This is a genomic window from Zymomonas mobilis subsp. mobilis ATCC 10988, assembly GCF_000175255.2.
Classification (GTDB): Bacteria; Pseudomonadota; Alphaproteobacteria; order Sphingomonadales; family Sphingomonadaceae; genus Zymomonas; species Zymomonas mobilis.
This window is the reverse complement of sequence record NC_017262.1, coordinates 1,730,465-1,787,500: the sequence shown is the minus strand read 5'-3', so window position 1 is coordinate 1,787,500 and position 57,036 is coordinate 1,730,465. Positions and strand designations below refer to the sequence as shown.

Here is a 57,036-nt window from a genome sequence, read left to right as displayed (position 1 = left end):
GTCATACACGAGTATTTAGGCTTGGAGGGTGGTCCCCCCATGTTCAGACAAGGTTTCACGTGCCCCGCCCTACTCAAGACCTTCAATATTGTTTTAACATACGGGACTGTCACCCACTATGGTGTCTCTTTCCAAAGACTTCTGCTAACGCAATCAAAGGTACTGGCCTACTCCGCGTTCGCTCGCCACTACTAACGGAATCTCGGTTGATGTCTTTTCCTCCGGGTACTTAGATGTTTCAGTTCGCCGGGTTCGCTTCACCAAAGCTATGTATTCACTTTGGTAATATCCTTCCCACCTAACTCCGATACTGCAGAACAATATCGAAATTAAATGGTGAGGATGGGTTTCCCCATTCGGAAATCTACGGGTCAAAGATTGCTCACATCTCGCCGTAGCTTATCGCAGCGTGCCACGTCCTTCATCGCCTGTGTATGCCTAGGCATCCACCAAATGCTCTTACCTCACGCTTGAGAACTTCCACCATCAATGTCAGAATTGCTTCTTCCACCGATGATGCTTTTTGTTAAATCTCAGCATCAATTGAATATCTTTACTTTTGCAACTTTCGCTTTCTAAACAACCACCGAAGCAGTCATTCAAAAATCGAAGTCGCGGCATCGATTTTCAATATTTCCATTCACAATTTCAAATAACATTCAGGGATAAATCCCCTACCCTCCTGATATCATCAGAAGGATCTCTTTTCCTCTTCATCTTTCTTTGGAAAACAACCAGATAATTTCTGGTGGAGCCTATCGGGATCGAACCGATGACCTCAAGCTTGCAAAGCTAGCGCTCTCCCAACTGAGCTAAGGCCCCTTTGAAATTCCCTACCTGAACCATGGTGGGCCGGGGAGGAGTTGAACCTCCGACCTCACGCTTATCAGGCGTGCGCTCTAACCACCTGAGCTACCGGCCCATTGGCAATAGCACATAGGCTAACTTTACCACCATCAAACACTCTACAGTGCTCAACAGGCTTTTTCCAAGATGAAGGGACATGAGGACGGCGGAATTTTTTATGTTCCAGTACAGTCAAACTATCTAACGATATGTTCGACTATCCTTAGAAAGGAGGTGATCCAGCCGCAGGTTCCCCTACGGCTACCTTGTTACGACTTCACCCCAGTCGCTAAACCCACCGTGGTCGCCTGCCTCCCTTGCGGGTTAGCGCAGCGCCTTCGGGTGAATCCAACTCCCATGGTGTGACGGGCGGTGTGTACAAGGCCTGGGAACGTATTCACCGCGGCATGCTGATCCGCGATTACTAGCGATTCCGCCTTCATGCTCTCGAGTTGCAGAGAACAATCCGAACTGAGACGGCTTTTTGAGATTAGCTAACCTTTGCAGGCTTGCGGCCCTCTGTCACCGCCATTGTAGCACGTGTGTAGCCCAGCGCGTAAGGGCCATGAGGACTTGACGTCATCCCCACCTTCCTCCGGCTTATCACCGGCAGTTCCTCTAAAGTGCCCAACTTAATGATGGCAACTAGAGGTGAGGGTTGCGCTCGTTGCGGGACTTAACCCAACATCTCACGACACGAGCTGACGACAGCCATGCAGCACCTGTCTCTGATCCAGCCGAACTGAAAGAATGTGTCTCCACTTTCCGCGATCAGGATGTCAAACGCTGGTAAGGTTCTGCGCGTTGCTTCGAATTAAACCACATGCTCCACCGCTTGTGCAGGCCCCCGTCAATTTCTTTGAGTTTTAATCTTGCGACCGTACTCCCCAGGCGGATAACTTAATGCGTTAGCTCCGCCACCCAGATACCATGTACCCGGACAGCTAGTTATCATCGTTTACGGCGTGGACTACCAGGGTATCTAATCCTGTTTGCTACCCACGCTTTCGTACCTCAGCGTCAACTATAGACCAGTAAGTCGCCTTCGCCACTGGTGTTCTTCCGAATATCTACGAATTTCACCTCTACACTCGGAATTCCACTTACCTCTTCTATGTTCTAGTCTAACAGTCTCAAAGGCAGTTCCAGAGTTGAGCTCTGGGCTTTCACCCCTGACTTATTAAACCGCCTACGTACGCTTTACGCCCAGTAATTCCGAACAACGCTAGCTCCCTCCGTATTACCGCGGCTGCTGGCACGGAGTTAGCCGGAGCTTATTCTCCCGGTACTGTCATTATCATCCCGGGTAAAAGAGCTTTACAACCCTAAGGCCTTCTTCACTCACGCGGCATTGCTGGATCAGGGTTTCCCCCATTGTCCAATATTCCCCACTGCTGCCTCCCGTAGGAGTCTGGGCCGTGTCTCAGTCCCAGTGTGGCTGATCATCCTCTCAGACCAGCTATGGATCGTCGCCTTGGTAAGCTTTTACCCTACCAACTAGCTAATCCAACGCGGGCTCATCTTCAGGCGATAAATCTTTGATCTCTCGATGTCATACGGTATTAGCTCGAGTTTCCCCTAGTTATTCCGTACCTGAAGGCAGATTCCCACGCGTTACGCACCCGTGCGCCACTAAGGCCGAAGCCTTCGTTCGACTTGCATGTGTTAAGCATGCCGCCAGCGTTCGTTCTGAGCCAGAATCAAACTCTCAAGTTCACTTCTTACCATCTAATCACCAACCTAAATCAGCAACTAAACAGCCTTGAGCTTTTTGACTAAGGCGTTCTTGCACAAACTGCAGATAATTTAATATCTACAATCTAGACATATGAACGACTTAAGGTGCTATCCGTAAACTCTAACCAACCTAAGTCAGCCAGACAAACCGAACAGCTCCGCCGTCCACATGTCCCTTCACTCATTCTTACAATGTCAAATAGCGAAAAATCCTCTTAACCCCTTGACTAACCTTAGTCAACCAAGAAGTTTGAATTCCTTCAAATTCATGAAGATTTTCTCCTTAAGAGCGTTCCGTTTAGCGGTGCGCCCCGTCGGTGTGAAGGCCTTCTATGCATTTAAACCAAACCTTGCAAGCAAAAAATTCATATTTTTGTAAACTTTCTTATAACTACCTGTTTTATAACGCTTTTTTCACAAAAATCCCCACAAAACTAGCACCGACACAAACCTAAAAACTAAAAGCAAACCACAAAACCTACCCCTCGCAAAAAACCTGAAGGCTAAAATGAGGAAAAAACCTTCTTCCAAGGCTGATTTCTGCCTTCTATCCCTTATATTTGGAACAAGGACGATGTGATCTGTCCTTTTATAAAGGAAAATAGAATGTCTACTGCCATTGATATTGTGGCTTCGGTTCAGGCTAAGGCCGGTCACGAAGCCGAAGTTGAGAAAATCATTAAAGCCGCAGTGCCGCCTGCCCGTGCGGAAGAAGGGAATATCAAATATGATGTTCATAAAGACCTTCAGCGCAAAGGGCATTTTGTCTTTATCGAACGCTGGGCTGATAATGCCGCTATCGGCAAGCATGGCGGAACGCCCCATTTTCAACAGCTGGTCAAAGACTTGCAGCCCATCAGCGAAGGGCTGGATGTGACTTTCCTCGAATGTATTTCGCAGTAATCCAGCTATTCAAGCAGTGTCTTTCTTTCAAAAGGCACTGCTTGAAGTCAGTTTGAAATGATTTCTTGTAATTTGATCCAAGCGGCTTTCTTCACATCATAAGCAACCGCATGTGCCGGACTAGAGGACGGCAGAATGTAATAAGGTAGCTTTGCGCCTATTTTTTGTAATTCTTTGATGCCTAATTGGGCGGCCTTTTGACCATTAAAGGCGAGCGCTTTGAGGTTGGGTAGTTTCCCGATCAAATCCCCCAGAGGATTGGGGCTAACTTCTTTAATATTACTATCGAGACTGCCTTGCCTTTTGGCTGTGCCGATGACATCCCAAAGACCAATATGATGGCGTAGTAACCCTTCAAGCCTTTCGGGGTAGGCTGCGGAATCTATATCCTCTCCGATAATATCGCTCATTAGCCGCCAGAATTGGTTGCGTGGATGACCATAATATTGCGCTTTTTCAAGAGAGGCGACCCCCGGTAGGCTTCCTAAAATCAAGAGACGGCTATTGATATTTGTTACCGGAGCAAAACAACGCAGCATTGGATCAGCCAATACTCCCTCCCCTTTTTTGACGTAGAATGAAAGTCTAATGATAGAACGGGACAGCCAGATCCTAAAGGTAAGAATGGTTTTTATAGGAAAGCTGCAGGCTTGGCCTTTATAGTGATTTTAGATTTTTAGTAGGTAATGCGCTTAGAAGATTTTGAAAGGCGACTTTATTTTGATGGCCTAATTCATCAAAAGAACGGTTTTCTGGGGTAAAATTATAGCGGTGAGATAAGAATTGAGAGTTAGATAATGTCAGGGTAGCTTTGAATTTGCGAAACTCAAGCGCGTCGTTCTTTCTAAACTCCGCGCTATAATCGAAATTAAAGTAATAAAAAACCGACCTGAAAAATCAGGCCGGTTTTTCTGTTTTTAAGGCTATGAAGACGCCTTTTACAAGTCAGCTAAAGCCCAGTAACCGTTTTTAAACGTCGAGATTGGCGACTGATAACGCATTCTGCTGAATGAAGTCACGGCGTGGTTCCACCACATCGCCCATCAGACGCGAGAAGATTTCATCAGCGACATCGGCCTGTTCCACTTCGACTTTCAGCATCGAACGGTTGGCAGGGTCTAACGTGGTTTCCCAAAGCTGTTCGGGGTTCATTTCACCCAAACCTTTATAGCGGGAAATCGAAAGGCCTTTGCTACCGACTGCCAGAATGGCTTCAAAAAGCTGTGAAGGACGATAGATATCCTGACCGGCCTCTTCATCCATCTGTGCAGCCAGAGTGACTAACCGTGCCGGATGGGCAGAAATATAGCTTTCTGCCTGTTCCTGTGCCAGTTGATGCAGCTTAGCGGCTTCTGATGACTGAATGAAGTTCCAATCCAATGTATGGGCATCGGTGACCCCACGCCATAAGCGTCGGAACAGGAAGCCTTCGGGGATAAATTCAACCGACCAGCGGGCATCGCTTTCGCTATCGGAACGGGTCAGAATTTCAGCGACCTGTTTCAAGATATCTTGGCGTTTTTCATCCGCGATATCGCTTTGGAAAGCCCCTGCCAACGCCGCTGTTTCAATCAAAGGCGCATAATAGCGGTTCGGGACGTAATTCATAAGAAGTCGCGTCCGGCGGGCATGTTCTACCATCTGATGAAGATCGTTACCGGAACGATCGCCGTTATCGGTATGCAGCATCATGCTGGCAACACCGGCATCCATCAGATAGTTATCAAGTGCGGCTTCGTCCTTGAGATAGACCTCGGAACGGTTTTTCGCCACTTTAAACAAAGGCGGCTGCGCAATGTAAAGATGCCCGTTTTCGATAATTTCTGGCATGTGGCGATAGAAGAAGGTCAAAAGCAACGTTCTAATATGCGCACCGTCAACATCGGCATCCGTCATGATGACGATTTTATGATAACGCAGCTTTGCAATATTAAATTCGTCGCGGATACCGGTGCCTAGCGCCTGAATAAGCGTGCCGACTTCTTTCGATGAAAGCATCCGATCAAGGCGAGAGCGTTCGGTATTCAGGATTTTACCTTTGAGCGGCAAAATGGCCTGATTATGACGATTACGCCCCTGCTTGGCGGAGCCACCTGCGGAATCTCCCTCAACGATGAAGATTTCGGATTTGGTCGGGTCACGTTCCTGACAATCCGCCAATTTCCCCGGTAAGGAAGCGATATCCATCACGCCTTTACGGCGGGTCAATTCACGAGCGCGCTTGGCAGCTTCACGTGCCGCCGCCGCATCGATGATTTTTTGGATAATGACCTTGGCATGTGCCGGATTTTCTTCCAGCCATTCTGCCATCTTATCGGCCATCAGGCTTTCGAGAGGTTGCCGAACCTCGGAAGAAACCAGTTTATCTTTGGTCTGGCTAGAAAATTTCGGGTCTGGCAGCTTGACCGAAATGATTGCAGTCAGCCCTTCTCGCATGTCATCGCCGGTAAGCTGGACTTTTTCTTTTTTCAAAAGACCGGATTTATCGGCATAATTGTTTAAGGTGCGCGTCAAAGCAGCGCGGAATGCTGCCAAATGGGTACCGCCGTCACGCTGCGGAATGTTGTTGGTAAAGCAAAGAACCTGTTCATAATAGCTGTCGTTCCATTCCAGAGCGACATCAATCATCACATCATCGCGGTCGCCATGAATAGCGACAGGTTCGGGAATTAACGCTGTTTTTGCCCGATCAAGCCATTTCACAAAAGCAGCGATACCGCCTTCATAGAATAATTCGACCGTTTTTTCAGGATCGGTGCGCTTGTCGGTTAATTGCAACCGGACACCGGAATTCAAAAAGGCCAATTCGCGGTAACGATGTTCCAGCTTTTCAAAATTGAATTCGGTAATTTTGAAGGTTTCGGCAGAAGGATGGAAGCGAACCCGCGTGCCTCTTTTATCGGAAGCGCCGACGACCTGTAACGGTTCAACGGCAACACCATGCTCGAAACGCATCCGGTGTTCTTGTCCATCGCGCCAAACGGTCAATTCAAGATAATCACTAAGCGCGTTCACCACGGAAACGCCCACGCCGTGCAAACCGCCGGAGACCTTATAAGCGTTACTATTCGCGTTATTATCGAATTTACCACCGGCGTGAAGCTGGGTCATGATGACTTCAGCTGCCGAAACGCCTTCTTCGGGATGAATACCGGTTGGAATACCGCGTCCGTTATCTTCAACCGAGACCGAACCATCGTCATAAATCGCGATTTTTACCAGATCGCAGTAACCGGCCAAGGCTTCGTCAATGGCGTTATCGGAAACTTCGAACACCATATGGTGCAGACCCGATCCGTCATCCGTATCACCAATATACATACCAGGCCGTTTGCGAACGGCATCCAGCCCCCGCAGAACCTTGATAGATCCTGCATCATAATCGTCATGCTGTTTTGATGTTGCCATAGTCTTAACTTATAGCGGGATGTTGCCAATAACCCAAGCAAAAGCCGCCTGATTTTAAAGGAAATATTACATTATCGGAGGAAGCGGTAAAAAGAGCGCGGATCTTTATATCCCCTTTTATACAGTCAGTCGGTTCTCTTTTTCAGAAAGCGGAGATAATTTCGCCCTTATCAAGCTGAAAATAGCAGGCGGCCTCCCCTGCGGTTTCAAAGAGAGAAGGTTCGGTACCGGTCATCCAGACTTGGCCGCCTTTTGATCGCAAAATATCAAATAAAATCGCCCGACGGGACGGGTCAAGATGCGCCGCAACCTCATCCAGTAACAGAACCGGCGGCTGGCCATTTTTTTCGGTAATCAGATTAACTTGAGCCAACACAAGCCCAAGTAACAGGGCTTTTTGCTCGCCTGTCGAGCTTTGGGCAGCAGGCATGGCTTTGGCATGATGGGTGACCTTTAGATCTGCGCGATGAACGCCTTGCAATGTCCGACCAATGGCGGCATCGCTTGTCCGGCTTTTTTGCCAGATATTTTGCAAAAGCGGCATGATCTCTTCGGAATTATGAGTCACAAGATCGCGGCTATCAACACCTTCTTCCAAAGCCAGATCCGCTTTGGCGAAAAGGCCGTCTTCCTGTTTGGCAATTTCTTCGGATAGTAAATCCACAAGCTGCCGCCGTGCCAAAAGAATATGGGTCGCCTGTTCCGCCATAATCTGTTCCAAGCCGTCTAACCAAAGAGGATCATAGCCTTTTTCATCGGAAAGCAGCTTGTTCCGTTGTCGCATCGCCGCTTCATAACGGCTGTAATGTCGGGCATGAGACGGAAAAATCGTCAATGTCAGCCGATCTAGAAAACGGCGGCGCGAAGAAGCACCTTCCTGAAACAATCTGTCCATTGCAGGGGTAAGCCATAATATCGCCAGCCATTCCGATAAGGCATTAGCCGAAGTCGTCACGCCATTAACGCGCACCTGACGCGAGGATGCCCGAGGTGCAAGCCCGATACCAATGGTTACGGGATCAATTCGGCCTGAGGATTCCAGTGGATGCAGTTTGGCCGAAATCGCAAAACCGCCCTCGCCTTCGCGCCGGACAAGATCAGGTAAAGGGCTGCCGCGAAATCCTCGCCCCGGAGAAAGCAACGAAATCGCTTCTAAAATGTTTGTTTTACCGACACCATTTTCACCGGTCAGGATTACCAGCCCAGCTTCGGCCTGTAATCGTATTTGCTGGTGTGACCGGAAATCATGGAGAGAAAGGCCGGATATAAACACAGTAATGCCCCGTTCCGATAGAATTATATGATAATGATATTGGGAAAGTTAATTTTTTATAATAAAGTTTTAATGCTAGGCTAATAAAAGCTGAAGAGCGAAAGGCACCCATCAATGAGCGCAGATCCTAAAATAATCGAACATCTTAACCGCCAACTTACCAATGAATTGACGGTCATCAATCAATATTTTCTCCATGCCCGCAGTTTAGAACATTGGGGCGTTTCGGTTCTTGCCAGAAAAGAATCCGAAGAATCTCTTGAAGAAAGAGGCCATGCCGATGCTTTGATCGAGCGGATTTTTTATCTTGGCGGCCTGCCTAACTTGCAGCGTTATGAAGCTATTACCGCTAGTGAAGACGTGCCTGCGGTTTTGAATACGGACTTGCGGCTTGAGAAAAAAGCGGTCAGCGATTTGAAAGTAGCCATCGCCTATGCAGAATCAACGCATGATTTTGTATCCCGCGATCTGTTCGTCAAAATTTTGATCGCCGAAGAAGCCCATATCGATTTCCTGAATACTCAGCTTAATCTGATCGAGCTGATGGGATTGGAACGCTATATTCAGCAGAATTCTGATCCAGCCTGATTTATCGGAAAAATAGCTGCCATGTCTTGTCATGGCAGCTATGCCGCCGCCTGTTATGAAAGAAGAAGTCATCTTATGGGAAAAAATCTTTTCTGGGCTGGAATAGGGCTTCTTGCCTTGACGCTTTCGGTTGCGGCCATGGCTTATCCCCATGGATATCACTATGGCCATTATGGGCGGTCGGGATATATCCGAAACGGTTATTCATCTGGTTATGTCAGAGGTTATGATCATTCCGGCTATATCCGTCATTATGGCTGGTCTGGCTATGTGCCGCGTTATGGGTCAATGGGCTATAACCATCGTTATAATCCCTATAATCATAATCCTATGCGCTATAATCACAGCTATAATCATCTGGATAGGCAGCTTTTATATCCGTCCAATCGCTGGGATGGCGCTTATCGCTATAATGGCTATGAACGGTAGCAGAATGACATTTCTGCCGATTTCAAAGTCCCTTGCCTTGCCGTTTTTGGATAGCCTCTTGTAGAACAAAGGGGGAATATCCATCTCTTTTCCTCGCCCTGATTGATAGCCCCGCATCACCAGACCCATTTTCTGAAAGATAGGATTTTTGCCTGTTATGCTTTCGACTATTTCTATTCGCGGCGCACGCGAACATAATCTCAAAAATGTTTCGATTGATATTCCGCGCAATAAACTTGTCGTCATGACCGGCTTGTCGGGGTCGGGTAAATCCAGCCTCGCTTTTGATACTATCTATGCCGAAGGACAGCGGCGTTATGTCGAATCCCTGTCCGCTTATGCTCGCCAATTTTTGGAAATGATGCAAAAGCCGGATGTCGATCATATTGAGGGTTTATCGCCAGCGATTTCTATCGAACAGAAAACGACCAGCAAAAATCCGCGTTCGACGGTCGCCACAGTCACCGAGATTTATGATTACATGCGGCTGTTATGGGCGCGGGTCGGGATTCCTTATTCTCCGGCAACGGGATTGCCTATTACCGCGCAGACCGTCAGTCAGATGGTTGATCGGGTGATGGCTTTGCCGGAAGGGAGCCGTTTGCATTTATTGGCTCCGGTCGTCAGAGGACGAAAAGGCGAATATCGCAAAGAAATGGCCGAATGGCAGAAAGCAGGCTTTTCACGACTTCGGATTGATGGTGAATATTATCTGATCGAAGAAGCACCAAAAATTGACAAGAAACGCAAGCATGACATTGAGGTTGTGGTTGATCGTCTGGTTATCAAAGAAGGGCTGGAAACCCGTTTGGCGCAATCGCTTGAAACCGCATTAAAATTGGCGGACGGGATTGCGATTGCCGAGCCAGCCGATGAAGGCCGTTTCGAGCCGATGCTTTTTTCCGAGCATTTTTCTTGTCCGGTATCAGGTTTTACCATTCCTGAAATCGAGCCACGCCTTTTCTCTTTTAACGCGCCACAGGGTGCCTGCCCTGCTTGTGATGGGTTGGGCGAAAAGCCTTATTTTGATGTGCGGTTGATTGTGCCGAATGAATCCCTTTCTTTGGCAAAGGGGGCTTTGATGCCTTGGGCGAGAAGCACGCCGCCCAGCCCTTATTATATGCAGATTTTATCCAGTCTGGCGCGTTATTATGATTTCTCGTTGGAAACGCCTTGGAAGAAGCTCCCTGAAAAAATTCAGAATGTCATTCTTTACGGGAGTGAAGGCGAAGTTATTCCTTTGCGCTTTTCTGAAGGTAATCAGATTTATGAGGTTGAAAAAGCCTTTGAAGGTGTGATCCGCAATTTGGAAAGGCGGCTGGTAACGACTGATAGCGAAACCATTCGCGAAGATATTGGACGTTATCAATCGGCAGCGCCCTGTGAAGTCTGTCATGGTGCGAGATTAAGGCCGGAAGCCTTGGCCGTTCTGATTGACCATCATAATATTTCTGATGTGACCAAGATGACCGTCAAGCCAGCTTTGGAATTTTTCAGACAGTTACCCGAAAAGCTGACGGAAGCACAAAATCAAATTGCTGAACGCATTTTGAAAGAGATTATCGAAAGGCTGGGATTCCTCGATAATGTCGGGCTGGATTATTTGAGCCTCGACCGCTCTTCCGGCACACTTTCTGGTGGTGAAAGTCAGCGCATCCGTCTCGCTAGTCAGATCGGTTCCGGTTTGTCCGGTGTTTTATATGTGTTGGATGAACCCTCTATCGGTTTACATCAGCGTGATAATGATCGCTTGCTTGAAACCTTGAAGCGATTGCGCGATTTGGGCAATTCAGTTCTGGTTGTCGAGCATGATGAAGATGCTATTCGTCTTGCCGATTATGTCGTCGATATGGGCCCCGGTGCGGGGGTGATGGGTGGTAAAGTGATTGCCGCCGGTTCGCCACAGGATATTATTGATTGTCCTAATAGTTTGACCGGGGCGTATCTTTCAGGGCGGCGGGAAATTGCAGTTCCCGATAAACGTCGCAAGGGGAATGGTAAAAAGCTGACCATTAAAGGAGCGACCGCCAATAACCTTCAAAATGTGACGGCATCTATTCCCTTGGGGACTTTTACCTGTGTCACGGGGGTTTCAGGCTCCGGTAAATCCAGCCTGATTTTGGATACGCTTTATACGGCGGCGGCCAGAGAATTGAATGGTGCGCGGCTGATTAGTGGTGACTATAAATCTATTTCGGGATTGGAGCATCTCGACAAGGTGATTGATATTGACCAATCACCTATTGGGCGCACGCCCCGTTCCAATCCGGCAACCTATACCGGTGCGTTTACCGCTATTCGGGAATGGTTTGCCAAATTACCGGAGGCTCAAGCCCGCGGTTATAAAGCCGGTCGTTTTAGTTTTAACGTCAAGGGCGGGCGTTGTGAGGCTTGCCAAGGTGATGGCGTCAAAAAGATCGAAATGCATTTCTTGCCGGATGTTTATGTCACCTGTGATGTCTGTCATGGTGCGCGCTATAATCGCGAAACGCAGGAGGTCAAATTCAAAGGCCAATCTATTGCCGATGTTTTGAATATGACGGTCGATCAGGCAGCAGAATTTTTTGAAGCGGTGCCTTCTATCCGTGACAAGATGGCAATGCTTGCCCGTGTTGGTTTGGGCTATATCAAGGTTGGTCAGCAAGCGACGACTTTATCAGGCGGTGAGGCGCAACGCGTTAAATTGGCAAAAGAATTGTCAAAAAGGGCAACAGGGCGAACGCTGTATATTCTTGATGAACCAACCACGGGTCTTCATTTTGAAGATGTCCGAAAATTGCTGGAAGTTCTGAATGCCCTAGTCGATCAAGGAAATAGCATTGTCGTGATCGAGCATAATCTGGATGTCATTAAGACAGCTGATTGGCTAATTGATCTGGGTCCCGAAGGTGGCACTGGTGGCGGTCAGATTATTGCGGCTGGCACGCCAGAAAAAGTGGCCGAGACTGAGGGAAGCTATACTGGCCATTATTTAAAACGGATGCTTCAACCCAAATAGGCGGTCAAGATTAGGGTCAGTTTTTTAGAAGCTGACCCTGATTTGTCTTTCAGACTTAAAGATGATTGTAATATTTGAGAAAGCTGAAAGTCACAGAAACCAACATAATTGTTAGAAATAACAGCCGTAACAATTTAGAGCTTTTATAAATGACCAAATAAGCCCCTATTTGGCCGCCCAGAAAAGACCCGATACCCATCATTAAAGCGGCGAAATAGTTTACTTTGCCACCCCCTATAAAGATAGTCAGTGCCGTGACATTGCCTGCGATATTTAACGGTTTTGCATACATTGTCGCGATATTCAGACGTAATCTGTAGATATGATTCAAGATAATTGTCCAGATCGCGCCTGTACCTGGCCCGAAAAAACCGTTATAGAATCCGACAGCCCCGCCAAGACAGGGCAGTAATTTTGGATTTTCGGGAAGGCTTTCTTTCTCGGGCTGGGAATAAGAGGTCGGAGAAAAAATATAATAAAGAAAAACCGATAGAAGAAGCCATGGGACAATTTTATTAAGCCTTTTTTCGTCGCAAATTTGAAGTAGAATTGTTCCCAAGGCAGAAGCGATGACCGTCGAGAATAAAGACAAATATAATGGTCGTAATTTGAGATGACGGCTTTTCCAAAAGTGTAAGGCAGCAGAGAATTCACCAATAGCCGATTGGAATTTATTAGTTCCTAAGGCGGTCACGGCACCCATTCCGGTTAAAGCCAAGGCAGGAACCGTAATTAGCCCCCCGCCCCCGCCCAATGTATCGACGATGCCCGCGATAATGGAGATGATAAAAAGGAAAAGATCGCAATATAGGGTTGAGTCCATGGGGCGGATACCTTTTAAAGCCGCCTATCCGGCTGTCGTAAAATCAGAGACGTCAAAATTATGTCGAAAACGCGCGGAAGAGAGCGAGATTGAAGGACAGAGCCTTCCGATGATGTCCATACTCTGTCCTTGTAAAATATGAAGGTATTTTACGTTAAAATAGCCGTGTTCCGAGTGGCACCGACTGTTCCGGCGAAATGAGAATAACGCGCCCTTCGGCATCGGACACGCCCAAGGTCAAAACTTCCGAGAAGAAATGCCCGATTTGTCTTGGCGGGAGATTGACAACGCACAGAATCTGACGGTCTATTAAATCTTGGGCAGTGTAGAAATCGACTATCTGGGCGCTTGAGCGTTTAATCCCGATATCTGCCCCGAAATCAATGACCAATTTCCATGCCGGTTTACGGGCTTCTGGGAAAGCCTGCACTTCGATAATTTTGCCTACCCGAATGTCTATTTTTAAAAAATCGTCAATAGTGATGTTCGACATTATTAATACCCATTTCCAATAGAAATCAGAAGCAGGCTAGCATCACGAATATGATTTTTGCGCTCGATCTATCGCAATTAAATGCAACAAAAAATCAGCTTTTTATCGGGTCGTTTAATGAAGGGGCCCTTCGGCTTTGCGATCAAAAAATTGCCGAACATAGGGATTGTCGGTTGTCCGAAGGTCTTGAGTATTTCCTGTCCAGATAATACGCCCTTCATGCAGGAAGGCGATCTTATCCGCAATTTTGCAAACCGAAGCCATGTCATGGGTAATGGTAATTGCGGTCATACCATTATCGCGCACGAGGCTAAGCGTTAAATCGTCAATGACATCAGAGCGAATGGGGTCGAGGCCTGCGGTCGGTTCATCAAACAACAGGATTTCGGGTTTAGCCGCAATCGCCCGTGCAATCGCTACGCGTTTTTGCATCCCTCCCGATAATTCCCCAGAACGAAGATTGAGAATCCTGTCATCCAATCCGACCCGTGCGAGATATTCGCTCGCCAATTTTTGCATTTTGGCGGGATCGCGTAAATGACCTTGGGTAATGGCAAAGGTAATATTGCGCCAAACTGGCAAGGAATCGAATAACGCCCCGCCTTGGAACAGCATCCCGATATGATCGCGAATAGAAGCCAATTGGCTTTGGGACATGGTTTCAATATCCTGCCCCTCTATTTCGATAGAACCGGCATCGGCTTCGATCAGGCCTAATATGGTTTTCAGCAAAACCGATTTGCCGCCGCCGGACTGGCCGATAATGACAACCGACTGTCCTTTGTCGATATCAATATCCACGCCTTGTAAAACAGCGTGATCGCCAAAAGATTTTTTTAACCCGCGAATTCGGATGAGAGGCTGTGTCTGAGGCATAAGAATCTTTATCCGAAAAAGAACATGGTAATCATCAGATTTGAAAACAGGATCATGATAAAGGCGCTGACCACCGCCCGCGTTGTTGAACGTCCAACACCTGCCGCGCCGCCGGTGGCAAAAAAGCCGTTATAACAGCCCAATAATGCAACGAGAAAACCGAAAACTGTCGATTTTACCAGCGCCATATGGACATCTTCGGCCTTTAGGAATTCGCGTGTTACCTTGAGATAATTTTCAGGGTTAAAGCCCAATTTGCTGATTGAAAGAAGATAGCCCCCGAAAATGCCGATAACATTGGCCAGCATTACCAAGAAAGGCAAAGCGAGGGTAGCTGCATAAAGGCGAGGTGCCAAAAGATAGCGATAGGGATCTGTATGCAGCGTTTCCATCGCATCAATTTGCTCGGTCACCCGCATAGCGCCCAATTCGGCGGCGATCGCAGAAGTGACCCGACCGACAACCATCAATCCGACCAAAACGGGGCCTAATTCCCGAACCATACCGATAACAACCGCCGCCGGAACTGTCGATTGCGCTGAAAAACGGCTGGCCGCAGCATAGACCTGTTGTGCCAAGGCTGATCCGGTAAAAACAGCGGTTAAGGCCACAACTGGAAGCGAATTCCAGCCGATTTCAAAAAATTCGTGGAAAAAACGACCGGGATAATAAGGCGGTAAAGCGCCTCTCAACAAAATCGTTATTCCGAAACGGGCTATCCGACCGATGCCAGCCAAAAAAGCAATAAACAAACGACCAATGGCGGCCAAGCACCGAATAGGGAAAAGCAATGCTGATCCTCTCTCTACATTATTAGATAATGGCGGCATTTATATTGCCTGCCAGACAGATTGGTAACGATGTCCCAAGCCCGTCAGTAGTTCATATTGGGATAATCCGGTCTGTTGTGAGGCGGAAGGCAAGTCAAAATCAACCGAGAACCAGTCACCTTCTTGAGCTGTCAATGCATCCGGCAAGGCAACCGTTATCATATCCATAGAAACCCGACCAGCCAAAGGACAGATAACGCCGTCTTTTCGGGCATGGCCTTTTTCAAAGAAAGCCCGCCAATACCCATCAGCATAACCGACATGCAAAATAGCCACCCGCATTTTTTTGGGCGTGACAAAACAAGCACCATAGCCAATCGCCTCACCGGCGCTGACTTCTCTTACCTGAATGGCTTGGGCGGCAATAGCAACGACGGGTTTCAGAATATCTTTGGATTGCGGAACAGGCAGGCCGCCGTAAAGCGCCAAGCCCGGACGCGCCAGATCAAAATGATAGTCTTTGCTGAGAAAAATACCGGCAGAATTAGCCAAACTATAGCGTTTTGCCTGTTTTCTGGCGGCTAAAATCCGAAAGCGTTCAAGCTGCTTTTGATTAAGCGGGTGATCTGCCTCGTCTGCACAGGCCAGATGGCTCAAAATATTGTCGATAGAAAGACCATCCAGCAGGCCTGAACCCGCCTCTTCCATCGAAAGACCCAGCCGATTCATTCCAGTATCGACCATGACATCGCAGGGACGGTTCGGCGCGTGAGCTTTCCAGCGGGCAATCATCGCTGGACTACATAAAACCGGCTTGACCGAAGAATTCAGAGCATAGCCGAGGTCATCTTCCCTTAGGCCATGGAGAACAGAAAGGGAGAAATCTTTTTCCGAGCTATCGAGTAAGCGAGCTTCATCCCAACTGGAAACAAAAAAATCGCGACATCCGGCCTGTGCCAGATAATGACGAACGCGTTCAGCCCCTAAACCATAGCCATTGGCCTTGATCGCGGCACCACAATGACCAGCCGTTATCCGGTTCAAACTTTGCCAGTTTGCCATCAGGGCTGATTTGTCTAATTCCAGACGGAGAGGAGAAGAAATCTGCACTCTTTTTCAATAAGACTGAAAAAGCAGTCAGGCAAGCACCGAAATCGGCTTTATACCTGACTGCTTTTCATCATGGATCAAAATTAATTTTTGGCTGCGAGTAAATCCTCGAGATAGCTATGGGTTTTATCGATTTTCTCAAGGCGCGGGTAACGCAAGCCGTCATAATAAGGAATCGCGACATCCCGATAATTATCGCCTTGCTTGATGAGCAATTTGATCGGCGTTTTATTGGCCTTGGCATTTTTGATCGCTGTTTTTAGCAGATCATTGCTAAAGGCATGACCATCAACCGCGACCAATTCACTTCCTACGGTCAATCCAGCGTTAAAGGCAGGGCTATCCCACATAACCGAAGAGACTTTGCCTTTTTCAGAAGTCGATAATCCCAAAGAGAAAGACAACTCGGCCATATGGCGCGCGCCTTCAACACCTTTGATCCAGTCGGTTGGCTCATCACTGTAAACCAGTTTGTAACCGCCACGGCTGATCCAGTCCAAAGGCGCATGAGTCGAACGCTGATTCAAACGCTGGTTAAAGAAGGCTGCCCAGTCATAAGGCATGATGTCATTTAAGGTTTTGACGACATCGTCAAAATTATAGGTTAACTCACCCCAATCACGGTCACGCATTCCGAAAAAGGCTTTTGCAAAATCGTCAAGCGAATGTTTGCCATGAGTCTGTTGCCGGAGCAGGCTATCAACATCAAGCCAGATCAACTGACCTTCACTGTAGTAATCTTCGGAACGTTGCCAGCTTAGCCAGCCTTTGGGGCGGCGTTGCGAAATAATCGGATCATTAGTGGTATCTTCCACCGGACGCCAGCGGCGGCCTGCCCGATTGTCGTAAGTGGCAGCCACCAAAGCCAAGGCTTCCAAGGCATCTTTTTGCTGCCACAGACCGGAACGCGCGGCCAATACATAACCCCAAAACTGGGTTTGACCTTCATACACCCAAAGGAGGCTATCCCGCATCGGCGTTTTATAGTCCGGTGTCCAAAGATCAGCAGGGCGGCGATATTTACCATTCCAGCTATGGTTATATTCATGGGCGAGGAGATCACGACCAACGGCTGATTTATCCCATTTCGAGAAGTAATCAGCCCCTTCCCCATCTTCGGAAGATTGGTGATGTTCTAAGCCAATACCACCGAGCTTTTCGGACAAAGCCAGCAAGAAATCATAATGGCTATAATGTTGTGCGCCGTAAAGTTTTACGGCTTGAGTAATAAGCTGGCGATGCGCGTTAAGCTGTTTGTCCGTCATCACCATATCTTCGGGTTTGTCTGCTATAAGATTGAGACGAACCCCGGGGGCGAGCGTTTCTGTCCGCGTATAACGACCCGCCATTACCGGCGAATCAATTAGCGTATCAAAATCGGTAGTTTTATATTGGACGACATTGGGTGTCTGTCCATCAGGTGTGATACCAGAAATTTCTAAAGCAGAAGCCGATTTCCAACCCGTTGGATAAATAACGGTCGGCTGTATCTGGATTTGGCGGGTAAAATATCCGGCCGGATATAAAGCCAGCGTATTCCACTGCAAATTGACCATTTCCGGTGTGGACTGGATTCTTCCCTGCGACTCCGAAGTAGGAGAGAGATATTGATATTGGGCGGTGATTTCGGTCACGCCTGCCGGAATATCAAGATGAAAGGCATAAACATCGACAGAATCGCGTTGCCAAGGAATAACCTGATTATTGGCGGTAACAATCAAACCTGCCAATTTTTCGATGGGGCCTGATGGACTATGATGTCCCGGCAACCATTCAGGATAGAGCAAAGTCAGCGCACCAGCCTGAACAGGAATCGTTTCCGTTACCCGAACAATGCCGCGCTGCGTGTCTGTGGCATCGACATTAAGACGGATGAGACCGCTATAAGGTTTATCAACCGCAGCCGGAATCGTTTCAGATATCGCCATAGGTTGAGGTGCAGAATTTCCAGCTGGTATCGCTTGTGCCTGCCAAGCGATGGCACTGGTCGCTAGCAAAAATAGCAAGGAACGCTTCATAAAAATATATCCCCCCGTTGAATCATTGTTTCCAAAACAGCATCATCTTACTGATTTTTGTTTAAAAACAACAAAGATTGTCTCGTCGAGACTGTAAATAGATAAAATATCCGCTTCCACATAAAAGCGGCAAAAATTTTCAAAATTTCTTTTATTTTTTCATTACCGCTGCAATTTTTTTTGTCTTTTTGCGTTTTTTGAGGAAAGCCTGATCTGCCATTTTGAGCAGAAGAAAGAACAAGCTGCTTTTGATGCAGCGTTTGAGACAATTGATTAGATCAAAAATGGAAACGATAATTTTCTTTTTTTTCTATTTTTATTATGGATGAATATCCCTATTTTGGCAGAGCGGGTGGCGGTAGCACTTCCCCCCCCTCCTCCTCAAGCTACCGCGACCCCCATAGCTTCTTTTTCTGACTATTCCTCTGCATCCTTATAAATTATTCTTTTATTTCTTTTTCATAATCTATTTAGATATCTGAAAATGTCTTTATTTTAATGTCGTGCAATTTATACAGTATATTTTACCATATACGATATTTTCTTGTTTTCTATTTACAATTTGGCTTTTAATATTTGAACAATAAATTGGAATGAATGCCTAACAACTATGTTATTTTTAGTCTTATCTTTCCCTAAAAAGCCTCAAAAACGAACAAAATAACAGATTCTTCAAAATTTCCTTTCTTAAAATTTAACATAAATGTTTTATTTTAAAATATTTCGCCTGAAATTTATTATTTTAATTTAAAGGCAAAATCGGTAACCACATCCCAATTATTAAATAATACTTCATAATAAAAAGACAACTTTTTCATAATTTGCATAAGTCTTGATGTAAAAAATACATATTTAGAAAGAACAAGCAGCCTTGCTCATCACCGCTGTCGCGAGTAGAAAAATCTCGGCTTTCAGAAAATAGAGGTCGCTTCGTTAAACAGACTATAAATGTGCTGGAATAAAGCGAACCCCTTGATCTGATAAAACTGATAGACATATTGCTTTTGCGCTGCCCGATTGCTGAAAATGCGTAAAATTGGTGATTTTACTCGTTTTCAGGAAAAACTTTGAGAAAACGTCTCGAAAACGGGATTAAAACGCAAAAACAATAGAAAGCGATTTCGCGAAAATGGTTGTTTTCGGGTTGTTGCTTTAAACTAGTATGTAGGGTGAGGTTATAGCTATGGCTTCTTCAACTTTTTATATTCCTTTCGTCAACGAAATGGGCGAAGGTTCGCTTGAAAAAGCAATCAAGGATCTTAACGGCAGCGGCTTTAAAAATGCCCTGATCGTTTCTGATGCTTTCATGAACAAATCCGGTGTTGTGAAGCAGGTTGCTGACCTGTTGAAAACACAGGGTATTAATTCTGCTGTTTATGATGGCGTTATGCCGAACCCGACTGTTACCGCAGTTCTGGAAGGCCTTAAGATCCTGAAGGATAACAATTCAGACTTCGTCATCTCCCTCGGTGGTGGTTCTCCCCATGACTGCGCCAAAGCCATCGCTCTGGTCGCAACCAATGGTGGTGAAGTCAAAGACTACGAAGGTATCGACAAATCTAAGAAACCTGCCCTGCCTTTGATGTCAATCAACACGACGGCTGGTACGGCTTCTGAAATGACGCGTTTCTGCATCATCACTGATGAAGTCCGTCACGTTAAGATGGCCATTGTTGACCGTCACGTTACCCCGATGGTTTCCGTCAACGATCCTCTGTTGATGGTTGGTATGCCAAAAGGCCTGACCGCCGCCACCGGTATGGATGCTCTGACCCACGCATTTGAAGCTTATTCTTCAACGGCAGCTACTCCGATCACCGATGCTTGCGCTTTGAAAGCAGCTTCCATGATCGCTAAGAATCTGAAGACCGCTTGCGACAACGGTAAGGATATGCCAGCTCGTGAAGCTATGGCTTATGCCCAATTCCTCGCTGGTATGGCCTTCAACAACGCTTCGCTTGGTTATGTCCATGCTATGGCTCACCAGTTGGGCGGTTACTACAACCTGCCGCATGGTGTCTGCAACGCTGTTCTGCTTCCGCATGTTCTGGCTTATAACGCCTCTGTCGTTGCTGGTCGTCTGAAAGACGTTGGTGTTGCTATGGGTCTCGATATCGCCAATCTCGGCGATAAAGAAGGCGCAGAAGCCACCATTCAGGCTGTTCGCGATCTGGCTGCTTCCATTGGTATTCCAGCAAATCTGACCGAGCTGGGTGCTAAGAAAGAAGATGTGCCGCTTCTTGCTGACCACGCTCTGAAAGATGCTTGTGCTCTGACCAACCCGCGTCAGGGTGATCAGAAAGAAGTTGAAGAACTCTTCCTGAGCGCTTTCTAATTTCAAAACAGGAAAACGGTTTTCCGTCCTGTCTTGATTTTCAAGCAAACAATGCCTCCGATTTCTAATCGGAGGCATTTGTTTTTGTTTATTGCAAAAACAAAAAATATTGTTACAAATTTTTACAGGCTATTAAGCCTACCGTCATAAATAATTTGCCATTTAAAGCCTATTATCAGGATTTTCGCCCCGATTTCAGCCATGGCAGAAATCTTTTCGGGTTTAATAGCGGGAAATTCTTTGATAGCTGGCCTTTTGCTCGCTTGCTTTATTATTTTTACATCCAGGCGGTGAAAGTGTACAGAAAAGCCGCGTTTGCCTTATGAAGGCGACGAAATATTTTTCAGATAAAGTCTTTACCTTGTTAAAACCGCTTTTCGTTTTATCGGGTAAATGCCTAATGCAGAGTTTGATTTCAGGCCTATGTTTCCGAATAAAAAGACGCCGTTGTTAGACAAGATCAAGACACCGGCAGAATTGCGTCAATTAGATCGCAACAGCCTCCGGCAATTGGCGGATGAATTACGGAAAGAGACCATCTCGGCAGTGGGTGTGACCGGCGGACATCTCGGTTCCGGTCTAGGGGTTATCGAATTAACGGTAGCCCTTCATTATGTTTTCAACACGCCCAAAGATGCTTTGGTCTGGGATGTTGGGCATCAAACCTATCCTCACAAGATTTTAACAGGTCGCCGTGATCGTATTCGGACATTGCGGCAACGTGACGGCTTATCGGGCTTTACGCAGCGCGCGGAGAGCGAATATGACGCTTTTGGAGCCGCGCATAGTTCGACTTCTATTTCTGCGGCGCTCGGCTTTGCGATGGCCAGCAAATTATCCGACAGCGATGACAAAGCGGTTGCGATTATCGGTGATGGCTCGATGACGGCAGGCATGGCTTATGAAGCTATGAATAACGCCAAGGCGGCGGGTAAGCGCCTGATTGTCATTTTGAATGACAATGAAATGTCGATTTCACCGCCGGTAGGCGCCTTATCTTCTTATTTGAGCCGCCTGATTTCCTCACGGCCTTTCATGAATTTGCGCGATATCATGCGCGGTGTTGTCAACCGGATGCCAAAAGGCTTGGCAACGGCTGCCCGCAAGGCTGATGAATATGCGCGTGGTATGGCAACCGGTGGCACCTTCTTTGAAGAGCTGGGCTTTTACTATGTTGGCCCCGTGGATGGTCATAATTTAGATCAGCTCATTCCGGTTTTGGAAAATGTCCGCGATGCCAAGGACGGCCCCATTTTGGTGCATGTCGTCACCCGCAAAGGCCAAGGCTATGCTCCGGCTGAAGCGGCCAAGGATAAATATCACGCCGTGCAGCGCTTGGATGTGGTTTCCGGCAAGCAGGCGAAAGCCCCCCCGGGGCCTCCCAGCTATACCTCTGTTTTCTCGGAACAGCTGATCAAGGAAGCTAAGCAAGACGATAAGATTGTGACCATTACGGCAGCTATGCCGACTGGCACCGGTCTTGATCGCTTCCAGCAATATTTTCCTGAAAGAATGTTTGATGTCGGTATTGCCGAACAACATGCCGTAACCTTTGCAGCTGGTTTAGCGGCTGCCGGTTACAAGCCTTTCTGTTGTCTCTATTCGACCTTCTTGCAGCGCGGCTATGACCAGTTGGTGCATGATGTCGCTATCCAGAATTTGCCGGTGCGCTTCGCCGTCGATCGTGCGGGTCTTGTCGGTGCCGATGGGGCAACCCATGCGGGTAGCTTCGACCTCGCCTTTATGGTTAATCTCCCGAATATGGTCGTGATGGCGCCTTCCGATGAACGGGAATTGGCCAATATGGTGCATAGCATGGCGCATTATGACCAAGGCCCGATCTCGGTGCGTTATCCGCGTGGTAATGGTGTGGGTGTCTCCTTGGAAGGCGAAAAGGAAATTCTGCCTATCGGGAAAGGTCGCCTGATCCGTCGCGGTAAAAAGGTTGCTATCCTATCTCTCGGCACTCGATTGGAAGAATCCTTGAAGGCTGCCGATCGGCTTGATGCTCAAGGTTTGTCGACATCGGTTGCTGATATGCGCTTTGCTAAGCCCTTGGATGAAGCGCTGACCCGCCAACTTCTGAAAAGCCATCAGGTCATTATTACCATTGAAGAAGGCGCTTTGGGTGGTTTTGCAACCCAAGTCCTGACGATGGCTTCGGATGAAGGCCTGATGGATGACGGATTGAAAATCCGCACCCTGCGTCTGCCGGATCGGTTCCAGCCGCAGGACAAGCAAGAACGGCAATATGCCGAAGCTGGTCTTGATGCTGATGGCATCGTTGCTGCCGTAACGGCTGCATTACAACGGAACTCAAAGCCTGTCGAAGTCGTTGAACTGACTACAAAAGTAACAGAAGATATGACTTTATGATCCAAGTTATCTTTTATTCTGAATCGTCCGGTTGTAACAGCTAAGGCGCTTGGGCTAGCCATACGGATTGATCTCGTGATATCGGACACATCATGCATCGTTTTCTTGTAACGCGTCTCGCAGGTATAAGCTGTCGCTTTCCTCTGCCTGTTCTCGCCTTCACCCTTTTCTTAACGCTGGTCTCTGCCTATTTCGCGGCGAGCCATTTTGCGATCAATACGGATACGGCGACCCTTATTTCTCCCAAGGTAACCTATCGCGTCAATGAAGATAGATTTGCCGATGCTTTTCCATCTACAGGGGGGACAACCCTGATCGTTGTGGAAGGACAAACACCGGAATTGGCAGAATCTGCTGCCGCCCGATTAAGCGAGAAATTGGGACAGGATAAAAAGCATTTTCTGACGGTGACGCGACCTGATGGCGGCGAATTTTTTGCCCGTGAAGGTATCTTGTTCGGCCAGTTGCCGGATGTTCAAGATACGATGCAACAGCTGATTTCAGCACAGCCTTTTTTAGGCCCTCTGGCTTCCGATCCTTCTTTAAGAGGAATCAATAACGCCCTGAATACCATGTTGATGGGGGTCAACCGCCATATGGCTAATCTGGATCAAATCCAGACCCCAATCCGTTCGATTGATAAGGCTATCCGTGACCAGCTTTCTGGAAAACAGACATGGTTTTCTTGGCAACTGCTTTTCTCAAGCAAAAATCCAGCACTGAAACCGCCTCTAAAACGGTTAATTTTGGCACAGCCTGTTCTTGATCTAAGTGCTTTGATGCCGGGGATTGAGGCCAGCAATGCTATTCATAAGGCTGCTAGTGATCTGAAATTGGATGCCGATCATGGCGTCGATATCCGTTTAACCGGATCCGTGCCTTTGGCGGATGAAGAATTTGCTTCTTTAGCGGATAAAATCTGGTTGGTTGCAGGCGCAATGATTGGCGCGATGCTTATCACCCTGTGGTTGGCGGTGCGCTCCCCCAGTATTGTTGCGGCAATTATGTTGACGACCATTGCCGGATTGATTGTGACGGCTGCGGTTGGTCTGATAACAGTCGGGCGATTCAACCTCATTTCTGTCGCCTTTATTCCGCTTTTTGTCGGTTTAGGGGTAGATTTTGGGATTCAGCTTTCGGTACGTTTTTTAGCCGAATTGGAAACAGAACCCAATCAGCCCACGGCGCTTTTGAATGCCGCCAATGCGTTGGGTCATTCCTTGTTATTGGCAGCCGGTGCCGTTTGCCTTGGTTTTCTGTCCTTTTTGCCGACAGCCTATATCGGGATTTCCGAATTAGGGATGATTGCCGGTGTTGGCATTTTGATTGCCTTGTTCTTCTCGGTAACGATGCTGCCCGCTTTTTTAATGCTGTTTCGCCCTCGCCCACCGCGGCATCATGTGGGTTGGCGCAATATGGCGCCAGTCGATCATTTTCTGGTTAAAGAAAGACGTTGGGTTATCGGAAGCTTTTTGGGGCTGACCCTGATTAGCATCATTCTTCTGCCTTGGGTACAATTCGACTTTAACCCGTTGCATTTGAGGAATCCCAAAGGGGAAGCGATGTCGACTCTTTTGTCCTTGATGAAAGACCCTAATCAGACACCGAACACGATTGATATTGTCGCCCCGAATAGCAAAACAGCCGAAGACTGGGTGAAACGCCTGTCCAAATTGCCGGAAGTCGATCAGGTCGTCACGATCGACAGTTTTGTGCCGACCAATCAAGAACCCAAATTGGCGGTTATTTCCGATGCCAATATGATCCTTGATCCGACGGTTAACCCGATTGAGACGCAGGCTGCCCCAAGCGATGAGGAAGTACAGCTTTCCTTGCGGCAAACGGCGACCTCTTTGAGAGAAGCGGCAGGCACCAGCACCCAAGCCTCGGCCAGCGATGCTCGTAGCTTGGCAGATTCGCTCGATAGCCTTGCCAGAAGTTCTGCGGCAACGCGACAGGCTACCAATGAAATGTTCTGTATGCCCTTGGCGGTCATGCTTGATCAAATGAGGGCGATGCTACAAGCCGAAGCGGTAACACCAGAAGCCTTACCCCAGACTTTGAAAGAGGGCTGGACAACGAAAGATGGCCGTATCCGCATCGAAGTTTTCCCGTCAGGCGACAGCAATAACAATGAAAATCTTATCCGCTTTGCGAAAGCGGTTCAGAAGATCGTTCCGACAGCTTCGGGTATGCCGATTTCGACCCAAGCCGCCGCCTATACGATTGCCAAGGCCTTTATCGAAGCGGGTATTCTTGCCTTTATTACCGTCTGTCTTTTGCTGTTTATCGTTCTTCGGAATGTTCGGGAGGTCGCCTTTACCTTGGCACCGATTATCCTTTCGATTTTCCTGACTTTGGCAAGCTGCGTTATCATTGACCAGCCGATCAACTTCGCCAATATTATCGCCTTCCCGCTGTTATTCGGGGTGGGTGTGGCCTTTCATATTTATTTTGTTATGGCTTGGCGGAATGGCGAACGCAACCTGCTGCAATCTAGTTTGGCGCATGCTGTCTTTTTCTCGGCTATGGCAACAGGCACGGCCTTTGGTAGTCTGTGGCTGTCTTCTCATCCGGGAACGGCCAGCATGGGCAAAATCTTGATGATTTCTTTGGTCTGGACGCTGATTTGCGCTTTGATTTTTGAACCGGCGCTTCTTGGCAACAAGGAAAATAAGGCAAAAGAAGACGGGAAAGTGTAAATAAATACGCTATCGGCAAAATTTTTGCCGATTCTGCCCCATTATTGCCTTGCTTATAAAGAAATAGCCTATCGCCCGACTTGATAAAAAACAGGTAAGGCGTAACAAAAGGTCGAATAAAAATAAAAGAATGGTGTTCAAAAATGCCAGTGTAATTTTCAATCCTGTCTTATGCCAAAGAGGACAGGAGAGGAATTATGTTGAGCCATTCGATAAAGCAGGAATAGTGGTACATGGCTGTATATACTTCGGTCAGCGATGAGGAAGTCTCTTCATTCTTAGATCTTTATCCGGATTCAGGCCGGTTGCTGTCGATAAAAGGGATTACTGAAGGCGTCGAAAACAGCAATTACCTGATTACGACCGATGTCCGCTCGTATATTCTGACATTATATGAAAAACGGGTAAATCCCGAAGAGCTGCCTTTCTTTATGGCTTTGACCGATCATTTGGCGGCTGAAAATCTGCCAGTTCCCAAAGCATGGAAAAGCCATGACGGAAAACAGATACAGACATTGGCTGGACGGCCTGCCTGCCTGATCGAATTTTTGCAAGGGCGTTGGACGCCCACCCCTAATGCGGAACAGACCCGTGCTACCGGTGAAATGCTGGGTAAAATGCATAAAAGTCTGACCCATTTTTCGGAAAATCGGAAAAACAGCCTCGATCTTGAAAATTGGCATATTCTGGCTGAAAAATGTGGTTTTGAAGCCATGAACCAGATCGAAGCCCATATGGGGGACGAGGTTAAAAAAGAGCTGGATTATCTCGATGAATTCTGGCCGAAAGATCTGCCCCGTTCAGTTATTCATGCCGATTTATTTCCCGATAATGTGTTATTTGAAGGCGACAGCTTAAAAGGCGTTATCGATTTCTATTTTGCCTGCACCGAAGTCCGTGCATGGGATTTAGCCATTACCTATAGTGCATGGTGTTTCGATCAAGAGAACCATTTCCTTGCCGATCATGCGAAAGCTTTGATTAAAGGCTATCATCAGAGCTTTGCCCTGACGGAAGAAGAGCGAGCCGCCTTTATTGTCTTGCTGCGGGGAGCAGCTTTGCGCTTCTTGCTGACGCGGGCATGGGATTGGGTCAATACGCCGCCTGATGCTTTGGTTGTGCCAAAAGACCCGCGTGACTTTTTCAAGAGACTGCGTTTTTATCGAGAGGCTTCTTTCGAGTCTTTGGGCTTCTGACTTGATGCCTGATTCCTCGACACAAGATAAAATCGTCATGATCGCGACGGATGGCGCGTGCAAAGGCAACCCCGGCTTTGGTGGCTGGGGTGCGCTTCTTCGTTATCAGGGGCATGAAAAAGCGATTTCCGGTTCTGAAAATCCCACAACCAATAACCGGATGGAATTACAGGCTGTTATTGAAGCCCTCTCCTGCCTTAAAAAGCCTTGCCAGATAGAGCTTTCCACCGATAGCAAATATGTAATGGATGGCTTGACCCGCTGGATTCACGGCTGGCAAAAAAATGGCTGGCTTACTGCGGCTAAAAAACCGGTTAAAAATGCCGATTTGTGGAAGCAACTTTTAGCATTGACCCGCCAACATGACATTGCGTGGAAATGGGTCAAAGGGCATGCCGGACATCCCGATAATGAAAGAGCCGACCAATTGGCGAGCGATGCTGCGATTGCTCTGATGCAGCAAGAAAAGGCCTGATCTTTATTCTTTAAAAATTGATCCTTCCTCTGCTTTCTTAAGCCTAATCTTTATCGTGAAATGTCCTTTTCAGGGCATATTCATTGTAAAGAATGTTAGAAATTTGATAGATATCTTTTCCTTGAAAGCAGAGAAAAACGATGACCGAGGTCTCAAGACGGAATTTTGTGGCAGCCGGAGCAACTTTAGCAGGCGCTTTATTGGGGACACAAAAATCATATGCCTTGGGAAATGGTAACGGATTTAGAGCCGCCGCCCCTGATCTGGATAGCAAGTCAGATCAGGCCAAAACATCGGGTATTCAGAGAGTCTATGCGCTTTGTGAAGTGACGGGTGGCGGTGAAAAAGTTTATGGTATTGCTGTGGAATACGATAGCGATATTGATCCCAGCAGTTTAAAATTGGATAGTTATAAGGCGGCGGTTTACCCTGTGGCTAAGGGCTTTTTTGCGGGTATGCCGCAAGAGCCAGATAAAAATCAATCTACTGAACCCGCAAAAGATCGCTCTATAGTCGCCATTTATACGAATGATGCGCCTCAATTAGGACGAAATGCCGCAAAAAATGGCTCATATGTCATTATCGAATTTGCGCATGATTCAGATCTAAGTCTTCCAACAGCAGATAGTGACAGAGTGGTTATCCTGCAAAATAAAGCGATTAAATCTGTTAAAGGAAGTCTTTATCCCCCCAGTAAAGCCGCATGGAGCAATTCTGATCGCCGAGGGAATCATGTCGTTATTCGCGGTGTCGATGATTGGGAACAAAATCACTGGTGGTGGGATGATACGCGTTCGGCATGGTTGGAATATAGTATTTACTTGCCGAAGTCTTTTTTGAAAGCCGGAGGAGAGCGCCAGTCCTATCCACTATTATTAGCTATTACCCATTCCGGCACCAGTTATGACGGGAATTGTACCCAAACATTAACCGAGCAATGTATCGCTAGTCTGTGGAGTCTGCCTGAAGAACAGGCGGAGCATGAATGTGTTGTAATCACGCCCCGTTACGAGCGGACAACCATGAATGACTATTGGGAACATACATATGATGTCGAAAACACCTATAAGCTGGTCGAATCGCTTCTAAAAAACACATGGAATTACGGTAATCCCAATCTCGAAGATCGCCGCGATAAAGTCTTAAAAATTGATCCTAGAAGAGTCTATTGCACCGGATGGTCAATGGGAGCGATGACCTCTCTTTGGCTTATGGCGAAGCATCCTGATACTTTTGCTGCCGGTCTAATTATTGCCGGTCAACAGCGGCCTAGTGATGTTCGTAGTCTTGCTCGGCAAAAATTGCTGATTATCACTGGAACAGAAGACCACAATGCGACCCCGTGGAATGAAAAATGTGTCCCCGTCTGGAGAGAAGCCGGTGGCGTAGTTATCCGTCCTGAAGAGACGCTTGACCCTTCATTGATTTTTCCTGTCGATAATCAGAAATCACTAACCCATCAGATCAATAGCTATCTCGATAAAAACGGGAATATTACCTTCCTGACTTTTAAAGGGGTCGATCACATGGCATCCGCGCGCAAATTCTTTTATATCAAAGCGGCTAGAGACTGGCTTTTTAAACAAGTAAAAAATAACAGAAGGTGATAGCGGATAGCGCTTCACAAAAAGCGCGGCGATATCGGGACGGCAACAAGGGATCCGTAGCGAGTTCAAAAGGATTCTGTTTTATCAATGCCGGATTCTCATTTCGGCTTTATATCAGATTGGCTGGAGTGAAGGACTGTGATCGGGGCGCGGCTATCCAGCCGAAATCATCTTTGGTCAGTTATTAGGCATCTTACTGTTATCGTTTTTTTGTCCCCTGCCCCTTTGCTTTTCGTGGCATAATTCTGTCAATCCATATAATCGGGGATAGAAATGAACCGTTTTAAACGTCTGAATAGTGAAATCGCTGTTAGTCCCCAACTATCGGTTGAGGACGTCAAGGAAGCTGCCCGTCAGGGGTTTCGGTACATCATCAATAATCGTCCCGATGGGGAAAGTCCTAATCAACCTGCTGGCAGCGTTATTGAAGCCGCAGCTAAGGAGGAAGGGCTTGGATATATCGCTATTCCCGTTCGCGCCGGTGGTCTGGATGAAAAGGCCGTAGTTGCAATGGCAGAGACTTTGAAAAAAGCAGATAAGCCGATATTAGCCTATTGTTTTAGCGGAACACGTTCCGCCTTTTTATGGGCATTGGCCAGCGCGGCAACAGGGGAATCCGAGGCTGATATTCTTTTCGCAGAAGCCGCCAATGCCGGTTACGATTTATCCCCGATTATGGCCTTGGTTGATTCGCTTTCGGAATCGGCACAAGCGAAATAACGCCAAAGGCTGTTTGAGCCTTTGGCGCAGTTTTATTATTGAGCGAGAAAACGCTGTTCGATGTCGGAAGCTGTTAGGCTGCTATCGCCTTTCGGTGCTTTCAGCTTTAAGACCTGTGCGACCAAAGGTTGGACATCAATATTGTCCATGGATTCGATCACTTTATGCTTTTGGAAAGCGGGCCCATTGGCGATAAATAAAGCACCCATTTCAGGCGTTTGGTTGTCATAGCCATGATTGCCCTTGGTGGCATGCGCCGCCATGCTATCATCACCCATGATCGACCAGCCGACTTCGGCCGCGCAGACAACCGCGGGAACCCGTGGATTTTGGCCATAATGAAAACGAGCTGGAATCTGCTGTTTCGGCCAACATTGCATATGGTCATGGGAGGCAAATAAAGGCTCAAGATCTTTGAGGCTATGGCCGGAGCTGGGTTCAATACCCGCATAAGCACCGCCGGTGACGACATGATAAAGGCTGGGATCGAGGATTTTATTCAAGGCGACAACCCGATCGGAAGAGGTTGCAGCCATACCATGATCAGAGACGATGACCAGATTGGCCTTGATACCGCGTTGCTTTAAGCCCTGCACCAGCTGCCCGATGGTTTGATCGATCTTGACCAGATTGTCGTTCACCTCTTGGGAATCGGGCCCGTAAAGATGTCCCGCATGATCGACATTTTCAAAATAGAGCGTGATGAATTGCGGACGTTTCTTTTCAGGATAAGCCAGCCATGAAAAGACTTGATCGACTCTTTCTGAGAAAGGCACATGACTATCGAATTGCCGCCACATTTCAGGGCGAACACCTTCGATGTCAGCTTCGGACCCCGGCCAGAACATCGTGGCTGAAACAACGCCTTGTTTTTCTGCTGTGACCCAAAGCGGTTCACCTTCATCCCACCAACGCCGATCGGTGACGGCCTGATGATCGCTCATTTTAAAATGGCTATCGGGCGTAATATGCGCATCGTCCATATTATTGCCAACAATACCGTGGTGATCGGGATAAAGGCCAGTGACCAAGGTATAATGATTGGGGAAAGTGATAGACGGGAAAGAGGGGTGCATTACTTTAGCATAGCTACCATTTTTAGCCAAAGAGACCAGATTGGGCGTTAATCCCCGTTTGATATAATCTGCCCGAAAACCATCTATAGAAATCAGGATTAAAGGCGTTTTTGATTGAGCCGTTGCATGCGCCGTTGCGGCAATGGCATCGCTGTGAACCACCGATAATCCAGCGCAACCCAAGAGGAGCGATAAAATGCCGGATATCCACGGCTTTCGTTTTTTAAGAGGCTTATATCCGGCTGACATATCTCATTCCCGAAATAGTTGAAATTCTGACAGGTATTATCATAAGTTTTATGTGTAACTTTGATATGTGACAGTATCGAACTATTTCGGGAACAAAAATAAAAATTTTACAATTTACTTGCGATAGCAGACCTTGCGGACGGCCTCGATAATGGCTTCAGGATTGACCAAGCCTTTTTTCTCGAGATTTTCGGCGTAAGGAGTCGGCGTATCGGCATTGGTTACCCGCAAAACAGGGGCATCCAAATTGTCGAAGCCTTCTTCCATGGCAATGGCCGCAATTTCAGAAGAAATCGAGCAAACCGGCCAGCCATCTTCTACCGTCACAATACGATTGGTTTTGGCCAGACTTTGAAGGATCGTTTCCTTATCCAATGGGCGAAGCGTCCTAAGGTCGATTACTTCCGCATCAATGCCTTCTTTGGCTAAAGCTTCGGCAGCGGTCAGTGCAAAAGAGACACCAATGGAATAGCTGACAATCGTGACGTCCTTGCCTTCACGGATGATGCGCGCCTTACCAATGGGTAAAACAAAATCATCCATTTTTGGCACGTCAAAAGTCTTGCCGTAAAGCAGTTCACATTCCAAAAAGACAACAGGGTCATCGGAACGGATAGCGGCTTTTAACAAGCCCTTGGCATCAATGGCATCATAAGGTGCAAGAACGACCAATCCGGGAACGGCGGCATACCAAGGCCCGAAATTCTGGGTATGCTGTGCGCCGACGCGCGGGGCTGCCCCATTGGGCCCACGGAAGACGATAGGACAACGGACTTGGCCGCCGGACATATAATGCGTTTTGGCCGCAGAATTGATAATATGGTCAATCGCCTGCATCGAGAAATTCATGGTCATGAATTCGATGACAGGGCGCAAACCTTCCATTGCGGCACCCACACCAATACCGGAAAAGCCATATTCGGAAATCGGCGTATCCACGACACGACGCGCGCCAAATTCCTGCAACAGCCCTTGCGTGACTTTATAGGCACCCTGATATTCAGCGACTTCTTCACCCATAACAAAAACACGGTCATCGCGCCGCATTTCTTCGGCCATGGCATCGCGTAAGGCTTCACGCAAAGTCTGCTGAAAGAATTCGGTGCCTTCCGGTATTTCGGGAGCGGAATTGATGACTTTACCCAATGAAGGCGTTGCCGCTTCTTCAACCGCTGCGGCCTCTGTTTTGGCAGGTGATGCAACAGGGGCGCTTTCTTCTGCTTTGGTTTCGGCAGAGGCGCCATCCAAGGTCACATCATTGGCATCCGTCCCAAGATAAGCGATAGCGGTGCCAACTTTGACATTTTCGCTACCCTCGGGAATGAGGATTTTCGTTATCACGCCTTCATCAACGGCTTCAAATTCCATGATGGCTTTATCGGTTTCGATTTCAGCCAAAATTTCACCAGCTTTGATGGAGTCGCCTTCTTTTACCAGCCAGCGGGTCAGCGTGCCTTCCTCCATCGTTGGAGACAGAGCGGGCATTTTAAGCTCTATGGCCATATCAATACTTTCCTACCAGAATATTGGTATATAATTCTTCATCAGCCGGTAAAGGCGCTTTTTCAGCGAAATCGGCGGCCTCTTTGACCTGCTGGCGGATGTCTTCATCCAGTTTAACCAGCTCGACCTCGGGAACGCCTGCGGCGAAAAGGTCTTTTTTCAGATTGTCTAAAGGATCGTGGTTTTCCTTCATGTCATTGACCTCTTCGCGGCTACGATAGCGCGCCGGATCAGACATAGAATGTCCCCGATAACGATAGGTCTTCATTTCAAGGATGATGGGCCCTTTTCCAGCCTGCACCCAGTCAACCGCGACTGTAGCAGCGCCTCTGACTTCAAGCACATCCATGCCGTCAACAACCAAAGCCGGAATACCAAAGCCTGCGCCTCTTTCAGACAAAGCTGTATGGGCATTAGCGCGTTGGATACTGGTTCCCATGGCATAACCGTTATTTTCGATGACGAAGATCACGGGTAATTTCCACAAAGCCGCCATGTTATAGGCTTCGTAAACCTGTCCCTGATTGGCTGACCCATCACCGAAATAAGCCGCAGAACAACCCCCATCATTCCGGTATTTATGCGCAAAGGCCAATCCAGCACCAAGCGGCACCTGAGCCCCAACGATACCATTTCCGCCGAAAAATTTATGTTCGGTCGAGAACATATGCATCGAGCCGCCTTTACCATGCGAAATACCGCTGGCACGACCCGTCAATTCAGCCATAACAATTTTGGGATCAATACCATAGGCCAGCATATGCCCATGTTCGCGATAGCCGGTAATAACGCTATCCCGTCCCGGTTGCAGGGCGGCTTGCAGACCAACCGCAACGGCTTCCTGACCGATATAGAGATGACAAAAACCAGCAATCAGCCCCAAACCGTAAAGCTGTCCGCACCGTTCTTCAAAACGGCGGATCATCAGCATCCGTCGATAAAATTCTAGCAGCTCTTCCCGGTCGGCGTGATAGCGACCGGGTATCGGTGGCAAATCGTGATTGGGAATGGCGGATCCGACATCAGCTTTATGAGGCCGATTGGAATCCTGAGTTGCTTTGGCCATGTAGAGGCCTCCTGTCAAAAAAGACTAAAAATTTTCTGACGGACAGGATAAATCGACATTATGGGTCTGACCCCTGCCCTGACAGCTCGGGTTTATTAAAAACGGATTTCGGGCTTAACCAATATCCGTCCTTCTGTCTTTAGTAATTTGTTTATATTGATTGATTTCGTCAAAGTCACTCTTGAAGGCTCTTCATCAAAAGAACAGAATTTTGACCTTGAATGATTTGAGATAATGACGCGTTTTTCAAAGAGAAACTGTCAATCGCGGCGATAACAGCCTAGGAAATAGAAAGCTTTTTTACCCATAATCAACAAGGCTGTTTAGTCCTCGTTAGATCATGGTGATCCATTCCAAAAGTTGAATTTATTTCTGGCTGTCGAGAATAATCACTTCATCCGGCCGGATCTGCCGCGTTTCTTTACGCACCAATTCTTCGGCATAATCAGGATCAGTAGCCTTGGGATTAAGAAGGGCGATGCTATTCGCCAATTGGTCTCGCTGGTGTTCTAAAGCCGCCAATTCCGCTTTTCTAACGGCCATTTTTTGGCGGTAACCATCGAGTGCCAGTAAACCATTTGCCCCCAAAAGGGCATTACCGACGAAGACCCCCAAGACGACAACCATCAAGGCGGGGCCTATTGCAGCACGGAAAAGACTGTTCTTTGAACGAATCAGGGACATGGAGCCTATAATTACCGCTTTAAGCGATAAATCAAGGCTCAATGTCCCCATTCAGTTAGAGCGGTTTAAAAACCGGTTCTAGCTGTGATTCTTATTTGGCTTTTCTAAGAACCGAACGGCCAGCATATTTAGCAACCGAACCCAGTTCTTCTTCGATGCGCATCAGCTGATTGTATTTAGCGATACGTTCGGAACGGCAAAGGCTACCGGTCTTGATCTGACCGCAGTTGGTGGCAACAGCGAGGTCAGCAATCGTGGTATCTTCGGTTTCACCGGAACGGTGAGACATAACAGCCGTGTAAGAAGCGTCGTTAGCCATGTTAACGGCTGCGAGCGTTTCAGACAAAGAACCGATCTGGTTGAACTTCACGAGCAGCGAGTTGGCGATACCGCGTTCGATACCATCAGAAAGACGCTTCACGTTGGTCACGAACAGATCGTCACCGACCAACTGAACTTTGTCACCGAGCTTTTCGGTAAGGATCTTCCAGCCTTCGAAGTCATCTTCGGCCAGACCATCTTCGATGGAATAGATCGGATATTTGCCGCAGAGTTCGACATAGTAATCAACGAGCTGAGCGGAGGTCAGTTTACGGCCTTCACCCTTAAGATCGTAGATGTTCTGATCTTTGTTGTAGAACTCGGAGGAAGCTGCATCGAGAGCGATGAACACATCTTCGCCCGGCTTATAACCGGCTTTGGAGATGGAATCGACGATGAAGTCCAGAGCAGAAGAAGCACTGTCAAGGCTAGGAGCGAAACCACCTTCGTCACCGACGTTGGTGTTCATGCCTTTAGCAGACAGTTCTTTTTTCAGGGTATGGAAAACTTCGGTACCGATGCGGACAGCTTCATTGATGGAGCTGGCACCAACCGGAGCAATCATGAATTCCTGGAAATCGATGGGGTTGTCAGCGTGCATACCACCGTTAACGATGTTCATCATCGGAACCGGAAGAACGTGAGCTGCCGTACCACCAACATAACGGTAAAGCGGGAGACCGCGAGCTTCAGCAGCAGCTTTAGCAACAGCCAAGCTGACACCGAGGATAGCGTTAGCACCGAATTTACCCTTGTTCGGGGTGCCATCGAGCTTGATCATCGTCTGGTCGATCAGTTCCTGATCTTCGGCTTCCAGACCAATAATTGCGTTAGCAATTTCGTTGTTTACAGCGTGAACAGCTTTGGTGACGCCTTTACCACCCCAACGGGTTTTGTCGCCATCACGAAGTTCAACAGCTTCATGAACGCCGGTAGAAGCACCTGACGGCACTGCAGCGCGGCCGAAGCTGCCATCTTCAAGCGTAACATCAACTTCAACGGTCGGGTTACCGCGGCTGTCGACAACCTGACGGCCATGGATACTGACAATAGCTGTCATATCGAAACCTTTCTTAAAATCTTTTAGACGAGTCTCTTTTTGAACTCAGTCCGTCAATGATCTATCCTTCCTTGACGCATAAGGCAATTCCACTGTTGCAATGAATATATTGCTTATGGTGAAACGTTATCGCTTCTCATGCGATTCTATAGTTAGGATAAACTGATTATTGTTACGTATTGAGTAACTGGAGTATAGACAATGGCCGAAAACAAAACTGTGGCGAATGTAGCATCAGCTGCCAATGATTTGCAGAAAAACGCCGAAAATCAGGCTGAAAAAGCCACTCATGAAGCAAAACATGAAGGCCATCATATAGGACAGCATATATCGGAAACGGCTTCTCACCTTGCTGAAAAAGCAAAATCGCATCTTTCCGAAGCCAAAGATTTTGCTGAAAAAGAAGAAAATAAACTGCATCATTTATTTCAGGATCACAGTCCCTTTCATGGAAAAATTCATGAAATTGGTGATGAAGGTCATCACAAAGCCATCGAAGCTGTTAATAATGTTGCCAAAATCGTCGACCAGACCGCAGAATTGGTTGCCGAAAATCTGGGAAGTTCCTATGGCGACTATATGCACAAGGCTTCCAAACATATCGGCAAATTGTCAAAATCTCTGAAAGATAAAAAATTGGCTGACATCACCAAAAGCGGTCATAGCATTATCCGCCGTAACCCAGTTGTGACGGTTGGTGTCGCAGCAGCCCTTGGCTATGCGCTTTATCGCTTTGCCAGCCACAAAAAGCATAAATGTGAAGCCAATCATGCCTGCAACCATCAGGAAGCAGATGCATCCTCTTCTGACAGCAGCCATCAGGATTCATAACATTGACGCTGGAAAATAAAGGCGAAAAAGAATCGAACATTACTTCTGAAGAAATCGCCGAGGCCTTGTCTGAAGCTGAAATCGACCCTGTAGCTGCCGAAAAGGTGGCTACAGGCGAAGAAAATGATGAAGCAGCTGTTGCCGAAGCCGAAGCGAGATTGGAAGAAGGTAGAATGGAAGCCGAAGCCGCCGGAGGAGAAGATTTCATTTATGAAGAGACCGGAATTTTCCAGTCTTTTCGGAATCTTATTCAGGCCGCCAAAAACTTCTTTCACCATGAAATCGCTTTTTGCCGCGAAATTGTCATGCTGCGCGTCAAAAGAATTGCGAAGGCGGCGATTGCGTTGGTTTTGGCCGCTGCCTTTGCGATTATTGGCCTGATCGGTTTGTTGGTAGGCGTTTTCATTGCCTTGATCCATGCTGTAGGGGCTTTGGGTGCAGGCCTGATTTTCGCAGCTGTGGGGTTACCCATTGCGATTATTCTGGTGCTGGTCGCTTATCATTGGTTGACCGAGGCACCGTAATATTCGCCAAAGCTATCATTCTGGAAGGAAACGGTCTGAAAAGGCCGCCATGCTATGCTTCATACGTCTAAAATTAATCAGAAAAAAGCTGAACTTGAACAGGCTCGCACCCATCTTATGGCTTCGTTAGATGATGTTACCAATCATCTGAAACCGGGGTCAATTGCCCGTAGTCTAGTGAAATCAGGTGTTCAGGCGGGTAAAAATGTCGTCGATCGCCTTAATCAGGAAGCCCAAAAACGGCCTCTTGCAACGGTGGCAGCGGTGAGTGGTATCGGTTTTATTTTCCTGTGGCGTTCCAAAACGGGGGGTATGCTGTTTCGGCTGGTCAGTTCCCTTTTTAGAACAGCTCCGGCGGATAAAGATAAGGCCGAAAAAGCGCAAGAATAAGTCGGTTCAATAAAGGTTCATCTATTACCATGCACCCTAATACTGGTCAGTACAATTTTAGCTATACGTAATAGTATATTTTGTGTACTGACTAGTATTATTGATTCGCCCGAATAACCATTAGAGAAGAATCTGCATATCAACAGGCCATTCTCCTTGAAGGTGTTTTTAACATTAGCCGAATCAGCAAAAAGCCAGAAAATCTGGATTTAGCCTTGAAAACCGACTTCTCTGACACCGTCCGGGAAAGGAGAATTATGAAAAAAGTTGCGCCCTTTTTCGCGCTTCCCATTGCGCTTGTCTCATTTGCAACGCCTGCTTGTGCAGCGGTTGATAACCAGACCCCAACAGGTCTTATCAATGGTCTGATTGCAGAGGCTTTGTCTGTTGCCCAGAATAATGACAAAGTTCATGCTCATCAAAAGCTGAAAGCCCTGCTCGCCCAGTATTTCCAAGTAGATGAAATTGGTGAGAGCCTTGTCCGGCGCTGGAAAAGCCAGATTACACCGGAACAGCTAACGGCCTATAAAGCCGCTTTGCCGAATTTTATTATCAATACTTATGCCAACCGGATTTCTGATTACAGCTCGGCAAAGCTGAAAATCATTCGGATTATTCCGGCGGGGGATGGTGCAGCGGTATTGTCGCAAGTGACAAAATCAGGCTCTGATCCTGTCAATGTCATCTGGACATTGGAACACACCAGTCAGGGCTATAAAGTCAGCAATATGACCGTAGGGGGTATCAATCTGTTGATAACCCAGAGAGCTGATTTTGATTCCGTAGTCGAGCATAAGGGCTTTGATAGCCTGATTAAAATGCTTCAGGCACGTGCTTCGTGATGATCGGGCGTTAAGGCCTCTGATATCAACATTAGAGGCCTTTAAATGCGGCTAAGATAGACCTTCCTTCATTTTATGGGAGGTCTTTTTTATAACAAGACAGATCCTCTAAGAACCGACATCTAAAGCCTATAGATATAATTGTGGCTTGTGGCTTGTGGCTTGTGGCTTGTGGCTTGTGGCTTGTGGCTTGTGGCTTGTGGCTTGTGGCTTGTGGCTTGTGGCTTGTGGCTTGTGGCTTGTGGCTTGTGGCTTGTGGCTTGTGGCTTGTGGCTTGTTACATCATGGGAAAATAATCGACACAAGCCTTTCTACAACGGCTGTTCTTGCTGAAATAAGCGATTAAAGGCGATCCGCCTGTATTAAAAACGCCTTTTTCCAACGCAACGCTCGTCTAGGCTAGCTGTATTCACCGGATATTCGACGGCAATCAATATTTTTTGAACTTATTGTAATAATGGAAATGCAACATCGGCCTAATAAGAATAAGGCCTGTAATAAAACCGCCAATATGAGCCGCCGTTGCCAGCATTAGCCCCGGGCTTTCGCTGAAGCCAATTAAAATTTGTAGAATAGACCATGCCGCAGCCAACCATAAAATTTGGACGACTTGGTTAAACCAACGGGAAGCAAAAATCTGGGGTTCTCGTCCAAATAAAACGGCATAAGCACCGAATAAGGTGGATATGGCACCGCTTGCCCCGATCATCGGGTCTTGGCTGTTTGGATAGAAAAGATATTGGAAAAAAGCCGAACTATAGGCACCAATAACATAGAGCCATAGGAACTTACGGCTGCCTATAATCATTTCGACATAGCGGCCACAAAAAGCCAGCATCACCATATTGAAAGCAATATGCATCAGCCCGCCATGAGCGAATGTCGCGGACAAAGGCGTTATCCAGAATGGCAAGGAAGGCACGCCCGATGCCCAACCATGCAGACGAGCGGGAATAAATCCCGCTTTTACCGCCCAAAGATCCTGAATTTTCAGTAAAAAGGTTGTAAGCCACACGCCGGAAGTCAAAATAACCAGAACCGTAGTGGCACGGGCAGGAGGCAGACGCACGGCTTACAATCCAGACCTAAATAAATTCGATTTTTGAAATCAGATAATAACGATCACCTGATGGTACAGAGACTTCGATTTCGTCATCGACTTTGCGACCAATCAACGCCCGCCCCAAGGGTGAATTATAAGAAATTCGGCCGCCTTTAGCATTGGCTTCAGTTTGACCGACAATCTGATATTTGACCGGCTTATCGTCTTCATCCAACAGATGGACAGTGGCGCCAAAGATTACCTTATCACCAGATAAGGTTTTCGGATCGATCACAAGCGCCCGGCTTAATTTGCCTTCGATATCGCCAATCATCGCCTCGACCTGCCCCTGTCTTTCCTTTGCCGCATGATATTCGGCATTTTCAGACAGATCGCCATGAGCGCGCGCTTCTTCGATCGCGTCAATGATCTTAGGTCTTTCAGCGTGTAATCTTGCCAGCTCATCCATCAGCATTTGCTGACCTTCGATAAGCATCGGTATTTTTTCTTGGGCTGCCATAGGCAATATCCCCTAAACGATAAAAGTAAATCCCATACAGAGCAGAAATCTGCTCTGTTTGCACTCAATTAAAGATCGGGATTAGGCGTGCTTCATTGAATGATAGGATTGCAAAGAACGGACTTCAAGTTCCCGTGCCTTGATTGCCACAATCGCCTCAGCAGCAACAATAGCAGCCGCAGCGGTCGTGAAATAAGGAACGGGGGCTAATACTACCGAAGAACGGATAGAAGCCGAATCCTGTAGAGATTGCCATCCTTCTGTGGTGTTGACAACCAGACTAATGGCTCCATCCTTGATTAAATCGACAATATGAGGGCGCCCTTCCCTGACTTTGTTGACCCGTTCAACAGGAACGCCCTTGGATTGCAGGTAGCGAGCCGTACCGTCGGTCGCGACCAATTTTATCCCCAGATCGGTTAAAGCTTTTATCGGCTCGACTATCTGGGCTTTATCGCTGTCTTTGACAGAAATAAAGAAGGTGCCTGCCCGAGGAAGGGCATTACCGGCTGCCAACTGGGCTTTGGCAAAAGCCATCGGGAAGTCGATATCAATGCCCATCACTTCGCCAGTGGATTTCATTTCCGGTGACAGAACCGGATCAACCCCTGGGAAACGCGCCCATGGGAAGACCGCTTCTTTGACTGCGGTATACCCTTCTGGCCAGCTTATTTCCGGTAAATTCCGCAATTTTTCACCAGCCATAACTCTGGCGGCGACTTGAGCGACAGGACGACCATCTGCTTTTGCAACAAAAGGCACCGTACGGCTGGCACGGGGATTGACTTCAATCAGATAAACCTTGTCACCTTTGACCGCGAACTGAATATTCATCAACCCCTGCACCTTTAAAGCGCGGGCTAATTTATCGGTCTGGCTTTTGATCTCTTCGATGATCGAGGCTGGCAAGCTATAAGGCGGGATAGAGCAAGCGCTGTCCCCCGAATGGATACCCGCTTCTTCGATATGCTGTAAGATACCAGCGACAACGACATCATCGCCATCAGCCACGGCATCCACATCGACTTCGGTCGCATCCCGCAAATATTGATCAATCAAAACGGGAGATTCACCGGAAACCTTGACCGCCGTATGAATATAGTCATCCAACTGGCTGGGGCCATCGATGATTTCCATCGCCCGACCACCCAAAACATAGGAAGGACGGATCAGGATTGGATAACCGATTTTGTCGGCAACACTGATGGCTTCATCGCGGCTGCGGGCAATGCCATTGGCAGGCTGGAGTAAGCCTAATTCAGAGACCAAAGCCGAGAAGCGTTCGCGATCTTCGGCAAGATCAATAGCATCAGGGCTGGTTCCCAAAATCGGGATACCGGCTTTTTCAATTTCGGCCGCCAGTTTCAGAGGGGTTTGACCACCGAACTGAACAATTACACCGACAAGCGTGCCGTTTTTCTGCTCTGTATGCAGGATTTCTAGCACATCTTCGCCCGTCAAAGGCTCGAAATAGAGGCGGTCGGAAGTGTCATAGTCAGTTGAAACCGTTTCTGGGTTACAATTAACCATAATCGTTTCATAGCCAGCTGCTTCCAAAGCAAAGCAAGCATGACAGCAGCAATAATCAAATTCCAAACCCTGCCCGATACGGTTGGGCCCGCCACCAAGGATCACAACCTTTTTACGATTGCTTGGCAAAGAATCGCAAACAGGTTCACCAAAGAAAGGCGCTTCATAAGTGGAATACATATAAGGCGTTTTGGCTTCAAATTCAGCTGCGCAGCTATCAATCCGCTTGAAAACAGGGCGGATATTCAGGCTATGCCGTAAAGTGCGCACTTCGGCTTCTGTTACGCCGCCTGTCATGGCCTGCAACGCATCATGCACAATGCCGGAGCCTTTGGCTTGTGCTTTACCTAAGCCACGCAGATGAGCTGATTGCAAAGCGAGATCAGCCAAGCGTTTATCGGAGAAGCCCATGGCTTTTAAGCGGCGGAAAGCGGCGGCTTCAAGAGGAAGGCCATTGGAAATGACTTCATTTTCAGCAGCAATAATTTCAGCCAACCGTGCAATAAACCAAGGATCGTAATGGGTGATTTCGCAGATTCTTTCTGCGGTAAGACCTTCCCGTAAGGCTTGGGCAGCCACCAATAGACGATCAGGCGTTGGACGTGCCAATTCGGCTTCTATCACCGAAGGATTGGCTCCAACCAGAGCTTCGACCGGATCAAGACCCGAAAGGCCATTTTCTAGACCACGCAGCGCTTTTTGAAGACTTTCCGGAAAGGAGCGACCAATAGCCATCACTTCACCGACTGACTTCATGGCCGTCGTCAAAAGCGGTTTGGCATTTTTGAATTTTTCAAAAGCGAAACGCGGGATTTTGGTAACGACATAGTCAATGGTCGGTTCAAAGCTGGCCGGTGTTGCGCCAGTGATATCATTGGTGATTTCATCCAGCGTATAACCAATCGCCAATTTGGTAGCGACTTTCGCAATCGGGAAACCGGTGGCCTTGGAAGCCAAAGCCGAAGAACGGCTAACACGCGGATTCATTTCAATAACGACCAGACGGCCATTTTCGGGGTTAAGGGCGAATTGAACGTTAGAACCGCCAGTTTCAACCCCGATTTCACGCAGAACCGCAATCGAGGCATTCCGCATGATCTGATATTCTTTATCCGTCATGGTCAATGCCGGTGCGACCGTGATTGAATCGCCGGTATGCACCCCCATCGGGTCGATATTTTCGATCGAACAGATAATAATGCAATTGTCATGGCGGTCGCGGACGACCTCCATTTCATATTCTTTCCATCCGATCACAGATTCTTCGATCAAAACTTCCTGTGTCGGAGAGGCCGAAAGACCACCGGAAACAATATCAATAAATTCTTCTTTATTATAAGCGACGCCGCCGCCAGTGCCACCCATCGTGAAAGACGGACGGATAATGGCCGGAAGGCCGACATAATCCAAGCCATCAAGGGCTTCTTCCAAAGAATGAGCCACCGAGGAACGTGGGCTTTCGAGACCGATTTTATCCATCGCTTGACGGAATTTCAGGCGATCTTCGGCTTTATCAATCGCCGTGGCATCTGCCCCGATCATCTCGCAATTGAATTTTTCAAGTGTCCCGTCGCTGGCAAGCGCCAAGGCCGTATTTAAGGCCGTTTGTCCGCCCATCGTTGGCAGCAGGGCATCAGGACGTTCTTTTTCAATGATACGGGCAACGACTTCGGGCGTGATCGGCTCGATATAGGTCGCGTCGGCCATATCGGGATCGGTCATAATGGTCGCCGGATTGGAGTTGACCAGAATAACCCGATAGCCTTCTTCCCGCAAAGCTTTGCAGGCCTGCGTCCCTGAATAATCGAATTCACAGGCCTGACCAATAACGATCGGACCAGCGCCGATAATCATAATCGATTGGAGGTCGGTTCTTTTGGGCATCACAAAAACCTTAACGGGGAAAAGGAAAAGACAAAACGGAAAGAGCGGTAGATGCGGTTAATCCGCATTATGGCCGCTCCTTCGCGATGAGATCGATGAATTTGGTGAAAAGATAATAGCTATCCTGTGGCCCTGGGCTGGCTTCGGGATGGTATTGCACCGAGAAAGCCGGACGATCGGTTAATTCAAGCCCCGCCAAGGAACCATCGAACAAGGAAAGATGCGTTGGCCGCGCTTGTTCTGGCAAACTGTCGGTGGCGACCGCAAAGCCATGATTCATCGAGGTGATTTCAACCTTGCTATCATCCAATCTTTTCACCGGATGGTTGGCGCCGCGATGTCCCTGATGCATCTTATACGTCGTAGCCCCAACGGCCAGCGCCAAAAGCTGATGACCAAGGCAGATTCCGAAGATCGGCATTTTAATATCAAGCAGCTGGCGAATGACGGGAACCGCATATTCAGCCGTTGCCGCCGGATCACCCGGGCCGTTGGAAAGGAAAACGCCATCCGGCTTATGTGCCATGACTTCGTCAAAGCTCGCCGTTGCCTTGACCACGGTCACCCTTGCACCGGCTTCAACCAGATTTCTAAGGATGTTGTGTTTTAAACCGTAATCAATTGCGACAACATGGGGGCCTTTTTGGTTATCAACAACGCTATAACCATTCTGTAAAGACCAGATGCCTTCCTGCCAGTTATAGCTTTGATGGGTCGAGACCGAACGGGCTAAATCCATGCCCTGCAACCCTGCCCAGCTACGCGCCGTTTCGATCAAGGCCGGAATATCAAACTGTCCCTTGGGATCATGGGCAATGACAGCGTTTTGCGCGCCTTTTTTCCGCAGCAATCCAGTTAAAGCGCGGGTATCAACACCAGCAAGACCGATACGGTCGTGATCTTTTAACCAGCTATCAAAACGCCATAGACTTCTGAAATTAGAAGGGGCTGTCACATCTTCCCTGACAATGCAGCCGAGAGCATGGAGCGTTTTCGCTTCGACATCTTCTCTGTTCGCGCCGACATTGCCGATATGCGGGAAGGTGAAATTGATAATCTGGCTGGCAAAGCTGGGATCCGTCATGATTTCTTCATAACCGGTCATCGCGGTATGGAAGCAGACCTCACCGACTTTGGCTCCGGTTGCACCGAAACCGCGGCCCCATATCATTTGACCATCGGCTAAAACCAAAACCCCGGTTGCGCCTTCCGGGGGGCGTGCAGATATGGGATCAGCCACCTGAGGTTCTCCTTTTTTTATGCTGGCGGGAAATAGATAAACGGCGCATCAGTAAGGGCGGTCGTTTCTTTGGTCAATCTATTAAAATCAACAAATATCCGCTATACTGTTCGCTTTCTTTCCATTGCCCGACCATTCACCGGCACGCCAACACAGTCATTTATGCCGGTTTCCACTAGAAAATATGGTTGTTTTTTTCGGCAATAACAGGGATCTGTCGTCAGAATTCCCAATCTATAAGGCATTATTTATGATAAGAGATGAAATAAAAGCCGGTCTTATCACCGCTATGAAAGCGCGTGATAGTGAAAAAACCGCCGCTTTACGCCTGATTCAAGCGGCAGTTCGCTATCGTGACATTGAAGAGCGCACGGAAAGTGACGCAACCGATGACGATAAACTGGTCACCGAAGTTTTGTTAAAAATGGCAAAGCAACGTCGCGAATCGATTGATATGTATGAAAAAGGCGGTCGTCCTGAACTGGCAGCCAAAGAACAAAGTGAATTAGACGTTATCAGCAGCTTCCTTCCCAAACAGATGAGCGAAGAAGAAGCCAAGACCGCGATTGCCGGTTTAATTAAAGAATCAGGCGCCAGCTCGATAAAAGAAATGGGCAAAGTCATGGGCTTGATTAAAGAACGCTATGCCACCCAGATGGATATGAGCAAGGCGGGCCCCATGGTGAAAGCACTGTTGGCGCAGGGCTGATAAAACCGATCGGATTGTTTTTGTCAGGAAGCGGGACTTTCTTGCCCCCGCTTTTTGACAAAAAAGGGGGAAGCCTCCCCAGCTTTGATTTTTAACCAACCACCCCAAATTTTCATTAAGTCTGTTCTTAAGATCGACATAACTTAGTTAAAGACGGCCTAGAGCTGATGGGATTATATTTTTTAGAGTGGTATGATCGCGATCAATAGGGTTGCCCTTCGTCTTTTATAATAACGGATAAGCAACCCGTGGTAGAATTAAGAGAAAATTAGAGAGATTTTCATCTACACTTCATCAAATTTAAAACAGAAATTTTTCGGCAAGAACAAAACCGATAATAAATCCCAGAAAAACAATGGCTATTCTGCCTATTTTATTCGATTTTTCGTTTTTTAAATTGAAGTCTGACATCTTTTTACCTCCTCAAAATGATGTAAGAAAACCGTCGATAGAAAAACACGTATAATTAGGCAAGAGGCATATCTATTTAAGGCTTTGAAAGAATAGGATTATTACTGAAAATTCTATTTAGATTGGAAAGGCCGGCACTTCTCTTCTGATAAAAAACCGCCGGAAGAGCGATCAAGGTCAAAAAATCCGCAAAATGCGCTTTTTATCTTTCAGTCTGTTGGAAGAGAAATGCTTTTCAACTGGATAAAGCCCGACTTTCTTGCTAAACAGGTATAATTATCGGGTGATTCGATATCTTCTTTATAGCTGCTCCTTTTTTGTTCTGATACCGCCTCTGCTTTGCGGGAAGTTGTCCCTGAACCAAGGGCGCGATGAACAAAAACAGATATACCCGTCTGGGCAGTATAAAAGTCAGATACCCGTTCTACAAAAAAATTTGGTTTTATCGCTTTTCCGCGCAGAGAGCCTTAGTGCTTTTCTGCCCTTCCGTCTTTTTTATGGTCTCATGGGACAATAATGACCACCGGCCACTTCCTTCCTCCTGAATTTCTGGATGAATTGCGCCAGCGCATTACGCTTTCGTCGCTGATTGGGCGGACGGTAAAGCTGACCCGCGCCGGACGGGAATTTCGTGCCTGTTGCCCCTTCCATAATGAGAAAACGCCCAGCTTTTACGTCAATGATGAAAAGGGTTTTTATCATTGCTTTGGCTGTGGTGCGCATGGCGATGCTATCCGCTTTGTGACCGAAACGCGCGGCCTATCCTTTATGGATGCGGTGCGTGAATTGGCAGGCCAAGCGGGTATGGATATTCCCGAAGCCAATCCGGCGGCGGTCAGACAGGCCAAAAGAACGGCAACCCTGCATGATATTATGGCAGAAGCGGCGAAATGGTTTTCTGAACAGCTGCACGGTATCGAAGGCGCTGAAGTGCGCCGTTATCTCGATAACAGAGGCATCTCGCCTGCCATCGCCCAAAATTTTGGTCTCGGCTTTGCCCCAAATGGACGGGGACGGTTGAAAAATGCCTTATCCCATCATGCCGTTGAAAAGCTGATTGAAGTTGGATTGTTGATATCGGTTGAAGGGCGAGATCCCTATGACCGGTTCCGCGGACGGCTGATGATTCCGATTAAAGACCAACGCGGACGTGTTATTGCCTTTGGTGGTCGGCGGCTGGAGTCTATAGAGGGTGGCAATAGCCTTCCCGATAACAGCCCGAAATATCTCAATTCGCCTGAAACGCCTCTTTTCGATAAAGGACGCACGCTTTACAATATTGATAAGGCCAGTCAGGCGGCGAGACGACAAAATCGGATTATCGTTGTCGAAGGCTATCTGGATGTTATCGGTCTAGCGCAAGCGGGTATTCACGAAGCGGTTGCCCCATTGGGAACGGCCTTAACCGAACATCAGATTGAACGGCTGTGGCGGATAGAAGACAAGCCGATTCTTTGTTTTGATGGCGATTCAGCCGGACAGAAAGCCGCTGTCAGAGCGGCTGAACGCGCCCTTGTTCAGGCGCGCCCCGGTAAGACCCTGTCTTTTGTGACCCTGCCCAATGGGAAAGACCCTGATGACTTGGTCAAGGAACAGGGAAAATCTGCTTTTGAAGAGGTTTTATCCCGCCCGATTGCTCTTGATCGGTTATTATACCGCTTTGAAGCTTCCCAGATTGATCCGCGGTCACCAGAAGGGCGTGCCGCTTTATCCAAAAGACTGGACGAATTAGCAGCCTCCTGCCGTGATGAATTTATTGCCCGTGGTTATCGCAGCAATTTTAAAAATCTCTTCTACGAGAATTTCGGGTGGAAAAGTAAAAAACAGCAGGACAGTCAGACTACAATAGCAGCGACGGTCACGCTATCTGATCTTCCCACGCCGACTATTTCTGATCTTGAATGCCAATATAGCCGCCAGATTTTAATTGGACTTAGCCTCTATCCCGAAGCGATAAAGCAGCGACTGGAAAGACTGGCAGAGCTGGCGGTTACCGATCCCAAGCTGAAAAAATGGCGCGAGACGCTGATAACAGCCGTCATTAGTGAACCAGATCTTGATAGAGACACAATCAAAGCCATATTGAAAGCTGACGCCAATGTGGACATTGACACATGGGACATAAAAAAAGATTTACGCTTTCCTTTTACACGGCCTGATATTGCGCCGGATTTAGCGATTGAAAGTTTAGTTGCTCTCATTGATCTCGTGGTTGAAGAGAGAGAATTAGCAACTGAAGAACAACAGCTTAAGCAGGTATTCACAGAAGAACGCCTGATAGCTGATTATGCAAAGTTTGAGGCAGCGCAGGCGTTACACCGTAAACGCCGTGCTGATTTTCAGGAACGACGTTATATGCTCGGCATGGAGTTCGAGCTTAGAACAAGGGTGGATGAAGGCTAGATGGCAGAGACGACTACGGCTGAAGCGAAAAAAAATGCCGGTGATGCGCCGCTGATCGATTTGAATGAAACGTCGATCCGTAAATTCATAACGCAAGCCAAAAAGCGCGGATATGTAACCTATGACCAGCTGAATGAAGCTCTTCCACAGGACCAGATGTCTTCGGAACAGATCGAAGATATTATGTCTGCCCTTTCGGAAATGGGCATCAATATCGTCGAAAATGAAGATAGCGGCGAGGATGGTCAGCAGGAAGAAGAAGACGCAGCCGAAGAGCTTCAGGGCGACGGTGGCACTTCTCCGGCTCCGGCCATTACGACCAAGAAAGAAACATCCGACCGGACAGATGATCCGGTGCGTATGTATCTCCGCGAAATGGGTGCGGTCGAGCTTTTGAGCCGTGAAGGTGAAATTGCGATCGCCAAGCGGATCGAAGCCGGTCGCGACACCATGATTTTAGGGCTTTGCGAAAGCCCGATTACTTTTGACAACATTATCGAATGGTCGAATGCTCTGAATGAAGGCACGCTACAATTGCGTGAAATCATTGATCTGGATGCGATGTTGACCCAAGGCCCCTCCCCCGATCAATTCGAGGAAGACGGCGATGATAACGACAACGAAATTTCCGAGCGGAATGCGGGCCCGACCTTCAAAGAAGATGATGATGAAGATGATGACAGCGAAGGCGAGCTAGACGAAAACGGTCAGCGCATCCAGCGTGAGAATATGGACGAGGAAGATGAAAACACCTTGTCTCTGGCGCAAATGGAAGAACAGCTTAAGCCGGCTTCTTTAGAAAAATTTGCCAAAATTGCTGATCTTTACCGCCAATTCTCGGTTCTTCAGAATGCACGGATGCGGGCTTTAGGCGCGAATGAAGAATTTCCAGAGGATCAGGAAAACGCCTATCAGCAGCTTAGAGAAGAGCTGACCGCAGAAGTTGAAAGCGTCAAATTCCATAACGCTCGTATCGAATTTTTGGTTGAACAGCTTTATAACTATAACAGCCGTCTTAGAACGCTGAATGGTCAGATGTTGCGTCTGGCAGAACGTTATAAAGTGCCGCGTGATTCTTTCCTCAATGCCTATTTGGGCAATGAAATGGAAGAAGGCTGGGTCGAACGCGTTTCAAAAATCGACAAAAAATGGGCTAACTTCACGACGAGTGAAGCCGAAAGCATCGAACGCATCCGGTCGGAAGTAGCCGAAATCGCCCAAGTCACCGGTATGACGTTAAAAGAATTACGTCGTATTGTGACCATGGTGCAAAAAGGCGAAAGAGAAGCCCGCATCGCTAAAACCGAAATGGTTGAAGCCAATCTGCGTTTGGTTATCTCTATTGCCAAAAAATACACCAATCGCGGTTTGCAGTTCCTTGATCTTATTCAGGAAGGCAATATCGGTTTGATGAAGGCGGTCGATAAATTTGAATATCGTCGCGGTTATAAATTCTCGACCTACGCCACTTGGTGGATTCGTCAGGCGATCACCCGTTCTATTGCCGATCAGGCAAGAACCATCCGTATTCCAGTGCATATGATCGAAACGATCAACAAGCTGGTTCGGACAAGTCGCCAAATCTTGCATGAAATCGGTCGCGAACCGACGCCGGAAGAATTAGCTGAGCGTCTTTCCATGCCGCTTGAAAAAGTACGCAAGGTTATGAAAATCGCGAAAGAGCCGATCAGTCTCGAAACGCCTATTGGTGATGAAGAAGACAGCCATCTCGGTGACTTTATCGAAGATAAAAACGCCATTATTCCGGTCGATGCCGCTATTCAGGCCAATTTGAAAGAAACGGTCACCCGTGTCTTGGCCAGCCTGACCCCGCGTGAAGAACGTGTTTTGCGGATGCGCTTTGGTATCGGGATGAATACCGATCATACTTTGGAAGAAGTCGGGCAGCAATTCTCGGTTACCCGCGAACGTATTCGTCAGATCGAAGCAAAAGCGCTTCGGAAACTGAAACATCCTTCTCGTTCACGGAAGATGCGGAGCTTCCTCGACCACTAGAGAAAACAGCCTTTAGCGCTTTATCTGTAAAAAAGCCTTTTGAGACCCGATGCGTTAGCGGTGTTTCAAAGGGCTTTTTTGATTTTAGGCGACGGGCTGACGATGACGGTAGCTTAAGGCTTCCGATATATGAATCTGGTTTAATGTTTCAGCCCTATCCAGATCAGCGATCGTACGGGCGACTTTTAACAGGCGATAATAAGCACGAGCAGAAAGGTGCATCTTTTCTACGGCGGTCATCAGAATTTTACGCGCTGCATCATCCATAGGGGTTAGTTTTTCAATCAAGGCTCCGTCCGCTTCGGCATTACAGCGAATAGTCCCATCTTTATAATCTTGATAACGCTGAGACTGAATATGACGGGCGGCCATCACGCGGGCTTTGACGGTCGCGGAAGATTCGCCTTCGGGAAGCATAAGTTCATGCGCCCCGACAGGGGGCATATCAATATGGATGTCGATACGATCTAAGAGAGGCCCAGAAATTTTATTTTGATATTCGGCGGCGCATTTCGGGGCGCGACTACAAGCCAAGGCTGCATCATCCAAGTGACCACAACGGCAAGGATTCATCGCAGCGATAAGCTGAACCCTTGCCGGAAAACGAATATGGGCATGAGCGCGGGCAATGGAAACCTCACCATTTTCCAAAGGTTGCCGCAAAGAATCGAGCACTGGCCTTTTGAATTCCGGCAATTCATCTAAAAACAAAACGCCAAGATGCGCCAAAGTCACTTCGCCGGGTTTGATATGCTGGCCACCCCCGATCAAAGCCGCCATCGAAGCCGAGTGATGCGGGGCGCGGAAAGGTCTTTGCTGAATAAGGCCGCCTTGCGGCAGCATCCCTGAGACAGAGGCAATCATCGAAACCTCCAAGGCTTCGCGATTACTAAGCGGCGGCAAGATACCCGGAAGGCAGGCTGCCAATAATGACTTACCGGCTCCCGGAGACCCACACATCAGCATATTATGCCCACCAGCAGCCGCAATTTCCAAAGCGCGTCTGGCTTGTTCCTGCCCTTTGACCGAAGCGAGATCAGGCCCATTAAAAGCGATTTCCACAATATCAGCTTTGGGCTGGGGAAGAGCGACTTTCCCTTTCAAATGTTGGATCAATAACAAAAGATCGGGGGCGGCGATAATTTCATCTAATCCTGACCATGCAGCTTCGGCGCCCAAGGCTTCGGCGCAAATCAAACCGGATTGGCAAGAGGCGGCATGAATAGCGGCAGGTAACGCGCCCGGTGAGGCCATTAAACGCCCATCCAATCCCAATTCCCCCAAAACGACATATTGACTTAAGGTCTCATTATCCAACACGCCCATCGCCCCCAATAACCCTAAAGCAATCGGCAAATCATAATGTGAGCCTTCTTTGGGAAGGTCGGCCGGAGATAGATTCACCGTAATTCTTTTGGGAGGCAGCGCCAATCCGATGGCGGATAACGCCGCCCTCACCCTTTCACGGCTTTCGGAAACGGCTTTGTCGGGTAAGCCGACAACGGTAAACGCAGGAACACCGGAAGAAAGTTGAACCTGAACTTCTATTGGGCGGGCTTCCATCCCTAAAAAAGCCAGGCTGGCGACACAAGTAACCATGATAAGAAAGAAACCGCCTTTAATATTATAATTTTATTATTTTGATAATATTTTTTGAATTTCTTATATAGGTTTTAATTCTTCAAAAAGATATTTTTCAAATCCTTTTTATCGACTGTTTTATTTAAAAAAAGGCTATTCAATGAGCGTTCAAAAATGAATCTTGGCGCAACCGTTGACTTTTTCCGTCATCTTCCCTATTCACGCCCATTAGATATGGCTGCCGTGTGTCGGTGGCCTTTTTTAACAATCAAGAAATACTGTTGAGGAATGAGCGATGAAGCGCACTTTTCAGCCGAGCAACCTCGTGCGCAAGCGCCGGCACGGTTTCCGTACCCGGTCTGCAACCCCGGGCGGTCGCAAGATTCTGGCAGCCCGTCGGGCTCGCAGCCGCAAGAAACTGTCCGCGTAGCAGTTCTTAAGCGCCGCGCTGATTTTCTTGCGGCTAACCGCGGTAAACGCGTGGCTATGCCGGCTTTTGTCTTGTTAGTTTATCATCGTCATGATGATAATCCGGATATGCGTGTAGGCTATACGGTAACAAAGAAAACCGGCAATGCAGTCGTCCGTAACCGGATCAAGCGGCGTTTCAGGGCTTTAGTCCAATCACTGCTGCCTGTCGGCGGTGTAGAAGGTGCTGATCATATATTGATTGGTCGGCGAGCTGCCTTTCACGGCAATTTTGATGATCTTTATCGTCAATTGTCAAAAGCTTTGGCGCGTATGCGGCGATGATCGCCCATGCGCTTATTTTGTTGGCCCGCTTGTGGCAATGGGGTCCATCACGGCTTTTGCCGTCTTCCTGCCGCTATTATCCCAGTTGTTCAGCTTATGCCATCATAGCGTGGCGCCGATATGGAGCAATAAAGGGAAGCTGGCTTACCATAAAACGTCTAGCCCGTTGCCACCCATGGGGCGGGTGTGGGCATGATCCAGTGCCTTGAAAGGGTGAAACAACGATATGGACGATAAGCACCAGCAGCGTAATCTGGTTATTGTTACCATTCTTTCTGCGCTTATTTTATTTGGCTGGAGCTTTGTAACCAAACATTGGTTATCAACGCCACCTGCCCCAACACAGCAGGGCAAAAATCAGCTAAAAGCTGAATTAACCGCAGAAGAATCCGGCGACAAACCTTTAAAACCCGTCGATCAGGTTTTACAGGAAACCCCTCGCCTGCCCATTTTGACAGAAAGCGTTGAGGGTTCTGTTAATCTGAAAGGGTTACGCCTTGATGATCTGACTCTTATCCGTCATCGTGAAACCCTTGCTAAAAATTCTCCGGCTGTCAGATTATTTTCACCCGCAGGCACAGAAAATGCCTGGTTTACCTCTTTTGGATGGACAGGTGAAAATGTCGCTTTGCCGAATGCGGATAGCCTTTGGAAGGCGGATAGCGACAAGTTGACGGCTGACCATCCTGTCAATTTCTACTGGAATAACCAACAAGGCCAGATTTTCAGAATAACCTTGTCTGTTGATCATGATTATATGTTCAACGCGACCGAAAGTGTTATCAATCGTGGCAATAGTCCGGTTATTGTTCAGCCCTATGTTTTAACCAACCATCAAGGTGTCTTCAAAACGGCCAGTTCTTGGACGTTGCATACGGGGCCGATTGGCGTGTTCAACGGTTCGGTTAATTATCATGTCGATTTTGCAGATATTGATAAAGCGACCAATAATAGCATCCGTAATAACACCCAAGGCGGTTGGATCGGCTTTTCCGATAAATATTGGTTAACGGCTCTTGCGCCTCATAATCAGAAAATCGCGATTGATACCGATTTCAGAAGCAGCTCCAATCACCATTATCAGGCTGATTTCACGGTGGCTCCGGTGGTGGTTGCCGCAGGGAAAACGGCCAGCACCAGTGTTGATGTTTTTGCCGGTGCCAAAGAAGTCCGTGTTCTTGACCGTTACCGCGATCAGTTACATCTGCCTCATTTTGACAAGGCGATTGATTGGGGCTGGTTCGCGATTATCGAAAAAGTCTTTTTCTATTATCTCGACTGGTTGTTCTTGCATGTCGGAAATTATGGCCTTGCCATCATTCTGATGGTGTTTACCATCCGTGCTTTGATCTTCCCGATTGCCAATAAACAATATGCCTCGATGGCTTCGATGCGGCGGTTACAGCCTAAAATGCAGGCTGTTCGTGAACGTTATAAAAATGATGAAGCTAGAATGCGGCAGGAATTGGTAACGCTCTATCAGAAGGAAAAAGTGAATCCTTTTGCTGGATGCTTGCCGATGTTTATCCAATTCCCAATCTTTATCGCGCTCTACAAGACCTTGCTTGTGACGATCGAAAGCCGTCATCAGCCCTTTATCTTGTGGATCAAAGATTTATCGGCACCGGATCCTTTAACGCCGTTTAATCTTTTCGGCTTGCTGCATTTCACCCCGCCGCATTTCCTGATGATCGGTGTATTGCCTATCATTTTGGGTATCACCATGTGGTTGCAATTCCGTGCCAGCCCGCAACAGTTGGAACCGGCACAGCAACAGATCATGAGCTTTTTGCCTTTGATTTCGGTAATCTTCATGGCGCCTTTGGCGGCCGGTTTGCAGGTCTATTATATCTTTAATAACCTTATTTCTCTGGCGCAGATGATGTGGTTACAGCATCGTCATTCGACACCGGAAGAACGCCAAGACAGAGCCGAAAGAAAACGCCTGTCCAAGAAGAAAGCTTGATATCCAAAATGAGTCCAGAAAACGATATTAGGCTGGAAGCGGGCAGGAAACTTTTTGCCGGAGCCGTGAATTTTTTAAAATCGGCTCCAGCACTTGAATTTTTGCCAGCACCGACCGCACCGGAAGTGGCTTTTGCTGGCCGTTCAAATGTTGGTAAGTCTTCCCTTATCAATGCTTTGACCAATCGGAATAGTCTGGCACGCGCCTCGACGACACCGGGCAGAACCCAAGAATTAAACTTCTTTGATGTCGGTGAGCCTTTGCAAATGCGGCTTGTTGATATGCCCGGTTATGGTTTTGCCAAAGCACCGAAGGATGTTGTTAAACGCTGGAAATGGCTGATCAACGATTATTTGCGGGGTCGGGCTGTTCTTAGACGGAGTTTGATTTTGATAGATAGCCGTCACGGCATCAAAGATGTTGATCGTGACTTGATGAAAATGCTGGATGATGCGGCTATTTCTTATCGAGTTGTCCTAACAAAATCGGACAAAATCAAAGCCGCCGAACTGGAAAAAACGGTTAAAGCTATCACCGAAGAAATGCGGAAACATCCGGCAGCTTTTCCTGAAATTATTGCGACCTCAAGCGAAAAAGGCACGGGCATAGCGGAATTACGCGCTGCTGTTTATGATGCGATCATCTAAGCCCACTTTATCGTTTTTATAGTGATATTGGCTTCAGCCTATCCTTCGATAGACTGAAGCCTTTTTTTATACTTTGCCTGAAAGTTTTTTCTCTCTCCCTGCTGCCCAGAAAAGAAAAATCCCAAGAAAAATGGCGATAAGATTGATCGTCACATTAGGGCGTAAAAGAAGAGCTTTGTGGCCATAAGGGCTGGCCATAACAGGAATGAGAAGCGTGATAAGCCCAGAAAGCGAAAGCAGAATAGAATTCCGATATCGCGTTTTTAGACAAAAAGCCAAAATAACGAAAAGGACAAAGACCCCATAATAAACGGAGGCGATGTCTTTATAATCACCACCATGGGGCAACCAAAAGGCAGCGCAGAAAATAGCTGAAATGCCTGATATACAACCATTGACGCAACCTGCTGTCAAACAATCCAAAAATTGCGTAGCCGAAGAGGTCTCTCCGCTTTTTATCTCCCGCCTTTTGCGGGCGTTGATCCAGAGTTGATTGCCGGTATAGAAAAGAAAAGCACCGCCTAAGCCTAACAAAACATAGCCCCAGCGGACAAAATTTCCGCCAAAATTACCGAAATGTAAGGCAAAAAAAGTAGTCAAAATGGCAAAGCCCGTTGATTGATGTCCGGGAAGGTAATCGGAGGACAAAATCTTGCCGCTATAAGGATCAATTTCGGCAAAGCCACGTGAAGCCCCCCGCATTCCATAGCGTGAGTCATGACCTGCCACCCGTAAGACAAGCTGACCTTCCTTGTTTTGAGAATAATTCAACATTTCCGGCACAAATCCGGCAGCCTGTAATTCTAGTGAATTGACAATTTTTTCGGGTTCCAAAGGCAAAGAAGAGGATGGTTTTATTTTTGCCTGATCGGCTTTTTGCGAGAGCCTACCCTGTTCTGTAGAAGGGCGTATTTTTTCAGAGAGCGTCAAAGGCGGATTACTTTTTGCGAATAAAGCATGTTGAACATCAAAGACAGGATCATGAAAAGCAAAAACAACCGCCGTTAACGCCATCACCAGATGGAAGGGTAAAGAAAAGATTCCTAGAAGATTATGGAGGTCGAGCCATTTTCGTCTAAGACTGGTCGTCAACCGCACAGCAAAAAGATTTTCAGCCATTTTTGGCAGGAAAATAATAATCCCCGATAATAACGCCACACCATATAAAAGCCCGACAATCCCCGTCACCAGTAAAGAGGTTTCATGCGGGAAGGGTAAGCCAACCTGTTGATGCAGCAGATTGATAAAATGGGCATTCGCCGAGATTTGCGGTTTGGCGGTAACGAGCGCGCCTTTTTCATCTAAAGCCGCTAGGGTCGCTTGGCCGACATGACCATGAGAAAGCGGTGCAAACCAAGAGAGACGTTCAGGATGAGCCACATTCGGCGCTAAATAAACGGTATAACTTTTCCGAGCTTCGGGATGAGCGGCAAAAGTTTTTTCTAACAATTCAGGGGTCGCATGTAACGAAACCGGAGGGGGTAAAGAGACCGTTTGAGATGCCCAATCTTGTATGGGCTGTTCAAACATGGTGATGGCACCCGCATAGAAGGCCACAAATAAAAATAGACCGGCAACAATACCGACCCAGCTATGTAATTCTCGATAGCTGCGTAGAATCATATTCGGGATTTTCATAAACAGAACCCCCGCAAAAGAAAAAATACTGCCCATACAAAGAGGCTTAACCCGCCTAAAATGCCCCATGCCTGACGGGATGAACGGAAGAATCCGGATAATCCGAGAAGTGTTATCCAAAGCGGCGAGAGCACCCACATCATCAATTGTGAAGAAATTGCCCTTGGATTTCCGTCGTTATGACACCACAAGCCGACGAGCCCCATAACACCCAGTAGAAGCGGTATACCCAAGAAAAAAGTAGCCAGAAATTTGAAGAGCCAGTCTTTATCTTGTCGTTCTGCGCCTTGCTTCATGGTTTGCACCTATTTTTGGGGAAAAGCGCGATCAGCAAGGGCAAGAAAGACCATTCGATCATCAATAATAAAACCAATGTCAGTAAGGCTGATGTCAGGCTTTTTTCCTCCCAAAGCATTAGAAAGGCCATAAATTCCAGCGAACAGGCCACCAGCATAAAAGGCTGTTTA

The 57,036-nt window shown here is 47.6% G+C and carries 45 protein-coding genes, 2 tRNA genes, 2 rRNA genes and 1 pseudogene (2 of these 50 only partly in view); 24 read left to right on the top strand and 26 right to left on the bottom strand.

Annotation, left to right across the window (positions count from 1 at the left end):
- From ZMOB_RS08085 to ZMOB_RS08070, 4 genes are all read right to left on the bottom strand, one after another.
- Positions 1–472: ribosomal RNA gene (locus ZMOB_RS08085) — 23S ribosomal RNA — on the bottom strand (it extends 2,318 nt beyond the left edge of the window).
- A gap of 274 nt (positions 473–746) precedes the next feature.
- A tRNA-Ala gene (locus ZMOB_RS08080) sits at positions 747–822 on the bottom strand.
- A 23-nt stretch (positions 823–845) separates the two neighbouring features.
- A tRNA-Ile gene (locus ZMOB_RS08075) sits at positions 846–922 on the bottom strand.
- Positions 923–1,073: 151 nt separating this feature from the next.
- Positions 1,074–2,562, bottom strand: a 16S ribosomal RNA gene (locus ZMOB_RS08070).
- Together the 16S and 23S rRNA genes with 2 tRNA genes alongside form the textbook arrangement of a ribosomal RNA operon.
- 627 nt (positions 2,563–3,189) lie before the next feature.
- Between ZMOB_RS08070 and ZMOB_RS08065 the strand changes: the two genes are divergently transcribed.
- On the top strand, positions 3,190–3,486 hold the full coding sequence (locus tag ZMOB_RS08065) for a putative quinol monooxygenase (RefSeq protein ID WP_014501131.1): 297 nt from the start codon (positions 3,190–3,192) through the stop codon (positions 3,484–3,486).
- 47 nt (positions 3,487–3,533) lie between these two features.
- Here ZMOB_RS08065 and ZMOB_RS08060 read toward each other — a convergent pair whose 3' ends face one another.
- The 3 genes from ZMOB_RS08060 to recF all read right to left on the bottom strand — a co-directional run bounded on the left by ZMOB_RS08060 (position 3,534) and on the right by recF (position 8,167).
- Positions 3,534–4,025 carry a DNA-deoxyinosine glycosylase gene (locus ZMOB_RS08060; RefSeq protein WP_014501130.1) on the bottom strand — a complete coding sequence of 164 codons (492 nt, stop codon included), beginning with the start codon at positions 4,023–4,025 and terminating at the stop codon, positions 3,534–3,536.
- Between the two features lie 430 nt (positions 4,026–4,455).
- Complete coding sequence (gyrB, locus tag ZMOB_RS08055; RefSeq protein ID WP_014501129.1) at positions 4,456–6,894, bottom strand: DNA topoisomerase (ATP-hydrolyzing) subunit B; 2,439 nt, start codon at positions 6,892–6,894, stop codon at positions 4,456–4,458.
- Between the two features lie 142 nt (positions 6,895–7,036).
- A complete protein-coding gene (gene recF, locus ZMOB_RS08050; protein ID WP_011241343.1) occupies positions 7,037–8,167 on the bottom strand; it encodes a DNA replication/repair protein RecF in 1,131 nt (376 codons plus the stop codon).
- A gap of 114 nt (positions 8,168–8,281) precedes the next feature.
- On the opposite strand from recF, the gene bfr reads away from it, so the two are divergent.
- From bfr to uvrA, 3 genes are all read left to right on the top strand, one after another.
- Complete coding sequence (bfr, locus tag ZMOB_RS08045) at positions 8,282–8,755, top strand: bacterioferritin (protein ID WP_011241344.1); 474 nt, start codon at positions 8,282–8,284, stop codon at positions 8,753–8,755.
- 21 nt (positions 8,756–8,776) lie between these two features.
- Positions 8,777–9,184: a hypothetical protein gene (locus ZMOB_RS08040; RefSeq protein WP_014501128.1), complete on the top strand. Its 408-nt coding sequence runs from the start codon at positions 8,777–8,779 to the stop codon at positions 9,182–9,184.
- 157 nt (positions 9,185–9,341) lie between these two features.
- Entirely contained in the window at positions 9,342–12,182 is a 2,841-nt protein-coding gene (uvrA, locus tag ZMOB_RS08035; RefSeq protein WP_014501127.1) for an excinuclease ABC subunit UvrA, read from the top strand.
- Positions 12,183–12,237: 55 nt separating this feature from the next.
- Here the strand turns inward: uvrA and ZMOB_RS08030 are convergent, their stop codons facing one another.
- The 6 genes from ZMOB_RS08030 to ZMOB_RS08005 all read right to left on the bottom strand — a co-directional run bounded on the left by ZMOB_RS08030 (position 12,238) and on the right by ZMOB_RS08005 (position 18,272).
- The gene (locus ZMOB_RS08030; protein WP_014501126.1) at positions 12,238–13,005 is read right to left on the bottom strand and encodes a sulfite exporter TauE/SafE family protein; all 768 of its coding nucleotides are present in this window, start codon (positions 13,003–13,005) and stop codon (positions 12,238–12,240) included.
- 154 nt (positions 13,006–13,159) lie between these two features.
- Positions 13,160–13,498 carry a tRNA-binding protein gene (locus ZMOB_RS08025; RefSeq protein ID WP_014501125.1) on the bottom strand — a complete coding sequence of 113 codons (339 nt, stop codon included), beginning with the start codon at positions 13,496–13,498 and terminating at the stop codon, positions 13,160–13,162.
- Between the two features lie 114 nt (positions 13,499–13,612).
- Positions 13,613–14,374 (bottom strand): ABC transporter ATP-binding protein, encoded by a 762-nt coding sequence (locus tag ZMOB_RS08020; RefSeq protein ID WP_014501124.1) that lies wholly within the window; start codon positions 14,372–14,374, stop codon positions 13,613–13,615.
- A gap of 8 nt (positions 14,375–14,382) precedes the next feature.
- Positions 14,383–15,204: an MlaE family ABC transporter permease gene (locus ZMOB_RS08015; protein WP_041573402.1), complete on the bottom strand. Its 822-nt coding sequence runs from the start codon at positions 15,202–15,204 to the stop codon at positions 14,383–14,385.
- A complete protein-coding gene (gene alr / locus ZMOB_RS08010) occupies positions 15,205–16,254 on the bottom strand; it encodes an alanine racemase (protein WP_014501122.1) in 1,050 nt (349 codons plus the stop codon).
- A gap of 83 nt (positions 16,255–16,337) precedes the next feature.
- Positions 16,338–18,272: a M61 family metallopeptidase gene (locus ZMOB_RS08005; RefSeq protein WP_011241351.1), complete on the bottom strand. Its 1,935-nt coding sequence runs from the start codon at positions 18,270–18,272 to the stop codon at positions 16,338–16,340.
- A gap of 1,183 nt (positions 18,273–19,455) precedes the next feature.
- On the opposite strand from ZMOB_RS08005, the gene yiaY reads away from it, so the two are divergent.
- From yiaY to ZMOB_RS07965, 7 genes are all read left to right on the top strand, one after another.
- Positions 19,456–20,607 (top strand): L-threonine dehydrogenase, encoded by a 1,152-nt coding sequence (gene yiaY / locus ZMOB_RS07995; protein ID WP_014501121.1) that lies wholly within the window; start codon positions 19,456–19,458, stop codon positions 20,605–20,607.
- A 423-nt stretch (positions 20,608–21,030) separates the two neighbouring features.
- Positions 21,031–22,983: a 1-deoxy-D-xylulose-5-phosphate synthase gene (gene dxs, locus ZMOB_RS07990; RefSeq protein ID WP_014501120.1), complete on the top strand. Its 1,953-nt coding sequence runs from the start codon at positions 21,031–21,033 to the stop codon at positions 22,981–22,983.
- A 92-nt stretch (positions 22,984–23,075) separates the two neighbouring features.
- Entirely contained in the window at positions 23,076–25,685 is a 2,610-nt protein-coding gene (locus ZMOB_RS07985) for an MMPL family transporter (protein WP_014501119.1), read from the top strand.
- Positions 25,686–25,918: 233 nt separating this feature from the next.
- A complete protein-coding gene (thrB, locus tag ZMOB_RS07980) occupies positions 25,919–26,881 on the top strand; it encodes a homoserine kinase (protein WP_014501118.1) in 963 nt (320 codons plus the stop codon).
- Positions 26,882–26,885: 4 nt separating this feature from the next.
- Positions 26,886–27,356, top strand: a complete 471-nt coding sequence (rnhA, locus tag ZMOB_RS07975) for a ribonuclease HI (RefSeq protein WP_011241355.1) — start codon at positions 26,886–26,888, stop codon at positions 27,354–27,356.
- Between the two features lie 140 nt (positions 27,357–27,496).
- Complete coding sequence (locus tag ZMOB_RS07970; RefSeq protein WP_014501117.1) at positions 27,497–28,963, top strand: prolyl oligopeptidase family serine peptidase; 1,467 nt, start codon at positions 27,497–27,499, stop codon at positions 28,961–28,963.
- A gap of 273 nt (positions 28,964–29,236) precedes the next feature.
- Positions 29,237–29,683, top strand: a complete 447-nt coding sequence (locus tag ZMOB_RS07965; protein WP_011241357.1) for a protein tyrosine phosphatase family protein — start codon at positions 29,237–29,239, stop codon at positions 29,681–29,683.
- Between the two features lie 35 nt (positions 29,684–29,718).
- Here the strand turns inward: ZMOB_RS07965 and ZMOB_RS07960 are convergent, their stop codons facing one another.
- The 5 genes from ZMOB_RS07960 to eno form a co-directional block, all read right to left on the bottom strand.
- Positions 29,719–31,008 (bottom strand): alkaline phosphatase family protein, encoded by a 1,290-nt coding sequence (locus ZMOB_RS07960; RefSeq protein ID WP_014501116.1) that lies wholly within the window; start codon positions 31,006–31,008, stop codon positions 29,719–29,721.
- 114 nt (positions 31,009–31,122) lie between these two features.
- Positions 31,123–32,511 carry a pyruvate dehydrogenase complex E1 component subunit beta gene (locus ZMOB_RS07955; RefSeq protein WP_011241359.1) on the bottom strand — a complete coding sequence of 463 codons (1,389 nt, stop codon included), beginning with the start codon at positions 32,509–32,511 and terminating at the stop codon, positions 31,123–31,125.
- A gap of 1 nt (position 32,512) precedes the next feature.
- Positions 32,513–33,577 carry a pyruvate dehydrogenase (acetyl-transferring) E1 component subunit alpha gene (pdhA, locus tag ZMOB_RS07950; RefSeq protein ID WP_014501115.1) on the bottom strand — a complete coding sequence of 355 codons (1,065 nt, stop codon included), beginning with the start codon at positions 33,575–33,577 and terminating at the stop codon, positions 32,513–32,515.
- 366 nt (positions 33,578–33,943) lie between these two features.
- A complete protein-coding gene (locus ZMOB_RS07945) occupies positions 33,944–34,261 on the bottom strand; it encodes an FtsB family cell division protein (protein WP_011241361.1) in 318 nt (105 codons plus the stop codon).
- A gap of 91 nt (positions 34,262–34,352) precedes the next feature.
- Positions 34,353–35,642, bottom strand: coding sequence for a phosphopyruvate hydratase (gene eno / locus ZMOB_RS07940; RefSeq protein WP_011241362.1), 1,290 nt, complete (start codon positions 35,640–35,642; stop codon positions 34,353–34,355).
- Positions 35,643–35,843: 201 nt separating this feature from the next.
- Here eno and ZMOB_RS07935 point away from each other — a divergent pair, with 201 nt between their 5' ends.
- The 5 genes from ZMOB_RS07935 to ZMOB_RS07915 all read left to right on the top strand — a co-directional run bounded on the left by ZMOB_RS07935 (position 35,844) and on the right by ZMOB_RS07915 (position 38,575).
- Complete coding sequence (locus tag ZMOB_RS07935) at positions 35,844–36,473, top strand: hypothetical protein (RefSeq protein WP_014501113.1); 630 nt, start codon at positions 35,844–35,846, stop codon at positions 36,471–36,473.
- Positions 36,474–36,475: 2 nt separating this feature from the next.
- Positions 36,476–36,997: a hypothetical protein gene (locus ZMOB_RS07930; protein WP_011241364.1), complete on the top strand. Its 522-nt coding sequence runs from the start codon at positions 36,476–36,478 to the stop codon at positions 36,995–36,997.
- Between the two features lie 54 nt (positions 36,998–37,051).
- Positions 37,052–37,387, top strand: a complete 336-nt coding sequence (locus tag ZMOB_RS07925; protein WP_011241365.1) for a hypothetical protein — start codon at positions 37,052–37,054, stop codon at positions 37,385–37,387.
- Between the two features lie 257 nt (positions 37,388–37,644).
- Positions 37,645–38,229, top strand: coding sequence for an MlaC/ttg2D family ABC transporter substrate-binding protein (locus ZMOB_RS07920; protein WP_014501112.1), 585 nt, complete (start codon positions 37,645–37,647; stop codon positions 38,227–38,229).
- 157 nt (positions 38,230–38,386) lie between these two features.
- Complete coding sequence (locus tag ZMOB_RS07915; RefSeq protein WP_162094012.1) at positions 38,387–38,575, top strand: hypothetical protein; 189 nt, start codon at positions 38,387–38,389, stop codon at positions 38,573–38,575.
- 84 nt (positions 38,576–38,659) lie between these two features.
- Here ZMOB_RS07915 and ZMOB_RS07910 read toward each other — a convergent pair whose 3' ends face one another.
- From ZMOB_RS07910 to carA, 4 genes are all read right to left on the bottom strand, one after another.
- The gene (locus tag ZMOB_RS07910; RefSeq protein ID WP_014501111.1) at positions 38,660–39,298 is read right to left on the bottom strand and encodes a rhomboid family intramembrane serine protease; all 639 of its coding nucleotides are present in this window, start codon (positions 39,296–39,298) and stop codon (positions 38,660–38,662) included.
- A 16-nt stretch (positions 39,299–39,314) separates the two neighbouring features.
- On the bottom strand, positions 39,315–39,791 hold the full coding sequence (greA, locus tag ZMOB_RS07905) for a transcription elongation factor GreA (RefSeq protein WP_011241368.1): 477 nt from the start codon (positions 39,789–39,791) through the stop codon (positions 39,315–39,317).
- Between the two features lie 81 nt (positions 39,792–39,872).
- Positions 39,873–43,205 (bottom strand): carbamoyl-phosphate synthase large subunit, encoded by a 3,333-nt coding sequence (gene carB, locus ZMOB_RS07900; protein ID WP_014501110.1) that lies wholly within the window; start codon positions 43,203–43,205, stop codon positions 39,873–39,875.
- A gap of 67 nt (positions 43,206–43,272) precedes the next feature.
- Complete coding sequence (gene carA, locus ZMOB_RS07895) at positions 43,273–44,445, bottom strand: glutamine-hydrolyzing carbamoyl-phosphate synthase small subunit (protein WP_011241369.1); 1,173 nt, start codon at positions 44,443–44,445, stop codon at positions 43,273–43,275.
- A gap of 250 nt (positions 44,446–44,695) precedes the next feature.
- Between carA and ZMOB_RS07890 the strand changes: the two genes are divergently transcribed.
- From ZMOB_RS07890 to rpoD, 3 genes are all read left to right on the top strand, one after another.
- The gene (locus tag ZMOB_RS07890) at positions 44,696–45,154 is read left to right on the top strand and encodes a GatB/YqeY domain-containing protein (RefSeq protein ID WP_014501109.1); all 459 of its coding nucleotides are present in this window, start codon (positions 44,696–44,698) and stop codon (positions 45,152–45,154) included.
- A gap of 927 nt (positions 45,155–46,081) precedes the next feature.
- Entirely contained in the window at positions 46,082–47,968 is a 1,887-nt protein-coding gene (gene dnaG / locus ZMOB_RS07885; RefSeq protein WP_014501107.1) for a DNA primase, read from the top strand.
- The gene (rpoD, locus tag ZMOB_RS07880) at positions 47,969–49,984 is read left to right on the top strand and encodes an RNA polymerase sigma factor RpoD (RefSeq protein ID WP_011241373.1); all 2,016 of its coding nucleotides are present in this window, start codon (positions 47,969–47,971) and stop codon (positions 49,982–49,984) included.
- A gap of 84 nt (positions 49,985–50,068) precedes the next feature.
- Here rpoD and ZMOB_RS07875 read toward each other — a convergent pair whose 3' ends face one another.
- The gene (locus tag ZMOB_RS07875) at positions 50,069–51,583 is read right to left on the bottom strand and encodes a YifB family Mg chelatase-like AAA ATPase (RefSeq protein ID WP_011241374.1); all 1,515 of its coding nucleotides are present in this window, start codon (positions 51,581–51,583) and stop codon (positions 50,069–50,071) included.
- Between the two features lie 277 nt (positions 51,584–51,860).
- Between ZMOB_RS07875 and rpmH the strand changes: the two genes are divergently transcribed.
- From rpmH to yihA, 5 genes and pseudogenes are all read left to right on the top strand, one after another.
- Positions 51,861–51,995: a 50S ribosomal protein L34 gene (rpmH, locus tag ZMOB_RS09950; RefSeq protein ID WP_080502949.1), complete on the top strand. Its 135-nt coding sequence runs from the start codon at positions 51,861–51,863 to the stop codon at positions 51,993–51,995.
- 11 nt (positions 51,996–52,006) lie between these two features.
- Positions 52,007–52,318, top strand: a pseudogene (gene rnpA, locus ZMOB_RS07870) (ribonuclease P protein component); the annotation flags it as partial.
- Positions 52,315–52,527 (top strand): membrane protein insertion efficiency factor YidD, encoded by a 213-nt coding sequence (gene yidD / locus ZMOB_RS09945; protein ID WP_014501106.1) that lies wholly within the window; start codon positions 52,315–52,317, stop codon positions 52,525–52,527. The pseudogene rnpA and the gene yidD, both read left to right, overlap by 4 nt.
- A gap of 17 nt (positions 52,528–52,544) precedes the next feature.
- Entirely contained in the window at positions 52,545–54,284 is a 1,740-nt protein-coding gene (gene yidC, locus ZMOB_RS07865; protein WP_014501105.1) for a membrane protein insertase YidC, read from the top strand.
- 8 nt (positions 54,285–54,292) lie between these two features.
- On the top strand, positions 54,293–54,931 hold the full coding sequence (gene yihA / locus ZMOB_RS07860) for a ribosome biogenesis GTP-binding protein YihA/YsxC (RefSeq protein ID WP_014501104.1): 639 nt from the start codon (positions 54,293–54,295) through the stop codon (positions 54,929–54,931).
- 66 nt (positions 54,932–54,997) lie between these two features.
- Here yihA and ZMOB_RS07855 read toward each other — a convergent pair whose 3' ends face one another.
- The 3 genes in view from ZMOB_RS07855 to ZMOB_RS07845 are tightly spaced (each overlapping or abutting the next) and all read right to left on the bottom strand, a layout consistent with a single transcriptional unit that may run on beyond the window.
- On the bottom strand, positions 54,998–56,569 hold the full coding sequence (locus ZMOB_RS07855) for a PepSY-associated TM helix domain-containing protein (protein ID WP_014501103.1): 1,572 nt from the start codon (positions 56,567–56,569) through the stop codon (positions 54,998–55,000).
- A complete protein-coding gene (locus ZMOB_RS07850; protein WP_014501102.1) occupies positions 56,566–56,865 on the bottom strand; it encodes a hypothetical protein in 300 nt (99 codons plus the stop codon). The genes ZMOB_RS07855 and ZMOB_RS07850 overlap by 4 nt, the downstream gene beginning before the upstream one ends.
- Positions 56,862–57,036 carry the 3' portion of a hypothetical protein gene (locus ZMOB_RS07845; RefSeq protein ID WP_011241380.1) on the bottom strand. Its footprint extends 95 nt past the window's final position, so 175 of the gene's 270 nt are visible here — the last part of the coding sequence; the start codon falls outside the window, past its right edge — the gene reads right to left on this strand; its stop codon occupies positions 56,862–56,864. Before ZMOB_RS07845 ends, ZMOB_RS07850 begins: the two co-directional genes overlap by 4 nt.

Coding starts and splice junctions, on each gene's coding strand:
- ZMOB_RS08065 (WP_014501131.1), top strand. CDS start 3,190: ATGTCTACTGCCATTGATATTGTGGCTTCGGTTCAGGCTAAGGCCGGT.
- ZMOB_RS08060 (WP_014501130.1), bottom strand. CDS start 4,025: ATGCTGCGTTGTTTTGCTCCGGTAACAAATATCAATAGCCGTCTCTTG.
- gyrB (WP_014501129.1), bottom strand. CDS start 6,894: ATGGCAACATCAAAACAGCATGACGATTATGATGCAGGATCTATCAAG.
- bfr (WP_011241344.1), top strand. CDS start 8,282: ATGAGCGCAGATCCTAAAATAATCGAACATCTTAACCGCCAACTTACC.
- ZMOB_RS08040 (WP_014501128.1), top strand. CDS start 8,777: ATGTCTTGTCATGGCAGCTATGCCGCCGCCTGTTATGAAAGAAGAAGT.
- uvrA (WP_014501127.1), top strand. CDS start 9,342: ATGCTTTCGACTATTTCTATTCGCGGCGCACGCGAACATAATCTCAAA.
- ZMOB_RS08030 (WP_014501126.1), bottom strand. CDS start 13,005: ATGGACTCAACCCTATATTGCGATCTTTTCCTTTTTATCATCTCCATT.
- ZMOB_RS08025 (WP_014501125.1), bottom strand. CDS start 13,498: ATGTCGAACATCACTATTGACGATTTTTTAAAAATAGACATTCGGGTA.
- ZMOB_RS08020 (WP_014501124.1), bottom strand. CDS start 14,374: ATGCCTCAGACACAGCCTCTCATCCGAATTCGCGGGTTAAAAAAATCT.
- ZMOB_RS08015 (WP_041573402.1), bottom strand. CDS start 15,204: ATGCCGCCATTATCTAATAATGTAGAGAGAGGATCAGCATTGCTTTTC.
- ZMOB_RS08005 (WP_011241351.1), bottom strand. CDS start 18,272: ATGAAGCGTTCCTTGCTATTTTTGCTAGCGACCAGTGCCATCGCTTGG.
- yiaY (WP_014501121.1), top strand. CDS start 19,456: ATGGCTTCTTCAACTTTTTATATTCCTTTCGTCAACGAAATGGGCGAA.
- dxs (WP_014501120.1), top strand. CDS start 21,031: ATGTTTCCGAATAAAAAGACGCCGTTGTTAGACAAGATCAAGACACCG.
- ZMOB_RS07985 (WP_014501119.1), top strand. CDS start 23,076: ATGCATCGTTTTCTTGTAACGCGTCTCGCAGGTATAAGCTGTCGCTTT.
- thrB (WP_014501118.1), top strand. CDS start 25,919: ATGGCTGTATATACTTCGGTCAGCGATGAGGAAGTCTCTTCATTCTTA.
- rnhA (WP_011241355.1), top strand. CDS start 26,886: ATGCCTGATTCCTCGACACAAGATAAAATCGTCATGATCGCGACGGAT.
- ZMOB_RS07970 (WP_014501117.1), top strand. CDS start 27,497: ATGACCGAGGTCTCAAGACGGAATTTTGTGGCAGCCGGAGCAACTTTA.
- ZMOB_RS07965 (WP_011241357.1), top strand. CDS start 29,237: ATGAACCGTTTTAAACGTCTGAATAGTGAAATCGCTGTTAGTCCCCAA.
- ZMOB_RS07960 (WP_014501116.1), bottom strand. CDS start 31,008: ATGTCAGCCGGATATAAGCCTCTTAAAAAACGAAAGCCGTGGATATCC.
- ZMOB_RS07955 (WP_011241359.1), bottom strand. CDS start 32,511: ATGGCCATAGAGCTTAAAATGCCCGCTCTGTCTCCAACGATGGAGGAA.
- pdhA (WP_014501115.1), bottom strand. CDS start 33,577: ATGGCCAAAGCAACTCAGGATTCCAATCGGCCTCATAAAGCTGATGTC.
- ZMOB_RS07945 (WP_011241361.1), bottom strand. CDS start 34,261: ATGTCCCTGATTCGTTCAAAGAACAGTCTTTTCCGTGCTGCAATAGGC.
- eno (WP_011241362.1), bottom strand. CDS start 35,642: ATGACAGCTATTGTCAGTATCCATGGCCGTCAGGTTGTCGACAGCCGC.
- ZMOB_RS07935 (WP_014501113.1), top strand. CDS start 35,844: ATGGCCGAAAACAAAACTGTGGCGAATGTAGCATCAGCTGCCAATGAT.
- ZMOB_RS07925 (WP_011241365.1), top strand. CDS start 37,052: ATGCTTCATACGTCTAAAATTAATCAGAAAAAAGCTGAACTTGAACAG.
- ZMOB_RS07920 (WP_014501112.1), top strand. CDS start 37,645: ATGAAAAAAGTTGCGCCCTTTTTCGCGCTTCCCATTGCGCTTGTCTCA.
- greA (WP_011241368.1), bottom strand. CDS start 39,791: ATGGCAGCCCAAGAAAAAATACCGATGCTTATCGAAGGTCAGCAAATG.
- carB (WP_014501110.1), bottom strand. CDS start 43,205: ATGCCCAAAAGAACCGACCTCCAATCGATTATGATTATCGGCGCTGGT.
- ZMOB_RS07890 (WP_014501109.1), top strand. CDS start 44,696: ATGATAAGAGATGAAATAAAAGCCGGTCTTATCACCGCTATGAAAGCG.
- dnaG (WP_014501107.1), top strand. CDS start 46,082: ATGACCACCGGCCACTTCCTTCCTCCTGAATTTCTGGATGAATTGCGC.
- rpoD (WP_011241373.1), top strand. CDS start 47,969: ATGGCAGAGACGACTACGGCTGAAGCGAAAAAAAATGCCGGTGATGCG.
- ZMOB_RS07875 (WP_011241374.1), bottom strand. CDS start 51,583: ATGGTTACTTGTGTCGCCAGCCTGGCTTTTTTAGGGATGGAAGCCCGC.
- rpmH (WP_080502949.1), top strand. CDS start 51,861: ATGAAGCGCACTTTTCAGCCGAGCAACCTCGTGCGCAAGCGCCGGCAC.
- yidD (WP_014501106.1), top strand. CDS start 52,315: ATGATCGCCCATGCGCTTATTTTGTTGGCCCGCTTGTGGCAATGGGGT.
- yidC (WP_014501105.1), top strand. CDS start 52,545: ATGGACGATAAGCACCAGCAGCGTAATCTGGTTATTGTTACCATTCTT.
- yihA (WP_014501104.1), top strand. CDS start 54,293: ATGAGTCCAGAAAACGATATTAGGCTGGAAGCGGGCAGGAAACTTTTT.
- ZMOB_RS07855 (WP_014501103.1), bottom strand. CDS start 56,569: ATGAAAATCCCGAATATGATTCTACGCAGCTATCGAGAATTACATAGC.
- ZMOB_RS07850 (WP_014501102.1), bottom strand. CDS start 56,865: ATGAAGCAAGGCGCAGAACGACAAGATAAAGACTGGCTCTTCAAATTT.